The sequence below is a fragment of the Fundicoccus ignavus genome (genome assembly GCF_009659375.1).
Taxonomy (GTDB): domain Bacteria; phylum Bacillota; class Bacilli; order Lactobacillales; family Aerococcaceae; genus Fundicoccus; species Fundicoccus ignavus.
In genome coordinates this window covers 1-55,303 of sequence record NZ_WJQT01000017.1, presented here as the reverse complement: position 1 = coordinate 55,303, position 55,303 = coordinate 1, and the positions used below count along the sequence as shown (strand labels likewise).

The 55,303-nt window shown below is 35.8% G+C and carries 50 protein-coding genes; 44 read left to right on the top strand and 6 right to left on the bottom strand.

The window, feature by feature from the left end; translation table 11 throughout:
* Positions 1-124: 124 nt before the first annotated feature.
* Complete coding sequence (locus GF867_RS10525; RefSeq protein ID WP_172974012.1) at positions 125-502, bottom strand: MerR family transcriptional regulator; 378 nt, start codon at positions 500-502, stop codon at positions 125-127.
* 76 nt (positions 503-578) lie between these two features.
* Here GF867_RS10525 and GF867_RS10520 point away from each other — a divergent pair, with 76 nt between their 5' ends.
* The 8 genes from GF867_RS10520 (at position 579) to GF867_RS10485 (ending at position 8,235) form a co-directional block, all read left to right on the top strand.
* Complete coding sequence (locus tag GF867_RS10520; protein WP_153833066.1) at positions 579-878, top strand: hypothetical protein; 300 nt, start codon at positions 579-581, stop codon at positions 876-878.
* Positions 879-1,160: 282 nt separating this feature from the next.
* A complete protein-coding gene (locus GF867_RS10515; RefSeq protein ID WP_153833065.1) occupies positions 1,161-1,649 on the top strand; it encodes a GNAT family N-acetyltransferase in 489 nt (162 codons plus the stop codon).
* 80 nt (positions 1,650-1,729) lie between these two features.
* Positions 1,730-2,317 carry a 3'-5' exonuclease gene (locus tag GF867_RS10510; RefSeq protein ID WP_172974011.1) on the top strand — a complete coding sequence of 196 codons (588 nt, stop codon included), beginning with the start codon at positions 1,730-1,732 and terminating at the stop codon, positions 2,315-2,317.
* 440 nt (positions 2,318-2,757) lie between these two features.
* Positions 2,758-3,117, top strand: coding sequence for an ROK family protein (locus GF867_RS10505; protein ID WP_153833063.1), 360 nt, complete (start codon positions 2,758-2,760; stop codon positions 3,115-3,117).
* 508 nt (positions 3,118-3,625) lie between these two features.
* Positions 3,626-4,978: a carbohydrate ABC transporter substrate-binding protein gene (locus tag GF867_RS10500; protein ID WP_153833062.1), complete on the top strand. Its 1,353-nt coding sequence runs from the start codon at positions 3,626-3,628 to the stop codon at positions 4,976-4,978.
* 76 nt (positions 4,979-5,054) lie between these two features.
* Positions 5,055-5,321: an ABC transporter permease family protein gene (locus GF867_RS10495; protein ID WP_253940803.1), complete on the top strand. Its 267-nt coding sequence runs from the start codon at positions 5,055-5,057 to the stop codon at positions 5,319-5,321.
* A 29-nt stretch (positions 5,322-5,350) separates the two neighbouring features.
* Complete coding sequence (locus GF867_RS10490) at positions 5,351-7,762, top strand: carbohydrate binding domain-containing protein (protein ID WP_153833061.1); 2,412 nt, start codon at positions 5,351-5,353, stop codon at positions 7,760-7,762.
* A 152-nt stretch (positions 7,763-7,914) separates the two neighbouring features.
* Positions 7,915-8,235 (top strand): hypothetical protein, encoded by a 321-nt coding sequence (locus GF867_RS10485; RefSeq protein ID WP_153833060.1) that lies wholly within the window; start codon positions 7,915-7,917, stop codon positions 8,233-8,235.
* A 353-nt stretch (positions 8,236-8,588) separates the two neighbouring features.
* Here GF867_RS10485 and GF867_RS10480 read toward each other — a convergent pair whose 3' ends face one another.
* Complete coding sequence (locus tag GF867_RS10480; RefSeq protein WP_153833059.1) at positions 8,589-9,545, bottom strand: 2-hydroxyacid dehydrogenase; 957 nt, start codon at positions 9,543-9,545, stop codon at positions 8,589-8,591.
* Between the two features lie 171 nt (positions 9,546-9,716).
* Between GF867_RS10480 and GF867_RS10475 the strand changes: the two genes are divergently transcribed.
* The 3 genes from GF867_RS10475 to GF867_RS10465 all read left to right on the top strand — a co-directional run bounded on the left by GF867_RS10475 (position 9,717) and on the right by GF867_RS10465 (position 14,354).
* A complete protein-coding gene (locus GF867_RS10475) occupies positions 9,717-10,535 on the top strand; it encodes an MBL fold metallo-hydrolase (protein ID WP_172974010.1) in 819 nt (272 codons plus the stop codon).
* Positions 10,536-10,873: 338 nt separating this feature from the next.
* Positions 10,874-12,616 carry an ABC transporter ATP-binding protein gene (locus GF867_RS10470; RefSeq protein ID WP_153833057.1) on the top strand — a complete coding sequence of 581 codons (1,743 nt, stop codon included), beginning with the start codon at positions 10,874-10,876 and terminating at the stop codon, positions 12,614-12,616.
* The gene (locus GF867_RS10465) at positions 12,603-14,354 is read left to right on the top strand and encodes an ABC transporter ATP-binding protein (RefSeq protein WP_153833056.1); all 1,752 of its coding nucleotides are present in this window, start codon (positions 12,603-12,605) and stop codon (positions 14,352-14,354) included. Before GF867_RS10470 ends, GF867_RS10465 begins: the two co-directional genes overlap by 14 nt.
* 107 nt (positions 14,355-14,461) lie before the next feature.
* Here the strand turns inward: GF867_RS10465 and GF867_RS10460 are convergent, their stop codons facing one another.
* Entirely contained in the window at positions 14,462-15,154 is a 693-nt protein-coding gene (locus GF867_RS10460; RefSeq protein ID WP_153833055.1) for a histidine phosphatase family protein, read from the bottom strand.
* Positions 15,155-15,324: 170 nt separating this feature from the next.
* Between GF867_RS10460 and GF867_RS10455 the strand changes: the two genes are divergently transcribed.
* From GF867_RS10455 to GF867_RS10445, 3 genes are all read left to right on the top strand, one after another.
* On the top strand, positions 15,325-16,329 hold the full coding sequence (locus GF867_RS10455; protein WP_153833054.1) for a YihY/virulence factor BrkB family protein: 1,005 nt from the start codon (positions 15,325-15,327) through the stop codon (positions 16,327-16,329).
* The gene (locus GF867_RS10450; RefSeq protein ID WP_153833053.1) at positions 16,326-17,534 is read left to right on the top strand and encodes an FtsW/RodA/SpoVE family cell cycle protein; all 1,209 of its coding nucleotides are present in this window, start codon (positions 16,326-16,328) and stop codon (positions 17,532-17,534) included. Before GF867_RS10455 ends, GF867_RS10450 begins: the two co-directional genes overlap by 4 nt.
* Before the next feature lie 174 nt (positions 17,535-17,708).
* The gene (locus GF867_RS10445; protein WP_153833052.1) at positions 17,709-18,062 is read left to right on the top strand and encodes a glycine cleavage system H family protein; all 354 of its coding nucleotides are present in this window, start codon (positions 17,709-17,711) and stop codon (positions 18,060-18,062) included.
* Between the two features lie 62 nt (positions 18,063-18,124).
* Here GF867_RS10445 and GF867_RS10440 read toward each other — a convergent pair whose 3' ends face one another.
* A complete protein-coding gene (locus GF867_RS10440) occupies positions 18,125-18,874 on the bottom strand; it encodes a gamma-glutamyl-gamma-aminobutyrate hydrolase family protein (RefSeq protein ID WP_153833051.1) in 750 nt (249 codons plus the stop codon).
* 140 nt (positions 18,875-19,014) lie between these two features.
* Here GF867_RS10440 and holA point away from each other — a divergent pair, with 140 nt between their 5' ends.
* Complete coding sequence (gene holA / locus GF867_RS10435) at positions 19,015-20,031, top strand: DNA polymerase III subunit delta (protein WP_366927816.1); 1,017 nt, start codon at positions 19,015-19,017, stop codon at positions 20,029-20,031.
* 361 nt (positions 20,032-20,392) lie between these two features.
* Positions 20,393-21,379: a diaminopimelate dehydrogenase gene (locus GF867_RS10430; RefSeq protein ID WP_153833050.1), complete on the top strand. Its 987-nt coding sequence runs from the start codon at positions 20,393-20,395 to the stop codon at positions 21,377-21,379.
* A 114-nt stretch (positions 21,380-21,493) separates the two neighbouring features.
* Here the strand turns inward: GF867_RS10430 and rpsT are convergent, their stop codons facing one another.
* Positions 21,494-21,748 (bottom strand): 30S ribosomal protein S20, encoded by a 255-nt coding sequence (gene rpsT / locus GF867_RS10425; protein ID WP_153833049.1) that lies wholly within the window; start codon positions 21,746-21,748, stop codon positions 21,494-21,496.
* Between the two features lie 220 nt (positions 21,749-21,968).
* Between rpsT and uvrB the strand changes: the two genes are divergently transcribed.
* The 6 genes from uvrB (at position 21,969) to GF867_RS10395 (ending at position 31,403) form a co-directional block, all read left to right on the top strand.
* Positions 21,969-23,954: an excinuclease ABC subunit UvrB gene (gene uvrB / locus GF867_RS10420; protein WP_153833048.1), complete on the top strand. Its 1,986-nt coding sequence runs from the start codon at positions 21,969-21,971 to the stop codon at positions 23,952-23,954.
* A 183-nt stretch (positions 23,955-24,137) separates the two neighbouring features.
* The gene (locus tag GF867_RS10415) at positions 24,138-26,183 is read left to right on the top strand and encodes an acyltransferase family protein (protein ID WP_153833047.1); all 2,046 of its coding nucleotides are present in this window, start codon (positions 24,138-24,140) and stop codon (positions 26,181-26,183) included.
* A gap of 157 nt (positions 26,184-26,340) precedes the next feature.
* Entirely contained in the window at positions 26,341-26,610 is a 270-nt protein-coding gene (gene rpsO / locus GF867_RS10410) for a 30S ribosomal protein S15 (protein ID WP_153833046.1), read from the top strand.
* A 175-nt stretch (positions 26,611-26,785) separates the two neighbouring features.
* The gene (gene pnp, locus GF867_RS10405) at positions 26,786-28,885 is read left to right on the top strand and encodes a polyribonucleotide nucleotidyltransferase (RefSeq protein WP_153833045.1); all 2,100 of its coding nucleotides are present in this window, start codon (positions 26,786-26,788) and stop codon (positions 28,883-28,885) included.
* 218 nt (positions 28,886-29,103) lie between these two features.
* On the top strand, positions 29,104-30,792 hold the full coding sequence (locus tag GF867_RS10400) for a ribonuclease J (RefSeq protein ID WP_153833044.1): 1,689 nt from the start codon (positions 29,104-29,106) through the stop codon (positions 30,790-30,792).
* Positions 30,793-30,803: 11 nt separating this feature from the next.
* Positions 30,804-31,403 (top strand): energy-coupled thiamine transporter ThiT, encoded by a 600-nt coding sequence (locus tag GF867_RS10395; protein WP_153833043.1) that lies wholly within the window; start codon positions 30,804-30,806, stop codon positions 31,401-31,403.
* An 86-nt stretch (positions 31,404-31,489) separates the two neighbouring features.
* Here the strand turns inward: GF867_RS10395 and GF867_RS10390 are convergent, their stop codons facing one another.
* Positions 31,490-31,852: a hypothetical protein gene (locus GF867_RS10390; RefSeq protein ID WP_153833042.1), complete on the bottom strand. Its 363-nt coding sequence runs from the start codon at positions 31,850-31,852 to the stop codon at positions 31,490-31,492.
* Positions 31,853-32,209: 357 nt separating this feature from the next.
* Here GF867_RS10390 and GF867_RS10385 point away from each other — a divergent pair, with 357 nt between their 5' ends.
* The 22 genes from GF867_RS10385 to GF867_RS10280 all read left to right on the top strand — a co-directional run.
* Positions 32,210-32,533: a hypothetical protein gene (locus GF867_RS10385; protein WP_153833041.1), complete on the top strand. Its 324-nt coding sequence runs from the start codon at positions 32,210-32,212 to the stop codon at positions 32,531-32,533.
* Positions 32,523-34,523 carry a V-type ATP synthase subunit I gene (locus GF867_RS10380; RefSeq protein WP_153833040.1) on the top strand — a complete coding sequence of 667 codons (2,001 nt, stop codon included), beginning with the start codon at positions 32,523-32,525 and terminating at the stop codon, positions 34,521-34,523. The genes GF867_RS10385 and GF867_RS10380 overlap by 11 nt, the downstream gene beginning before the upstream one ends.
* A gap of 4 nt (positions 34,524-34,527) precedes the next feature.
* Positions 34,528-35,004 (top strand): V-type ATP synthase subunit K, encoded by a 477-nt coding sequence (locus tag GF867_RS10375; protein ID WP_153833039.1) that lies wholly within the window; start codon positions 34,528-34,530, stop codon positions 35,002-35,004.
* An 18-nt stretch (positions 35,005-35,022) separates the two neighbouring features.
* The gene (locus GF867_RS10370; RefSeq protein ID WP_153833038.1) at positions 35,023-35,607 is read left to right on the top strand and encodes a hypothetical protein; all 585 of its coding nucleotides are present in this window, start codon (positions 35,023-35,025) and stop codon (positions 35,605-35,607) included.
* A 10-nt stretch (positions 35,608-35,617) separates the two neighbouring features.
* Complete coding sequence (locus tag GF867_RS10365) at positions 35,618-36,634, top strand: V-type ATPase subunit (protein WP_153833037.1); 1,017 nt, start codon at positions 35,618-35,620, stop codon at positions 36,632-36,634.
* The gene (locus GF867_RS10360; protein WP_153833036.1) at positions 36,618-36,935 is read left to right on the top strand and encodes a V-type ATP synthase subunit F; all 318 of its coding nucleotides are present in this window, start codon (positions 36,618-36,620) and stop codon (positions 36,933-36,935) included. Before GF867_RS10365 ends, GF867_RS10360 begins: the two co-directional genes overlap by 17 nt.
* A 52-nt stretch (positions 36,936-36,987) precedes the next feature.
* Positions 36,988-38,766, top strand: a complete 1,779-nt coding sequence (locus GF867_RS10355) for a V-type ATP synthase subunit A (protein ID WP_172974009.1) — start codon at positions 36,988-36,990, stop codon at positions 38,764-38,766.
* Positions 38,766-40,154 carry a V-type ATP synthase subunit B gene (locus GF867_RS10350; protein WP_153833034.1) on the top strand — a complete coding sequence of 463 codons (1,389 nt, stop codon included), beginning with the start codon at positions 38,766-38,768 and terminating at the stop codon, positions 40,152-40,154. Before GF867_RS10355 ends, GF867_RS10350 begins: the two co-directional genes overlap by 1 nt.
* 3 nt (positions 40,155-40,157) lie before the next feature.
* On the top strand, positions 40,158-40,802 hold the full coding sequence (locus tag GF867_RS10345) for a V-type ATP synthase subunit D (protein WP_153833033.1): 645 nt from the start codon (positions 40,158-40,160) through the stop codon (positions 40,800-40,802).
* Positions 40,803-41,678: 876 nt separating this feature from the next.
* Positions 41,679-42,662, top strand: a complete 984-nt coding sequence (locus GF867_RS10340; protein ID WP_153833068.1) for an LCP family glycopolymer transferase — start codon at positions 41,679-41,681, stop codon at positions 42,660-42,662.
* A 117-nt stretch (positions 42,663-42,779) separates the two neighbouring features.
* The gene (gene gmk, locus GF867_RS10335) at positions 42,780-43,421 is read left to right on the top strand and encodes a guanylate kinase (RefSeq protein ID WP_153833032.1); all 642 of its coding nucleotides are present in this window, start codon (positions 42,780-42,782) and stop codon (positions 43,419-43,421) included.
* The gene (gene rpoZ, locus GF867_RS10330) at positions 43,418-43,612 is read left to right on the top strand and encodes a DNA-directed RNA polymerase subunit omega (RefSeq protein WP_153833031.1); all 195 of its coding nucleotides are present in this window, start codon (positions 43,418-43,420) and stop codon (positions 43,610-43,612) included. The genes gmk and rpoZ overlap by 4 nt, the downstream gene beginning before the upstream one ends.
* 104 nt (positions 43,613-43,716) lie before the next feature.
* Entirely contained in the window at positions 43,717-46,152 is a 2,436-nt protein-coding gene (priA, locus tag GF867_RS10325; RefSeq protein ID WP_153833030.1) for a primosomal protein N', read from the top strand.
* Positions 46,153-46,166: 14 nt separating this feature from the next.
* The gene (fmt, locus tag GF867_RS10320; RefSeq protein WP_153833029.1) at positions 46,167-47,132 is read left to right on the top strand and encodes a methionyl-tRNA formyltransferase; all 966 of its coding nucleotides are present in this window, start codon (positions 46,167-46,169) and stop codon (positions 47,130-47,132) included.
* 20 nt (positions 47,133-47,152) lie between these two features.
* On the top strand, positions 47,153-48,514 hold the full coding sequence (rsmB, locus tag GF867_RS10315) for a 16S rRNA (cytosine(967)-C(5))-methyltransferase RsmB (RefSeq protein ID WP_153833028.1): 1,362 nt from the start codon (positions 47,153-47,155) through the stop codon (positions 48,512-48,514).
* A gap of 21 nt (positions 48,515-48,535) precedes the next feature.
* Positions 48,536-49,294: a Stp1/IreP family PP2C-type Ser/Thr phosphatase gene (locus GF867_RS10310; protein ID WP_153833027.1), complete on the top strand. Its 759-nt coding sequence runs from the start codon at positions 48,536-48,538 to the stop codon at positions 49,292-49,294.
* Positions 49,294-51,276: a Stk1 family PASTA domain-containing Ser/Thr kinase gene (gene pknB / locus GF867_RS10305; protein WP_153833026.1), complete on the top strand. Its 1,983-nt coding sequence runs from the start codon at positions 49,294-49,296 to the stop codon at positions 51,274-51,276. The genes GF867_RS10310 and pknB overlap by 1 nt, the downstream gene beginning before the upstream one ends.
* A gap of 277 nt (positions 51,277-51,553) precedes the next feature.
* Positions 51,554-52,501, top strand: coding sequence for a ribosome small subunit-dependent GTPase A (gene rsgA / locus GF867_RS10300; RefSeq protein ID WP_153833025.1), 948 nt, complete (start codon positions 51,554-51,556; stop codon positions 52,499-52,501).
* 18 nt (positions 52,502-52,519) lie between these two features.
* A complete protein-coding gene (gene rpe, locus GF867_RS10295; protein WP_153833024.1) occupies positions 52,520-53,161 on the top strand; it encodes a ribulose-phosphate 3-epimerase in 642 nt (213 codons plus the stop codon).
* 24 nt (positions 53,162-53,185) lie between these two features.
* Positions 53,186-53,887, top strand: coding sequence for a thiamine diphosphokinase (locus tag GF867_RS10290; RefSeq protein ID WP_153833023.1), 702 nt, complete (start codon positions 53,186-53,188; stop codon positions 53,885-53,887).
* Between the two features lie 18 nt (positions 53,888-53,905).
* Positions 53,906-54,865, top strand: a complete 960-nt coding sequence (locus GF867_RS10285; protein WP_153833022.1) for a phosphoglycerate dehydrogenase — start codon at positions 53,906-53,908, stop codon at positions 54,863-54,865.
* A gap of 197 nt (positions 54,866-55,062) precedes the next feature.
* Positions 55,063-55,303, top strand: a 241-nt coding sequence (locus tag GF867_RS10280; RefSeq protein WP_172973989.1) for a transposase, incomplete at its 3' end; no start/stop codon positions are given.

The following is a 55,303-nucleotide window of genomic DNA, read 5'->3' as shown; positions in this document are numbered from 1 at the left end:
GAATATGCGCGAATTTAATGCTCAAACAGAATAACAAATGAACCTGATATGCGGACTAGTGGACTCGAAATGGCTATCCAAAGACTCGTCCTGCTGGAGAGGTGGATCTGAGAGCGCGGAATAATCAATTATTTATGCTTTTAATTTTTTCTTGCATAACTTTTAGCCTAGCCAAGCCAGCTTCAATCATCTTAGATTTTTCTTCTAAGTAGTTTACTTTATTATCTAATAGTTGGATGATTTCTTGATAATCATCATGTGTCATTGAGTGAATTTCATCAATTGATTGATATTTTTCATCAATATCAACAAGCAACTTAATTTCAGAAAGCGTAAAGTCTAAACTTTTTAAATGTTTAATTTGTTCTAATCTTTCTAAATCAGCATCTGCATATTCTCTGGAATAACTTTCCCTGTTAGGTTTCACAAGTCCTAATTTTTCATAAAACCTAATTGTATCTTTTGATAGACCAGATAACTTAGTAATATCTTTTGTTTTCATTGTGATTACCTTTCTCTTGACGTAGACCATACTCCATCTTTTAAGATAAGTATATCAAATAGTAAAGGAGAATTTCATGATTTTATTTAGAATATTTATTTTTTTGTATGGTTTACTTACTGTAATTGCTGTTGGGGAAGAAGTTAAGGTTGAACAATTCAATTGGTCGCATCCAATCTATATTTTGTTAAGTCTTTGCTTAATGATATTTGCGGTAAAAACTGATCCAGAATGGCTATTGTATTTTGGATTGATTGCTCTTATCATTTTTGCAGTATTCAGGGGAGTGACAACAAACTCTTTCCATTGGACACATCTGATTGTCCGATTAATTACTTCAATTACGCTTGTATTCGTATGGAATTGGTTGAAATAAGATAACTAATGATTGTTGAATAAATCAATTATTAGAAGTTATCATACCTTAATTATGAAAAGTTTCTAAAAATTCAGGTAAAACACTAATTTAACAGTGTTTTACCTGATTTCTTGTTATTTTCAGTTTCTTACTATTGCTTGCGTTATATGTAACTATTATAAAATAAATGCTTATTACAGGGAAAGTATTAACCACTTAAAGTATCTTTTTCAATAATTCAAAAGAACGTTTGAGTTCCATTTTTTTTCGTAATATAATCCAAATAAAAGGAGACATGGATTGAAACATTACACTATAAAGCAAGTGAATGCACTTGAATATCAAATTTTACAAAAGTTTCTTTATGAGGCATTATTTCAACCGAATCCCAAGAATCTCTTTCCATTTTCGATTGTCGAGACAGCAGAACTCAATAAATATATTGATAAATTTGGCCAATTGATAGGCGATTATGCCATTGCAAGTTATGATGGAGAAAATCCAATTGGCTTAGTTTGGGTACGACTTGTTGAAGGCTATGGGCATGTGGATAGTAAAACTCCAGAATTGAATATCTCTATCCTATCCCCATATCGTGGTAAGGGGATAGGGCGTACATTATTACAGAGTATGTTCCAATTACTAAAAGACAAAGACTACAAACAAGTATCGTTATCTGTGCAAAAGGCTAACCGAGCTTTGACGTTGTATCTAGCGCTAGGCTTCGAAATTTATACCGAGGATGAAGAAACGTTTACAATGATTTATTCATTGATTAATAATGATTAAGTAGACAATTTCGAGTCCAGTTTGCTTTTCGTTTATAAGAAGTTTAATATGGGTAGATGATTAAGAAAAGAGGTTGTTGTATGCATGATTTTGTCGCGTTGGACGTTGAAACGGCCAATCAGAATCGCTATACTATTTGTTCCATCGGAATGGTACGTTTCAAATATGGCGAAATATTGGACAGTTATTACCAACTGATTAATCCAGATGAAAGTTTCTCATTGGCGAATATTCATGTTCATGGCATTCGAGAGCATGAGGTTATTTCTTCTCCGAGATTTTATGATATAACTAAACAAATTGAAGATTTTATTGGAGGGCGACCGGTTGTTGCTCATAATGCAACGTTTGATATGGGCGCTTTGAAAGATAATTTTAATCGTTATGGTTTAGAAATACCTGCCATTAAATATGCTTGTTCTTATCAGCTTGCAAGGGCAGTACGTAAGAACTTTTATAATTATAAATTAAGTACGATTGCGAATTACTATGGAATACCTTTAACGCATCACGACGCTTTATCGGATGCTAAAGCTGCAGGTCTCATTGTATCTAAGTTTGTGCATGAAAATCGTTTTTCAAACTTAGATCAATTAGTTAGATTTGCAGGATATCCCAATTATGGCGTATTGGGCGGTAGTGGTTTTAGAAAAGGTCGCACCCGTTAATTTTTAAGAGTCAGTCAGCAATTAGCTGGTTGGCTTTTTTTATAATATAAGGGTTTATAAGTTTTATATTGATTTATCAAGCTTTGTACTAAGCTCAGCTTAATTTTTCCAGGACGGAGGTCGCTTTCAAATTCTCAAGGTTTTGAGGGATTTTCCAGCTCAATCGACTAGGCTCTGTCTACTTCGCTTTCTTTATTAATAGTCAGAGTAAGCTACGCCACTTGAGCTATATAGCACTTTTGAAAAACCAGCAGGGTGATCAAAGTACAAAGACTGAATACGGCACTAGGAATCGTCCATCAGTGCGGAACTTTCGTCCACCAAATGCGGAGTTGTCGTCCACTGAATGCGAAAGTAATCGTCCATTCCGTTAATTGAAAAGAACAAGAGCCCAATATGAGCTCTGTTCTTAATCTTAGATAAGATGAGAATCTATTTCCATGCCTTTAAAAGCGTATGCAAGGCACTTAGTAAACATATTAATTATAGTGTCAGCCAAAGACTTATTTGACTTAGCAGCTAAAGGGAATGAACAAGCGAAGGTAGGTGCTGAGGAAGTCCATGATACTTTGGCTAGAAGTATGTATAATGTGGCTTTAATGCTAGACCCTGAACTCATTTTAATTGGAGGGGGTATCTCACAAAGAAATGATTTTGTATCCCCCATCCAAGTAAAGCTTGACCACTATTTAAAAGCAAACGGTGCAGGTGATTTGAAGATTAAGATTGATCGTTGTGAATTTCTGCAAAATGCGAACTTAATTGGTGCGGCGGTTAATTATCAAAATACAACAGATTAGAGCAATAATTGAGATAAATGGAAGATAGCTTACGAATTTAAATTTTAAGTGACTAGATTCATTTATGGATTAACTAATATTAATCAATTTCAATTTATTTTTATTGGACGGCATTAGAAATGAAAAATTAATTTATCTTCTAATGTCTTTTTTTGTACCTGTTTGATGATAAAAATGTCGTTTTTATGCGGTTTTATTGCTATAATGATAAAATATCAACATTATTAAGAATAAAATATAAAACATTAATGTTTGCGGAAATACAGGTAAAATACTGTTTTAACGGTGTTTATATAATGTTTCTAATAAACATTATAATTTGAATATTTTGAGATTATTTTAAAATTATATATTTTTTGATAATGTAAGCGGATACTTTAATGTCATTAATATGCTATTTTGGTCAGAGACATAGTAACCACTGTCATAAAATATTGATATGATAAAGACATCAAATGACATTAAGTAATTAATGGCAATAATTAGGAGGGGTTTTACGAGAAAATTGTTGGCGAAAAGTTGTTTAGCATTGACACTTAGTTCAGTTTTATTATCGTCTGCAGCATCATTAGTTAAGGTAAATGCTGAAGAAGGTAAAGTAATTAATATTTATTCATGGAATAATGAATTTCGTGACCGTGTAACGGCAGTTTATTCTAAAGTAGAAAGTACATCTGAAGATGGAACCGTAACAAAATTAACAGATGGTACTGAGATTCACTGGATTGTAAATCTTAATCAAGATGGTGTATATCAACAAAAATTAGACGAGGCATTATTAAGACAAGCAGACGCTAGTGCCGATGAAAAAGTAGATGTTTTCTTATCTGAAACTGACTATGTTAATAAATACGTTGACGAAGCAGTTGATGTGGCAATGCCACTAATGGATTTAGGCATTGATCCAGAAAAAGACTTAGCGGATCAATTTGACTTCGCTAAAGCAACACCTTCTGATCAAAGTGGCGTTCAAAGAGGATCTACTTGGCAAGGAACACCAGGGCTATTAGTGTATCGTCGTGATATCGCTAAAGAAGTTTTCGGAACCGATGATCCAGCAGAAATTGCTAAAAAGACTGAAAATTGGGATGTATTAAAACAAACAGCAGAGGAATTAAAAGATAAAGGTTATCATGTTTTCTCTTCTTATGCTGATACTTTCCGTTTATATGGTAATGCGATTGAACATCCATGGGTTGAGAAAGATTCAACTGTTATAAATGTCGATCAAAAAATTCTTGATTGGATAAATGATTCTAAAGAATGGAAAGACGCAGGCTATTTTGATGAGACAGTAAAAGCGCAATGGAATGATGATTGGAATAAAGCGATGAGTTCAGAATCTAAATCATTTGCTTTCTTATTACCAGCTTGGGGTATTGACTTCGTATTAAAACCGAACTGGAATGGCGAAGCAAATTCTTGGGCAGTAACTACACCTCCTCAAGAATTTAATTGGGGTGGTTCTTACATTCATGCAGCTGCTGGAACAGATAATGTCGAACATGCAAAAGAAATCATCATGGAATTAACAGCAAATAAAGATAACTTAATGAAGATTTCTAAAGAGTACTTAGACTTTACCAATACTAAAAGCGGTATGAAAGAAGTAAGTGAAGATGATACCTTCTCACATGAATTCTTAGGTGGACAAAATCCATTTACTTACTTTACACCTGTTGCCGAAAATATTAAAGTAGCACCATTATCAGCTTATGACCAAGCGTGTGTGGAAGAAATTCAAAATACATTTGGCGATTACTTCCAAGAACAAGTTACATTTGATGAAGCAAAAGCAAACTTTGAAACTGCGATTAAAGAACGCCATCCAGAAATTACTGAAATTAAATGGCCAGAATAATCAAATAAAATAATATTTAATAAGGCGAAGTAAGCAGTCGATAACTTGCTTTACTTCGCTTTATTTCTTGGAGGGAATGAAGCCAGCGATTGCGGTTCAATCCATTTTCGTTTTCGTAGGAGCATGGAATAATTACTTTATTCCAGCATTGATTATTGACTCAAAAGACAAAATGACTGTGCCAGTTTTAATTGCGACTTTACGTGGAGCGGACTTTATGAACTTCGATATGGCGAAGGTTTATATGATGATTGTGGTTGCTATCATTCCTATTGTGATTGTTTATCTGTTGTTATCTAAGTACATCATTGCTGGTGTTACTTTAGGAAGTGTGAAGGAATAAAAATATATAGAGAAAGAGGTTCGTTATAGATGAAAAAAAGTTCAAAGAAATGGTTGTCTTTATTATCGATTATGGCATTAGGTAATTTAACACCGATTAATATCTTAGCAGAGGATTCAACAAGTGTGGAAGAAACATCGATTGAAACACAAGAAGTTAAATCAGACGATTCAACAACGACAGAAAGCTCAAATGAAGGAACATCTAAAGTGGAATACGCTAGTGAGTACCTTGAAAAATACCAAGAGCAAGGAGTTAACTTTGAAGAGTATGGCTTTGTATGGGGCGATGAATTTGAGGGAGATCAACTAAATCGTGATGATTGGAATGTTGAATTGCATGAGCCTGGTTGGGTAAATGAAGAGTGGCAAGAATATATTGATGATGAAAAAGTTTTACAAGTAAATGATGGAAAATTAGTAATTCAACCAGTAAAAGAGTCAGTTGATGGTCAAGACCTGTATTATTCTGGTCGTGTTAATACACAAAACAAACAAAATTTTAAATATGGTTTTTTTGAAGCGAAAGTAAGAGTCCCTAAAGGGCAAGGCTATTTACCTGCATTTTGGTTGATGTCTGCAGATGAAAATGTCTATGGACAATGGCCGCGTGCTGGTGAAATTGATATCATGGAAATACATGGTAGTGATACGACTAAAAGTTATGGAACAATCCATTACGGTAATCCACATCGTGAAAGTCAAGGCGAAATGCAATTGACTAAAGGCGATTTTAACGAAGAGTATCATATATTTGCACTCGAATGGTTACCTGGAAAAATCAATTGGTTTGTCGATGGCCAATTGATTCATTCTGAAAGCGAATGGTATTCAAAGACAGAAGGACAAGGTGAAATTACCTACCCTGCGCCATTTGATTCAGAATTTTACGTGATTTTAAACTTAGCGGTAGGTGGTAGTTGGATTGGCTATCCAGATGATTCAACTGAATTTGAAGGACAATCCTTTGATATTGATTATGTCAGAGTTTATCAAAAAGAAACTTATGATGAAAATGTTAAAAAACCTTTACAAGAATTTACTGCACGTGAAGCCGATGAATCAGGCAACTACATTGTTAATGGTGATTTTTCAGAAAGCGAAGAATTATTGGATGAAGACAATTGGGTTTTCTTGACCACGCAAGGTGGCGAGGCAGAAGCGAGTATTGCAGATAATCAGTTATCGATTAATACCACTTCTGCGGGCGAGGTGGATTATAGTGTGCAGTTAGTTCAAGCTAATTTGCCAATGGAACAAAATTATCAATATCAAGTTAGCTTCACGGCTTGGAGTGACCAAGAACGTTTGGTTAAAGTGAATCTGACCGGTCCAGATAATGGTTATATTCGTTATTTTGAGGAACAAGAACTTGAATTAACCTCAGAACCACAAATGTTTGAGTTTGAATTTACAATGAATGAAGCTTCAGATGAAAATGGACGATTAGAGTTTAATCTAGGAGCCTACGATGAAGCCTCTCCATTTTACTTAAAAGGCGTCAGTGTGAAGCGTTTAGAAAAAACTGAAGCTTCTGATACGGCCGAAAGTAAAACCGTATTATCAGATGGTAATTATGTTTATAATGGTAAATTCCAAGAGGGTGACTATCATATTGGTTTTTGGCAATGGGACGGTGGTTCAATTGAAGAAGCTATTTCTCCGTTGGAAGACGGTCGCCGTTTAATTATTGCTGGAGGTAAGGAGAGTACCTTAATGCAAGAGCAGCTACCATTAGATGCTGGGGTAGAGTATGAAATTTCCCTAGATATTGAAGCTGAAGAAGACTTTACACTTAAAGGTAAGATTGGTGAATCTACATTCGAGTTACCTGTAGAAAAAGGGTTAAATCCTTATCGTTATAGCTTTACTTTAGAGGAGAATCAGATCGATAATACCGATCTAATTCTAAACTTTGATAATGTGAATGAAGTCAGAGTCGATAATGTAAAAGTGCAAGAAAATCGTTTAATTAAAAATGGAAGCTTTGATGCGGGCTTAACGGGTTATAATACATTTATTGATGCTTCTGCTAATGCAACGGTTGTGGTGGATAGCTTGAATGAGGACAATGCAGCTGATTTTACGATATATAATACAGGAGACCAAGCTTGGAAAATTCAATTGATTCAAGAACAAGTTCCTTTAATAAAAGGGAAGACTTATCGCTTAACCTTTAAGGCCAAAAGTAGTGTGGATCGTAGTATTATGTATGCTTTGCAACGAGATGGGAAAGCTGATGATGTTTGGACGACTTATTTGCCAGAACAGATTGTTCCTTTAAAGGCTGACTATCAAGAGTATAGTTATGAATTTGCGATGGAAGAACCAGATGATTTGCAAGCGATGTTGAGTATTTCGTTAGGTGCTGTGGAAGATAAAGTTATCGAACAAGAACATCGCGTAGTGATTGACGATATCGAACTAGAAGAAGTAAACTAAAGAAAAGACAATAAATGGAATGAAGTTGAGGTGTTAAAATGAACCCGTTGAATGATAAATGGATTATGAATTCCGATTTAGAACAAATCGGGATAAAGCACCGCAAATTATCAGAAGAGTAATTATTTTATAAAGCGGTAGCAGACGGAAATTTGGGTGCGATAGATAAAAATTTACGAGCAAATAAATTTATTGAAGTTGAAGGCGTAGGTAAACTATCCAAAAATTCTTTAGTAAATATCAAATATCATTTTGTCATCACTACCGCTATGGTGACACGATACTGTAGTAATTATGGCATACCTTTAACGCATCACGACGCTTTATCGGATGCTAAAGCTGCAGGTCTCATTGTATCTAAGTTTTTGCATGAAAATCGTTTTTCAAACTTAGATCAATTAGTTAGATTTGCAGGATATGCCAATTATGGCGTATTGGGCGGTAGTGGTTTTAGAAAAGGTCGCACCCGTTAATTTTTAAGAGTCAGTCAGCAATTAGCTGGTTGGCTTTTTTTATAATATAAGGGTTTATAAGTTTTATATTGATTTATCAAGCTTTGTACTAAGTTCAGCTTAATTTTTCCAGGACGGAGGTCGCTTTCAAATTCTCAAGGTTGTGAGAGATTTTCCAGCTCAATCGGCTAGGCTCTGTCTACTTCGCTTTCTTTATTAATAGTCAGAGTAAGCTACGCCACTTGAGCTATATAACACTTTTGAAAAACCAGCAGGGTGATCAAAGTACAAAGACAGTCTAATATAATTTAAAACGTAAGTTCCTCATGCTAAAAAAAGACGAACCCAAAGGGTTCATCTTAGTATATTGTAACTCAATTAACAATACTCTGAGGTTTGCCGTCGAGATAAGCTAATGTATTCTCAAACGCAATATGAGCGCGTAAAACCATTGCTTCATCTGTTAAGTAAGCTACGTGTGGCGTCAGCACAGTATTTTTTGCTGATAATAACGGATAGTCTGAAGGAATAGGTGGTTCCATATCAAAGACATCAATACCAGCTCCAGCAATTTTACCAGCATTCAGCAAATGAGCTAAAGCCTCATTATCAATAATTGGGCCTCTAGCACAGTTAATGAGTATGGCTGATTCTTTCATCAGTTCAAGTTTTTCTTTTGAAATTGTACCACGTGTCGAATCATTTAGAGGTAAGTGAATTGAGATGATATCACTTTCGGCCATCACTTCATCTAGGCTCTTGTATTCAATGCCCATTTCTAATGCTTCGGCTTTCTCTGAACGGCTATAAGCAATAACATTTGCGCCAAAAGCTTTAAATAATAGAGCAGTCATCAAGCCAATTTTACCAGTTCCGATAATTCCGACAGTTTTACCTTTGATTTCTCTACCTTGGATTAAACCAGGGAAGTTGTCTGCTTGTCGAATATCTGAATCGCCTTGAGTCATTGAGCGATAAACATCTAAGGTTAAGCCGATGACTAATTCAGCGACAGCTTGATTAGAGTAGCCAGCGGCATTCGCAATCGCGATATTCTTTGCTTTAGTGGCACTAGCGTCGACGTGGTCAACACCAGTGAAAGCAACGTTAATTAATTTTAGTTGATCCAGTGCTTCAATAACCTCCGCCGGATAAGGATTATTCGCAATCATCACGATATCTGCTCCTTGACTGCGTTTGATTAATTCTGCTGGATCAGTCGTTTTATCGGAGTAATACTCAAATTCATGACCTCGCTCAGTAATGCCTTGACCTAAAGATTGAATTAAAGCTTCAGGTACACGAAGTGGTTCTAATAAAGTAACTTTCAATGAAAACTTCCTTTCTCTATGTTAATGTTCAAATCTTGGCGAAAACCTGATAAAAGAGTATACTAGTTTCAGGTATAGCAAAATATGTATGATTTCATTATATCAGATTATGAAACGAACCACCTGAAATATACAAGCAAGTCAGAAAATAGATTGAGATGGAGAGAGAGCATGGAGTTGTTTAAGTCAGTAAAAGTCACAGATAGAATTACACGAATTGAAATGCCCTATGTGTGTGCCTATTTAATCGAAGGCGACGACAAGGCGATTCTTTTAGATACAGGGTTTGGCTATGGTGATTTAAAAGCGTTTGTCGATACACTCACGACGTTGCCTTATGAAGTCATTTTGACTCACGGACACCCAGATCATGCTGGAGGCAGTGTACAATTTGAGACAGTATATATTCATCCCCGAGAGTTTGTTGCTGCGGAAAGAGATTGTTCAATTGAAAATCGTCGCAGAATACGTCAACACGTTGTCAAAAAATTAGGCATTCTGGACGAAGATATGTCGATGTGGCTACCACAACGTACAGAAGCATTTCTACCAATCACTGAAAAAGATGTCTTTGATTTAGGCGGTGTTACATTAAAGCCAGTTTTAGTGCCTGGTCATGCACAAGGAATTATTTGCATCGTCATACCAGAAGAAAAAATAGCTATTTTTGGTGATGCTTGTTCAGACCCAACCTTATTAAATTTAGATGCCAGTACAACTATTCGAGAACATCTGCAAGGCTTGTTGCACTTACGAGAATTTGAGAAGATGTTTGATCGAGTCTTGATCAATCATAGTGAATATGAATTGCCAAAAGATGTATTGGCTAATAATATTTTGTTAGCAAATAATATTCTGCATGGTGTTGACGATAAAATTCGAATCAGAATGTCAGGGAATATCTCGTATTCAGCTCGCCCAAATCGGACGAAGAACAAATATCAAATGATTCCCGTTGGGAATATTTTATACCGCGATGATAAATTATAAATAAAAAATTAAATTTTTATTTACTTTTTCTTCAAGGTATAGTAGATTAAACATTGTAATTAAGATTACAAAAAATTTGAAAGGAGCAATTATGATGATTAACTTAGTATTGAACACAAAACAAGTAAAATTGAATAAACAAACTCCTTTCGTGGTTAATAAAATCTAATTGCTTGCTATATGCAATCGAATAATATTTTATTGACAATATTTTTGTGAATAAGTCTATGAATAGGCCTATGCTGAAAGAAGAGTTCCTTCTAGAAGTGTAGGCCTTTTTGTGCGCAAAAATAGCAACACGAAAGGTTTCGCAAGCAGAAAGAGAGGCAAATGATTAGATGATATTAGCTTTATGGCAATATATTAAGAAAAATCCCGTCCAATATGTAATAGCGGGTGTATTAGCAATTATATCAAGTTTACTATATTTAATTCCGAATTATATTATTCAACTATTTGTTGATGGTATTGTGGAAAACAACCTGATTAAAGAAGATATGATGCGATATTTCATGATTTTTGGTATTACAATGATTTTTATTTACTTAACGGAGGCCACATGGGTTATTTTAACCTTTGGTCAATCGATGAAATATCAAACAGAATTAAGAACAAAGATGTTTCGTCATTTATTGACTTTAAGAGCTCCGTTTTTTGAAAGATTCCGATCAGGTGATCTGATGACGCGTATGACGACAGACATTGATATGATGGGGACTGCGATTGGCTATGGTTTTATGTTAGTCGTGGCAGACGGCTCATTATTAATTGGTGTCTTTCTAATAATGGTCACGACAATTTCTTGGCAAGCAACCTTATTGAGTATTATTCCTTTAGTAATTTTTGGTTTTATTATTTACCACTTAGGAATGGAATTAGATAAACGTTATGAAAACAGTCGTGATGAAGTTGCTAAGCTAAGTAACGAGGTATTAGAAGTAGTCGATGGTGTACGTGTGATGCGTGCATATGGTAAGAAACAATTAGAACAAAAAAGATTTCAAGAGAAAACACATAAAGTGATGGGGAAGGCGAACGAATTAGTTTGGATAAACGGTGCATTTCGCCAAGTTGCACATCTATTCTCAGGCTTGTCCATTGCAATCGGATTACTTTATGGGGGCTATCTTGTGGGGAAAACTCAAATGACAATCGGCGAATTAGTCACGTTTCAAATTTATTTAGGTTTCTTAAATGGAACGATTTGGGGAATGGCTGAACTAGTAGGAATTTATCAACAAGGAAAAGTTTCATATCGAAAAATAAACGAATTAGAAACTGCAGATGACCTAGTTGATAAACAAGGAATATTACCAATTGATCAAATTGAAGCGATTCAGTTTGACCAATATCAATTTACTTATCCTGAAGACAAACAAGCCGTACTTAAAGACATTAACTTCACCTTAAAAAGAGGTGAAACATTAGGAATTGTTGGTAAGACTGGGAGCGGAAAATCAACGTTAATTAAACAGTTATTAAGACAATATCCTAATGGACAGAAAGGGCAGCTATTAATGAACAACGTTGCCATCAGTCAATATGATATAAATGCGCTTGAAAAATTAATTGGCTATGTACCTCAGGAACATATTCTATTTTCTAAATCAGTAAAACATAATATTGAATTTGGTAACGCTGATGCGACGGAAGAAACATTCGCTCAGTCAATCCGAACAGCAGATTTTGAAAAAGATGTCTTGCGTATGAGCGAAGGATTAGATACTTTAATTGGCGAAAAAGGTGTCGCAATTTCTGGTGGTCAAAAACAAAGAGTTTCGATGGCACGAGCTATGATTCGTGAACCAGAGTTACTCATTCTGGATGATTCGCTGTCTGCAGTTGATGCGAAGACAGAACAGGCGATTATTGGCAATATTCAACAAATTCGCCACAATAAAACAACGATTATAGTGACGCACCGTTTATCGGCAGTTGCACATGCGGATAATATATTGGTGATTGAAGATGGTACAGTAGTCGAAGCCGGAACACCAGATCAGTTAATAAATAATAAAGGTTGGTATTACCAACAATATCAAAAACAACAGACGATGGAGGTGAACCATGAAAACATTTAATCGTTTATTAAGTTATGTAAAATATCGAAAATTTAGTTATTTAATCGGGATACTTTTATTATTAATATCGGCAGCCTTAACAATCTATGCACCAATTATTGGTAGCCGCCTAATTAACTATGTATCTCTTCAAACACAAGAAGCTGAAGTGATTGAGCTAAATATACTCGTTACATTTTTTGTTCAGTATTTAGGTTTGATTATACTAAGTGCGGTCATTGGATATGGAAGTTTTCTGATTTTAGCTTTTGCTTCGAACGATATCAGTCGTATTATTCGTAATGAGGTACATGAGCACATGCAAAATTTACCTATTTCATATTTCGACGATAAACCGGCAGCTAAAATATCAGCTAGAATTGTAAATGATACAGAGGTCTTACGAGAAAATTTTTATCAAAATTTTTCGACCCAAGTTTTATTACAAGTTGTACAAGTGGTTGGAACTTATGTAGCATTGATTTTAGTAAGTCGACCAGTTGGATTAACAATGTTAATCATGTTACCGATTTTTGTTCTTTGGCAATTAGGTTATATGAAAATGATTCAACCTTTAAACCACCGTTGGCGTGAGTCAGTGAGTGAAATGAATAGTCAAACAGCTGAAATCGTTCAAGGTGCTTCAATTGTTCAAATATTTCAGCGACAAGAATCAATGGCAGATGATTTTGAAAAAACAAATCAAGAATGGTTGGATTCAAGACGTAAAACGAACTATATTGATTCGACTTTAACCTGGAATTTATCAGGTTTTCTAAAAAATACTGTGACTTTATTGGTTATGGTGTATTTAGGAACATTGTTTACCGAAGGAATATTAGGTTATTCAATGGGAGTACTATTTATCTTAATTGATTATGTGAACCGAATCTTTGATCCAATCACAATGATAGTACGTCTGATGACTATGTTTCAACAAGCACTGGTTGCTGGACATCGCGTGTTTGAAATGATGGATACACCGATTGAAGAAGATAGTGAACGTGAATTAATTGTAAAAGCAGGACAAGTTAGTTTTAATAAGGTAAATTTTGGTTATAAAACGGGTCAGACTGTTTTAAAAGACATTAACTTTTCAGTCGCACAAGGAGAAACAGTTGGCTTAGTTGGACATACAGGATCTGGTAAAAGTTCGATTATCAACTTATTGTTTAGATTCTATGATCCGCAATCAGGCCAAATATTGTTAGATGGACAGAATATTAGGGAGTTTAATCGCGAGAGTGTTAGGGATGAAATGGGAATTGTTTTGCAGGAACCTTACTTATTTACTGGGACGATAGCGAGCAATATCAGTATGAATGATGCATCCATTACCGAAGAAATGATTCAAGATGCGATTAATAAGGTTGGAGCTCGCCCAATGATCGATAAATTAGAATTGGGTATTCATACACCGGTAGTTGAGAAAGGGCAATCTTTATCATCTGGTGAACGACAACTAATTTCCTTTGCGAGAACTTTAGCAAGCAATCCCAAGATATTAATTTTAGATGAAGCGACTTCTCATATTGATACTGAGACAGAAGAAGTGATTCAACATGCGATGAATGTTGTAAAGGAAGGGCGTACGACATTTATTATCGCTCACCGTCTTTCAACGATTCAAAACGCAGACCAGATTATTCTTCTGGATCAAGGTATGATTAAAGAACATGGTAATCATCAAGAGTTATTGAACTTAGAAGGTCAATACGCTGAGATGTTTCATATGCAAGCCAAGGCAGCGACTGTGTAAAAAAAATTAGAGTAGTATTACTTTAAATATAACTATATATAATAGAAGAAAAGCTCCATTGAATCGGTTTTTGATAACTGATTCAATGGAGCTTTTCTAAATTTACTTTACTCTGCTGCTTCTTCAGCAATTTCTGAAAAATGATGAGTTTGATTATAAGCAGACATTTGGAAATGCCCATCTTGATATTGAACAATTGAAACGGACGCATTATCCAATGCATCTTTTTTATCAAAGTCAGCGATTAAACCGTGTAACAAGTTTCGAATGGTCATGCCGTGGCATACAACTAGAATATTCTGATTGGTGCCGGCGTGTTTGTTTAACAATTGTAGTAAACCTGATTCGACACGATTCCAGAATTCAGCATAGTTTTCTGCATGTTTATAAGGGTCTAATTCTTTAACAGAATTCAAAGCTGCTTCAATTTGAAAATCATTACCTACTGGTAAACCGTGCTTCAGACGAACGTTTTCTTCAACATCTCGCCATACTTTATGAGCCTCTAAGCCTTCGAATGAACCGAAGTGGACTTCTCTAAATTCTTTCATAGGTGAAATCTTCAAGTGCTCCGCAAAATTATTCTCTTTTAGAATAATTTGTGCAGTTTCAATGGTGCGCATTAAGTCACTTGAATAAACCGCATCAAACTTAATATTTGCTAAACCCTTACCACTACGGTGAACATCAACAATACCGTTATCCGTTAAGGGTGCATTTGACCAACCTTGCATACGACCGTAAAGATTAAAGAATGTTTCACCATGACGCATGAAATAAAAAGTAACTCCTTTTGACATTTGAAAACCTCCCACAGTAATTTACACTTCTATTATAGCCTTTGTATGATAGCTTGTCTAAGTAAAGAGGAGTTTCTCAAATTTATTTTAAATCTGATGACCGAGAGTGCAATTTAGTGCAGATTATGTTAATCTGAAAGGGTTAGAAAAGTCCAGAAGGGGATGAAACAATGGAAGTTGAACAGCCAACGCTGCTAAATCGCTTATTGAAGACTTTTCAAGTGAATAAACAGCAATTGAAATTTACGACCTATGCCGCAGAATTATCATTCTATATTATTTGGGCAATTGTTCCTATTATGCTGGCACTTGCTAATGTGATTGCTATACTACCTTTGTCAGAACAGGATATCATTATAGCAATCGAGAAAGCTTTACCCAATGAGGTAGAAACCGCATTGATGCCATTGTTGAAGAGTTATCTTGGCAATACAAGTTCAGGAATATTCTCTTTGGGGTTGGTAATTTCATTATGGCCAGCTTCAAATGTATTTAATACATTACAAAGAGTACTCAATACAATATATAAAGCGGAACCTCGGAAAAATTTTTTTCTAGCACGCGGCTTTGCTTATGCCTTCACATTAGCTATTGTTTTACTAGTTGGTACATTATCTGTACTGCTAATTTTTGGCGAAACAATTCTTGAATTAATCCAGAACTTTTTTCAAGTTGAGCTCTTCTTTTGGAATAGTTTTGTCCAACAAGGTAGTATTATCGCTCTCCTGAGTCTCTTCTTATTGATGACGGTAATCTATCACTTTATCCCTAATATTAATTGGCAATTTAAGTATTCTTTACCAGGTGCCTTTTTCGCTATAGTTGGCTTTGGTTTAGTTTCTCAATTGTTTAATATATACTTGGGTTTTGCAAGCAATGTAGCGACCAGTAATAGTACAATTGGTGTTTTCATCGTTGTGATTATTTGGCTCTACTTTAATGCGATGGTATTGTGTATTGGTGCCTATCTAAATGTCTTTATTCATGATTTTAAAGAAATGAGTTATTGGCATTTGGTTGAGGAAACGACGAAATATCATTCATTTGCTTCATACAGTCCAAAATTTCGCCATAATAGCGGAATGATGCCTGGACTGAAGCACGAAATTATCAATAAATTACCAACATCAGGTGCTGTTACATCTGATAATGAAAGGAGTACGAGATCTCGATGACAAGTAGACATCAATCTCGAAGATTATCAAAATCGCAAGATTCGCGAGTTGATTATGGGATAATCTTAAATGTATTAATATTAGCAATCATAGGAATTGTAAGTGTTTATGCTACGACAACTGTGATTGAAGGGAGTAATATCACCCCAACCTTATTACATGCTTTATGGTATGCAGTGGGAGCACTGACGATTATTGTGGTCATTCAGTTCGATAGCGAACAGTATTGGAAATTGTCCACTTTCTTATACGGTGCTGGGATGCTGTTGCTAGTGTTGATTTTATTCTTCTATGACAGAGAAACAGCTGCATCAACTGGTGCGAAGAGTTGGTTTAGTATTGGACCATTTTCTTTCCAGCCTTCAGAGTTATTTAAGCCAGCCTTTATTGTGTTCTTAGCACGTGTTGTAACAGAACATAATAGTAAAGTCGTTCATCGTTCGGTGAAAACTGACTTGATATTACTCGGTAAAATTGCTTTAGTTTCTTTACCACCAGTTATTTTAATTCAGTTACAAAACGACTTAGGAACTAACTTGGTGGTCTTAAGTATTGTAGCTGGAACGGTACTAATGTCAGGCGTTTCATGGAAAATATTAGTGCCAGCTATTTCAGTCGTTGTTTTATTTGGAGGCGGGTTAATTGTTTTAGCAGCTTTTTATCCAGATATTCTATTAGATTCAGGTTTTTTCCATTCATACCAATTAGAACGTATCAATAGTTGGTTAAATCCATTTGGCGATACACAAGGAAATAGTTACCAACTAGCGCAAAGTATTATGGCAGTAGGTTCAGGTCAATTATCTGGTAAAGGATTCGGTGTTTCAGAGGTTTCTGTCCCTGTTCGCGAGTCGGATTTTATTTTCACGACAATCGCTGAAAACTTTGGTTTCTTAGGCGGATCGGTTTTACTGTTTATCTATTTCGTTTTAATTTATCAAATGGTTCAAACTTGTTTTGAAACTAAAAATGAGTTTTATACTTATATCGCAACGGGTGTTATTTCAATGATTCTTTTCCATATTGTGGAAAATATTGGGATGACAATTGGTTTATTACCAATCACTGGTATTCCATTGCCTTTCGTTTCTCAAGGGGGATCGGCTCTCTTAAGTAATATGATTGGGGTAGGACTTATCCTATCAATGCGCTATCACCACCGTAGCTATATGTTCTCAAATAACGATCAATTTAATTTTGACTAATCATTTTCCAAGCTGTTTACTGCTGAATTTTATTTTGTAGTAATTTACAGCTTGGTTTTTGTTTTTCTTACAAAGGTTGACGCTTATAATTGCTGAAGGTATAATGAAAAATAGCAAGAAGTTGTTAGTACAGTTTCTCGAAAACTGTTATATAAATAGAGAAGAGGGCTTGGTATGATTAAAATTGCGAATCAACTATGGATTGAAGCTGGAGAAGTTATCGATAACGAAGTAATTTATACAATAGGTTTAACACCAGATTTACAAGATGAAGCAGGCGAAATTAGCTATGCAAGTATTGCTGATTTAGGAGAAATAATTGAAGATGAGACGATTTTAAATTTGGAAGCATCAAAAGCAGCTATAGAGATACCAGCTCCATTCAATGCAGTAATTATTGAGCGTAATGAAGCAGCTGAAACCTCAACGAATTTATTAGATTCTGAATCTAAAACTGATAATTGGATTGTTAAAGTCAAATCAGTTGATTCGACGGTATTTGATCAGTTAGAGAATTTCAAAGCTTAACAAAATAAGACTCTATTTATTATCTTTTGATAATGAATAGAGTCTTTACTATATATTGTTGGCTATTTCGATTGATTAGCCGAACAATTCTGTGCGCGTTTAATTAAATCAGCAAATATCTCAAGGCTGGCATTATCATTTAAGAATGTTAGTTCAGGATGCCATTGAATGGCGATGATGCTTTGATCATCATCAACCAATTCGATTGCTTCGATTACATTATCAGGACTCCAGGCTGAAACGGTTAGTCCAGCGCCTAATTCTTTAATTGCTTGATGATGGACCGAGTTAACAAAACTATTATTAGGCATAATGTCAGCGATATGTGTACCAGCTTTAACTTTAATAGAATGTGTCGCAAATTCTGGTTGTGATTTTTGGACATGTTGTAGAGTTATTGAGTTATCTTCGGATAAATCCTGTAATAGACTACCGCCTAATACAACATTAATTAGTTGTAGACCACGACAAATCCCTAAGATAGGTTTCTTTTGGCGGATTGCTTCTTTAATTAGTGCTACTTCTCCGCGATCACGATCTGGTGAGGTTGGTCCGATTACTTGACGTGGCTCTTCGCCGTAAAGCATTGGTGACACATCTTGGCCACCAGTTAATAATAAACCATCGACCATTTGAATATATTCCTTAGCAAAAGCAGGGTCATTAATTGGAATAATAATAGGTACGCCACCAACTTTGCTGATAGCTGAAGAGAAACCGGTTGAAGAATAATTTATTTTAAAGGCTTCGAAATCATCGTTTGTTAAAGCTGAAGTGTTTCCAGTAATGCCTATGATACTTTTATTTTGCATAAAATGCTCCTTTCAAAAGAGTATGCTATATTATACCTTACAAAACTTTAAGGGCCAAACTTCTAAAAATATTGAAGGTTGCGTTTAGTAATTAATACCAAAATGAGTTATAATATTTCAATAGCGTAAGGAGTGATAAAGTGGATTATCAAAAAGCTTTGCAAAGTATTAGACAAGGAAAACTTAGTGCAGTTTATGGCATTATGGGGACTGAATTATTTTTACAACAAGAGTTGCTACAAACTTTAATGAGTCAGTTCGGTGAAGCGGATAATTTAGACATGACGAAGTTAGACATGGATGAACAGAGTCTAGATGCTGTATTAGATGAAGCTGAAATGTTTTCTTTCTTTTCAGATTACCGTTTAATCGTGGTGGAGAATGTTCAATTTTTGAATGCTAAGTCAAATCAAAAGCTTTCACCTAAAGAAGAAAAACGTTTATTGGATTATCTTAACAATCCTAACGAGGCGTCCGTATTAGTTTTTCTGATTCCATCTGAACAAATTGATAAACGTAAAAAATTGTCAAAAACTTTCCAGAAAACTACATGCTTTGTAGAAGTCAATCCGTTGAAAGAACAAGAAGTTTCACGCTATGTTCAAAGATTTATTGAGGGTGAACAACTCAATATGACGAAAGAAGCGATTAATGAATTGCTTATAAGAGTGAATTATCAATTAACAGAAGCGATGGGGGAAGTTGCGAAATTAAAAAGCTTCGCTTTAACTGGCCAGCCCATCACAATTGAGATTGTTCGTAGTTTAGTTCCTCGAACGCTAGAGTCTAATGTTTTTGAATTAACAGATGCTGTCATGAAAAAGCAAGTTGAGCGAGCAGTGCAAATTTATCAAGATCTTATTTTGATGAAGCATGAACCTATTGCTCTACATGCATTGATTGTGTCACAATTTCGTTTGATTATTCAAAGTAAAATATTGAATCAGCAAGGATTCTTAGAAGCTGATATTGCAAAAGAAGTAGGGGTTCATCCGTATCGTGTAAAATTAGCTTTACAATCTGGTAGACGATTGTCTTTGGCTAGTTTAAGTAAATTTTATGAAGAATTAATTGAAGTTGATTTTCAAATGAAGACCGGTATAGGGATAAAAGAAACACATTTTTATTTATTGCTAACGAAAATGGTGGCGATGTAGAATTTTTTTATAATATAAGGTTTTATAAATTTTATGTTGATTTATCAGACTTTGTACTGCGTTCAGCTTATTGTTATCCAAGGCAGAGGTCGCTTTCGAAGCCTCACTGACGTTCGTGCTTTTCCAGCTCAATCGGCTAGGCTCTGTCTACTTCGCTGTGCTCAGAGTCAGAGCAAGCGATTCTGTTAGTAACGTTGGATTGCCCTTTGTACCGCTATGGAAAACAATTCGCTGATCTACGTTAAGTTTGCCAACAAAAGTAAAGTGATATAATCAAGTTATACTGCTAAACAGAATTTAAAGTCCTCGGTTTCGTCCGAGGTTTTCCGATAATATTTTGTGAAAATAGGGGAGTGTTAAAATGAAAGAAAAAATTAGAATTGGTATTTGTGGCTATGGAAATTTAGGTCGTGGAGTGGAATATGCAGTGAAGCAACAGACTGATATGGAATTAGTCGCTGTTTTTTCAAGAAGAGACCCGGCGAGCGTTCAAACAGTAGCGCCAGACACACCCAAATTTTCAATTGATGAAATTGCTCGTTTCCAAGATAACATTGATGTGATGATTTTGTGTGGTGGATCGGCTACAGACTTGCCGAAACAAACGCCAATGTTAGCAGCCTACTTCAATACCATTGATAGTTTTGATACTCATGCTAGAATTCCCGAGCATTTTGATGCTGTTGATAAAGTTGCGCAAGCTTCAGAGCATGTGAGTATTATTTCAGTTGGTTGGGATCCAGGTTTGTTTTCAATCAACCGTGTTTTAGCTGAAGCGGTATTACCACAAGGTAGTACTTATACTTTCTGGGGTAAGGGTTTGAGTCAAGGACATTCAGATGCGATTCGTCGTCTAGAGGGCGTGAAGAACGGTGTTCAGTATACATTGCCAATCGAAGAAGCGGTTGAAAAAGTACGTCGTGGTGAGCAACCAGAATTAAGCACAAGTGAAAAACATCAAAGAGAATGTTTCGTTGTTTTGGAGGAAGGTGCCGATGCCTTAATAATTGAACAACAAATCAAAACGATGCCAGATTATTTCTCGGATTATGATACAACCGTTCATTTCATTAGTGAAGAAGAATTAAAAGAGAATCATTCTTCTATGCCGCATGGTGGTATGGTGATGCGAAGTGGTGTAACGGGTGAAGCAACTCAACAAAACTTTGAGTTTAATTTGAATTTAGGCTCAAATCCTGAATTTACTGGAAGCGTGCTCGTGGCATATGCAAGAGCAGCATATAAAATGAAGCTTAAAGGTGATAAAGGGGCAAAAACTGTTTTTGATGTGACGTTAAACGATTTATCACATCAAAGCTCTGAAGAATTACGTAAAAATTACTTGTAAAAAAATCTCAGACTAGCCCAGGCCATTAAATTCTGTTTAGCAGTTTTAACTTAATAATAAAAAACGTCGAAGTTACTCAATTACGAGTTGCTTCGACGTTTTTCTTATTGAAAATTATTTAGCTAATAATGCGCTTAAACGTGATTTGTCACGAGCAGCTTTGTTCTTATGAATAAGACCTTTGTTTGCTGTGCTATCAATTTCTTTAACCGCTAATTTAAATAATTCTTGTGCGTTTCCTTCGCCAGTTTCTACTGCTTTACGGAAGTTTTTAATTGCTGTACGCATTCCAGCAACGTGAGCACGGTTTACTTCAGATTTGAATTCGTTTTGACGAATACGTTTTAAAGCTGATGCGTTGTTTGCCATGCTAGTCACCTCTTTCTTGTTTATTTGCTATTAAGTCCTCGACTTAGTCAACAAGGAACATTATACATGAAAACACCTATCAAGTGCAATATGAATTATCGATAATGGTAAAATATTTTCACAAAGCTTTCGATTGCCTTATTCTATGTAAGAATTGACGAAAATGTTATAATAAAAATAACGAATGCTACATCATTAGCATCGAGAAAGGATGGTTCGAATGGTGGATTTTAAAGTAGTATCCCCTTATCAACCAGGCGGAGATCAGCCAGAGGCGATTAAACAATTAGTAGCAGGTCTAAAAGCAAACAAGCGAGAACAAGTATTACTGGGAGCAACCGGTACAGGAAAAACCTTTACGGTTGCGAATGTTATAGAAGCTGTGAACAAGCCAACCTTAGTACTGGCTCATAATAAAACCCTGGCAGGGCAACTTTATAGTGAATTATTAGAGTTTTTTCCTGAAAACTCAGTTGAATATTTCGTCTCTTATTATGATTATTATCAACCCGAAGCTTATGTACCGGCTTCTGATGCCTATATAGAAAAAGAGGCGAGTGTTAATGATGAAATTGATAAGTTAAGACATTCTGCTTCTTCAGCTTTGCTTGAGAGACGTGATGTCATTGTTGTGGCTTCTGTTTCGTGTATATATGGATTGGTAAATCCCGAGAATTACCGCGAACATGTTTTATCCTTAAGACAGGGTCAAGAAATAAAGCGCGATGCCGTTTTAGCCCGCTTGATTGAAATGCAATTTGTTCGCAATGATATAGATTTTCAAAGAGGGACTTTTCGAGTAAGGGGTGATGTACTAGAAATTTTTATGGCATCCCGTGATAAAGAAGTGATTCGTGTAGAATTTTTTGGTGATGAGATTGACCGTATTAGAGTGGTTGATGTTCTAACAGGTGAAATTAAAAATGATGTTGAGCACTATCCTATTTATCCTGCGACTCACTTTGTGGCGAATGATGAACAAACATTATCCGCTGTGGAATCAATTCGTGCAGAGTTGGAAGAGCGTTTGGAAGTTTTAAGAAGCGAAAATAAATTATTGGAGGCACAACGCTTAGAACAAAGAACAAATTATGATATCGAAATGTTATTAGAAATGGGCTACTGTAATGGTATTGAGAACTATTCACGTCATATGGATGGACGTCAGCCAGGTGAAGCGCCGTATACTTTGTTAGATTTCTTTCCAGATGACTACTTAATCGTGGTCGATGAGTCGCATATGACGATGCCGCAGATACGTGGTATGTACAACGGTGACCGTGCTCGTAAAGAGATATTAGTAGATTACGGCTTTAGATTGCCAAGTGCAGTAGATAACCGCCCGTTGAAGTTAGAAGAGTTTGAAGAACGTGTGAATCAAATTATGTATATTTCGGCTACACCAGGACCTTATGAGTTGGAACATACAAATGGTGAGTTTGTTGAACAGATTATTCGACCAACAGGCTTGCTAGATCCAATTGTGGAAGTTCGACCAATTGAAGGACAAATTGATGACTTGGTACAAGAAATTAATAAGCGTACTGAACTTAATGAAAGAGTCTTTATCACTACGTTAACTAAGAAAATGTCAGAAGATTTAACCGATTACTTGAAGGAACTTGATATAAAAGTGAAATATCTTCATAGTGATATTAAAACGCTGGAGAGAACTGAAATCATTCGTGATTTACGTTTAGGTATTTTTGATGTTTTAGTTGGTATTAACCTATTAAGAGAAGGCTTGGACGTTCCGGAGGTATCTTTAGTTGCAATATTAGATGCTGATAAAGAAGGTTTCTTAAGAAGTGAGCGATCATTAGTGCAAACGATTGGACGGGCAGCCCGTAATGAAAATGGTCGTGTTATTATGTATGCTAATAAAATCACTAAATCCATGGATTATGCCTTAGAAGAAACTGAGCGTCGTCGTTCAATTCAAATGGCTTACAATGAAGAACATGGAATTATCCCTAAGACGATTAAGAAAGATGTTCGAGATTTGATTCGTATTAGTCATGATGTAGAAAGTGAAGAGAGAGAAGAGAATATCTTAAAACAATTTAAAGCTTTATCTCGTTTACAACGTGAAGAAGAATTAGAACGCTTGACGTTAGAGATGAAACAACATGCGAAGGATTTAAACTTTGAAGCAGCCGCAGATTTACGTGATATCATTATGGAACTTAAAGCGACATTTAAATAAACTAGCGCTATTAATGCATCAGTATTGAGATATTCTATGGATAAAAGTGTAGTGATGAATATTGATGCATTTTTATGAAATGGACTTCCTGTTTAAAGAATTATTAACCTTCACTAATCAAGTTGTTTACATTATAATTAGAAATCATGTACACATTTAGAGTGGAAAAGAAAGGTGAGGGACATGCGCAAAACGCAACGTATTCCTAGTTTTGACGGTTTAAAGGGAATCGCCATCATTTCAATAGTTGCCTATCATTTATTTCCTGCAGTCATACCAGGTGGTTTCTTACTGGTTAATACATTTTTAGTGGTTTCAGGTTATTTTTTTGCTAGGAAAATGGAACAAATTCCAGAAATAAATTATCGGATTAATTGGCCAGCAATTGGTCATTATTTGAAAAAAACTGTAGAAAGATTATTCATTCCGGTTTTCTGGTTGATTCTCCTAATTGTTGTGGGCTTAGTAATTGCTTATCCACAAGAACTTAAACATATCAGGGGAGATATATTCTCGGGTTTGTTTTTTTATAATAACTTTTTTCAAATATCAGCTGAACGCTCTTATTTTGTCCAGATGACGAATGCTTCGCCTTTTACTCATCTTTGGTATAATGCACTTTATTTGCAATCGTTTATTGTGTGTATTCCTTTGGTGCTTTTAACGCGCCGTTTAAATTTTTCCGTGACTTCAAAAGCAATTTTTTGGTTAATGATTGTATTATTTAGTCATGTAATGGTTTGGTATTTATATGCTCCGGGTGAAGATCCATCAAGAGTATACTATGGACTTGAAACAAGAATATCTTCTTTTGCGATTGGTATTGCGACGGCTTATTTGCTACCAAATATACTGAGATTGATATCAGTAATAAAAGAAAAACGTGTCTTTTATAATATTATCGGCATGATTACTGTGATTGATATGATATTTTTGGTATTAATTACGCAAGATCAAGTAGATATTACGTATCATTTATGGTTACCTGTGTTTAATATCTTGAGTATGATTTTAGTATTCTTAATTAGTGTCAGAGCTCAAAGTGTTACACTGTGGCTTTCGTTGCCTCCTTTAACCTATGTGGGTAAACGATCATATTCCTATTATTTATGGTATTACCCAGTCATCGTATTTATGATGAGTCAATTTCGTTTCTTTAACGGAAATATGTTATTAATTAACATACTATCTGTTGTTTTATTAGGAATTATTGGAGAGATTTTCTATCAATTAATTGAACGTCAAAGGCTATATCTATGGTTTGGCTCTAGCTTTAATTTTAAAGCGGACTATGAAGCCTTGATAAATGCACTTCAACAGGTGTTCGAGTATAAAAAACAATTTATATCGTGGATTTTATACTTAACTTTATTAGTGTTGTTTGTCTTTGGGTTAATTCAAGCAGATGATAATATTCGCTTAACGCAGTTTCAATTAGAATATCAGGCATTTCAGACGAGTGCGAATATTCAAGCAGAACCTCATCCGCTTGAAAGGGGAATAACCAAGAACAAAGAGTACTTATTGAAAATCGACCAAGTATTGGATACACACTTCCTTACAGAAAGACAGATTCGTGATTTTCATGATGAGCTCATGAAAAGTACTATGGATGCACAACAAGTAAGTGCCGAAGCTCAGCGCATCTATGCTGAAAACCAAGCGGTTTTTGACCAAGTTGAAATGACCAATCCGTTAACATATGAATTATTAGATCCTGAGGTGCTTTTGTTTGCAACTGAAGTACCCGTTACACTTTTCGGTGACTCTTTAGTCTATATAAGTGGTCCACAAGCTATGTCGGTCTTTTTAAATGGTAATCACTATGGCCAAGGCAGTCTACAAATTTGGGATGCGGTTTCGATTTTGGATAGTTTAGTATACGATGGGTTTGTTAAAGAAAACTTAGTTGTAGTACTTGGAACGAATGCCGGTTTAGATGAAGAAGGAATGGATCAATTGATTTCAGTAGCAGGTGATCGTAAGATTTTCTTTGTTAATACTAATTCACGTGTGATGCATATCGACCAAGTGAATAAAATGATTAAGCAATATGCGGAAGAATACGACAATGTTTACGAGATTGACTGGTACACGGCTCAACAAGGGCATCCAGAATGGTACGATGGTGATGATATTCATCATAGTCCGGAAGTGGGACGTGCGAATTTTAATGCATTAGTTGCTGAGAGATTATATGAGGTACTCGTAACAGAAAGTCCAGATTAATATTATTTATATTAATTTAAGAATTTTTAGTTGCTTTTTATCTGTATATACTGTAAATTAGTTGAGTGTGATAATCACACTGACCCGTGCTCAGTTTTACGAATCACCAACGTAATACTTAGCGTGAGGCATACTAAATAGAAAGAGGTGGAATGAGATGGCAATATCAAAAGAACGCAAGAATGAAATTATCAAAGAGTACGCAACTCACGAAGGAGATACTGGTTCTCCAGAAGTGCAAATCGCCGTATTAACAGCAGATATTAACTCTTTAAACGGACATATTCGTACGCATAAAAAAGATTTTCATTCATACCGTGGCTTAATGAAAAAAATTGGTCACCGTCGTAACTTATTAGCTTACTTACGTAAGAAGGATGTTCAACGTTACCGTGAACTAATCCAACGTTTAGGTTTACGTCGTTAATTCAATCAATTAAGGATGGCCTAACAGCCATCCTTTTTATATAGGTTAAAATGATATCGGATGCATTCTACTATTCAAGTATGAGTTAATTGTCGTGCTAGAATTAATTGATATTTGTATAGTAGTGCAAGAAACTCCGAGGTCAAAGAAGAATATATTTTAGAGGAGAGAAATCATGTCAGAAAAAAAAGTATTTAGTACTACGCTTGGCGGCCGTCCGCTGTCTGTAGAAGTCGGTCAATTAGCTAAGCAAGCTAATGGTTCGGTATTAGTTCGTTATGGTGATTCAGTTGTTTTATCAGCTGCAGTTGCTTCAAAACGTCCATCAATGGGAGACTTTTTCCCATTAACTGTTCACTACATTGAAAAAATGTATGCAGTTGGTAAAGTACCAGGAGGCTTCCTTAAACGTGAAGGACGTCCATCAGACAACGCTACTTTAACTAGCCGTCTAATTGACCGTCCAATTCGCCCGATGTTCCCAGAAGGTGTGCGTACTGAAATTCAAATTACAAATACTGTATTGTCAGTAGATCAAGATTGTACGCCAGAAATGGCAGCAATGTTAGGCGCTTCATTAGCGCTAGCTATTTCAGATATTCCATTTGATGGACCAATTGCAGGTGTTAACGTAGGACGCGTAAATGGTGAGTTAGTGATTAACCCAACTGTTGCACAAGCAGAAGTAACTGATATTGAATTAACAGTTGCAGGTACTGATACTGCAATCAACATGGTGGAAAGTAGTGCTAAAGAAGTTGGCGAAGCCGACATGTTAGAAGCGTTACTATTTGGTCATGAAGCGATAAAAGAATTAGTTGCTTTCCAAAAAGAAATTGCAGCTGAAGTTGGTAAAGAGAAATTCGAATTTGATATTGCTGAAGTTCGTTCAGAAGTAACAGAACCATTAAATACTTTATTTAAAGATCAAATGGTTCAAGCGATTCAAACTGAAGAGAAAAAAGCAAGAGAAGAAGCAGTCGCTAATGTAATGGAAGCCGCTAAAGTTTATTTTGCAGAGAAATTTGCAGATGAAGTAGACTTCGATGCGTTAATGAAAGATGTTAATACAGCTTTACATGACTTAGAAAAAGATGAAGTACGTCGTTTAATTACACACGAACGTGTAAGACCAGATGGTCGTAAAATTGACGAAATTCGTCCTTTAGCTTCAGAGATTGCTTTATTACCGCGTGTTCACGGTTCTGGTTTATTCACACGTGGACAAACTCAAGCTTTAACTGCAGCAACATTAGCACCTTTAGGTGAACATCAAATTATTGATGGTTTAGGAACGGAAGAAGCTAAACGTTTTATTCATCACTATAACTTCCCTAACTTCTCTGTCGGTGAAACAGGACGTGTAGGTAGTCCTGGTCGTCGTGAAATCGGACATGGTGCTTTAGGGGAACGTGCGTTATTACAAGTAATTCCATCAGCTGAAGAATTTCCTTATACAATTCGTCTAGTTTCTGAAGTATTAGAATCTAACGGATCTTCATCACAAGCAAGTATTTGTGCTGGAACATTAGCTTTAATGGATGCGGGTGTGCCAATTAAAGCTCCAGTTGCTGGTATTGCAATGGGCTTAGTAATGGATGGTGAAAATTATACTGTTCTTACTGATATTCAAGGTTTAGAAGATCACTTAGGAGACATGGACTTTAAAGTAGCCGGTACATCTGAAGGTATCACCGCTTTACAAATGGATATTAAAATCCAAGGTATTACGAAGGAAATTCTTGAAGAAGCTTTAACGCAAGCACGTGCAGCTCGCTTAGAAATTTTAGATGAATTAACAAGCACAATTGCGTCACCACGTCCTGAATTAAGTCCATATGCACCTAAAATTGACTTAATTACGATTAACCCAGACAAAATTAAAGTGGTTATCGGTAAAGGTGGCGAAACAATCAATTCGATTATTGATGCGACAGGCGTTAAGATTGATATCGATCAAAGTGGTACAGTAAGTATTGCGTCTGCTGACCAAGATATGATTAACAAAGCAAAAGAAATGATTGAATTATTAGTTAAAGAAGTAAAAGTAGGCGAAGTTTATGAAGGTACTGTAAAACGTATCGAAAAATTTGGAGCATTCGTTGAAGTATTACCTGGTAAAGATGGTTTAGTGCATATTTCTGAATTAGAGCACCACCGTGTAAATCAAGTTGAGGATGTTTTATCATTAGGTCAAAAAATTCAAGTTAAAGTTATTGAAATTGACGATCGTGGACGCGTGAACTTATCACGTAAGGTTTTATTAGAAAAATAAAATAAGTACAAACATTAAAGTAAATGGTCAGCTTAGCTAACCATTTACTTTTTTCATTTATATGGAAGTATGCTATAATATTCGAGAACATGAAGAGTGACATGTAACGTAATATTTATTAAATTGAATGCAATTTTCTCAATAATGAACTAGTAAAATTGTATGACTTTTATCAAACACATGTAATGAAAAATGTAATAAGAATAATGAGGTGTAAAATGAGTAAAATAAAAATAATTCCTTTGGGTGGCGTCCGTGAGGAAGGTAAGAATATTTATGTAGTAGAAATCAACAATTCAATCTTTGTATTAGATTGTGGTTTGGTTTATCCGGAAGATGAATTATTAGGAATTGATGCAGTTATTCCAGATTTCAGTTATTTAGAGGAAAACGCTGATCGAATTGTTGGTATTTTCTTGACGCATGGTCACGCTGATGCAATGGGAGCTTTGCCTTATCTATTAGGTACAATTGATGCGCCAGTATTCGGTACAGAATTAACGATTGAATTAGCGAGTATTTCAGCTAAAGCACAAGGCTTGGAGGATCGTTTAGAAAACTTCTTCAAGATTGATGATGACACTGAAATTGAATTTGACGATGCAACTATTAGCTTCTTTAGAACGACACATACAATTCCAGATTCAGTCGGAATCGTTGTGAGTACTGAAGACGGCTCCATCGTTTATACAGGTGATTTTAAATTTGATGCGAGTGCATCACCACTTTATAAAACGACTTTCGGTCGTTTAACTGACATTGGTGAATCAGGCGTATTAGCTCTGTTAAGTGATTCAGCTGAAGCGGAGAGTGCTGTTGAAAACGTAAGTGATCGTGTTGTTGCAGAAGATATCACTGAAACATTCCGTAACGCAGAAGGTCGTGTTATTGTAGCAAGTATTGGTAGCAATATTGCACGTATTCAGCAAGTGCTAGATGCAGCTTACCAATCAAAAAGAACTATTTTCATGCCAGGATCAAATATGTATGAAATAGTAGACGTTGCGATTAAATTAGATAAAATTGAAATTCCAAGTGTTAAAGTATTTGGTCAAATTTCAGATTTGGATAAAACTCCAGATAATAAAGTTGTCATCTTAGAAACTGGTGGTACTGGCGAACCGATTAAAACATTACAATTAATGGCTCAGGATCGTCATCCAGAAGTAAATATTAAAGAAGGCGACCTAGTCTATTTAGCGACAACTCCATCGATTACAATGGAAACTGTTTTAGCTAAAACACAAGATATGATCTATCGTGCAGGTGCAAGTGTTAAAGCTGTGACTGACAACTTCAAAACATCAGGACATGGTGGACCTAATGACCTGAAAATGATGATTAACTACATGAATCCTCAATATTTAGTTCCAATCAATGGAGAATTTAGAATGTTATCCGCTCATGCTAAATTAGCGAATCAACTGGGTATTGACGATAATCGCATATTTATTCCAGCACTAGGTGATGTGATTGAGTTTAGTAAAGGTAAAGCTTCAATGACAGGGCAAGTACCCGCTGGTAATGTATTGGTTGATGGTATCGGTGTGGGTGATATTGGAAATGTTGTTTTAAGAGACCGACGCATCTTAAGTGAAGATGGAATATTTGTTGTTGTAGCAACAATTTCTCGTCGTCTAAAACGTATTTTAGTTGGACCACAAATTACGTCACGTGGATTTGTTTATATGAAAACAAGTACTGATTTAATTGAGGCTTGTTCTGATATGACGCTTGATGTTTTAGAAGAACATATTGTGCGTGAAGACTTTGATTGGAGCGAATTGAAGGGGGATTTACGTGAAAGATTAGGTAAATTCTTATTCAAAGAGACAAAACGTCGTCCAGTAATTTTACCAATCATTATGGAAGCGTCAAATTATCAACCACAAAACGACAAAGAATAGGGAGAGTTGAGATGAATAAACGTTCAATTCGTTTAGTATTTGACATGATATTAGCAATTGCTATAAGTGTTTCTGTGCATCAATTATTTGAGTTTATCTTTAATGGCTTTACTAATTTGCATTTTAGTTTAGTGTTAGTACCATTAATTTGGTTGGCTTTACGCTATGGTGCGTCTACTGCAGTCTTAGCGGCAGCTATGACAGGTTTAATCAACGGCTTAATTGATTTCCACTTTAGTGAATGGGTTAATATTATACTTTATGAAATTTTACCTTTATTATCGAGTGGACTAGCAGGATTATTCGCGAAGTACACACAGAAAACGCTCAATAATCGTCGCCTAAAATCAACTTATTTAAATATTTCAACTGCAAGTATTCTGGTTACTTTAACTTATTTCGCTTTGAAATTCTTTATCGTTCCAATGGGGACTGGTAATTTGACAGAATTAAGTATTAGTAAACTAGAATTTTGGGCAAGTTTTGCATTAATGGCGGTAGCCGCTGCTGTCTTACTTTGTACTGCAGCTAAAGCGATGCCTCGTTGGATTATTCCGGCTCGTACTAAATATTTAACGCGTAAAGAAACGTCATCTTTATTAAATGATTAAGCAAAAAAACATCTTATTCAAAAAGGAATAAGATGTTTTTTTATACACTCAAACGGGGATTAAAGTTTAAGTATGAATGTCGAAGCTTACTCAGCGATGTTGGCAGACACCGTGAGAATTTGCTCTAAATCTAGTATTAAGCTTCGATTTTGATTTAGCTCTTTTAAAACAATTCTACGATCCGGTAGTACAGTTGACTGAACGGTCACAAGAATTGTTGCTTGATGAATTTTATTCATTTTATCATAAAACTCATAAGTAACCCAAATAGGCTGCGTCGTAACGTAATGGTCATGCAAAGCGGTCTCAACTAAATACAAGGGCATGATAAAACTATTTTCTTGAATATGAGGTGTTTCTCTTAGAAAGGGCGAAAAAATTGACTCAGTATATTGTTGTAATTGCTTTAAAAGTTTAATGTTTTGATTAAACGAAATTGGTAATTCCATCAGAAATCCTCCTGTTTTGTGATTTATTGTCTGTTAAATTTAAATTTAATAAAAATTATTTAGATTGTGATTAATTAACATTGTTAACAATTAGTTAATAAATATGTCATATAATTATTTTTGTTCGCAATTGTTGATAGCATCATTTTATAATCGGATACAACGAACGTTTGTTTGTATATTCATTATACGAACGGTTGTTCTTTTTGTCAATGGATAATTTCAATCAATGTGAAAAATGTTATGAAACCGAAAACGTTTACTGTATAAAAAAAGACAGAAAACCTGAAAAAGCACTTGGATTTTGCTATAATTGGAATGTACAAAAAAATTAGTCGATGCATGGGAGGTGTTTTAATGGCTAAAACAACTTTGCAAGTCATTCAATCAATTGAGGATGAAGCGAGAAAAATCAAAAAGATCTATGACGAAAAAATAGAAGCTTCAAGAAAAGAGATTGAAGCTAAATTAGCGGAAGATGAAGTGATCTTCGATCACGAAACCGAGGTTCGTATATCAGAATTAAAAGAGAAGCAAACTGAAGAATTAAATAATGCTGAAGAGATATTAACTCATTCGATTGAAACGAATAACATTAAACGCGAACAAGCTTTAAAAGAGCGAAAAGATGAACTTGTTCGACAAATTGTTCAAGAGGTGGTGAATAGATATGGCGATTAGTTTAATGAATAAAGTAAATTTGCTAGCTCCAGAGAACGAATTAGATAATGTTTTGAAAGTAGTTCAAGAGTTACAGCAAATTCAAATCATTAATTTAAATGAAATAAAAGAATGGCAGAGTGTTAATAAAGAGACAAAAGAATTAATTGAAGATTATGATCAGACGGATGCAAAACCATTAACTGATAACGAACTTCTACAAGAATTAACCAAAAGACGTCAAAGAATTGAAAGAGCTATTTTTCAAATTGAAGAATATGTATCACAACCGTCTTTTTTTGAAAAATTAAAGCAAGTAAAACCTTCGGTTTCATTTGATGAAGTTGAACAAAGCGGGGCAACCTTCGATGAATACCATATAGTGGATCGGGTAAATCATTTAACCGAGACATACAACGATTTAGCAGATAAGATTGAATCGACAAAAGAGCAACTAGAGGATTTAAGAAAATGGAAACCTCTGACAGTTACACCAAATGAACTAAATAAATTTCAATATGTTCGAGCTCTAGTGGGAACTGTTCCAAGCACCAATGAAGATCAATTTATTAAATATGTTCGAGAAAATGTTGATTTAGAACATGAAACTGTGTTTATTGATGAACATGATTATGGCGTTATTATCTTTTTAAAAGATTTTGAAAGTAAAGAAATTATTCAGGATTTAAAAGATTATCAATTTACATCGTTCGAATATACCTCAAATAAATTACCAGCAGATAAAATTATAGAGATGGAAGCAACCATCAAACAATACAGTCAAGAACGTGCTGATATTCTAAATGAATTAAAAAATTCCCATAGCTTATTAGCTGAATTGAAACTTCAGTATGAGTATGTTGCTAACTTGAGTTTGCGAGAACAAGCGAAATTGCATATTGCTAGAACGCAACATTTGATTTCAATTCAAGGTTGGATCGAAGTTGATAATACGCAAGCTTTTTTAGCCCTTGTTAAGAAGAATTTCGAAGAGTCCGTTATTGTTAAAGTTTCAGAAGTATCGGAACAAGATTTAGACCATGTTCCAACTAAACTTAAAAATAATGGTATTGTTGAACCATTTGAAATGTTAACCACAATGTATGGATTACCTAATTATCGTGAAGTAGACCCAACACCACTTGTTATGCCTTTCTTCTTCGTCTTTTTCGGTATGATGATTGCTGACTTGGGATATGGATTGTTACTTATGTTATTATCTGCAATTCCTTTGAAACTCTTAAAGTTAGATAAATCTAAGAAAAATACAGTCAAGTTAGTCCATATTCTCTCATGGTCAATTATTGGATGGGGCTTAGTGTATGGCTCATTCTTTGGATTTACTTTACCATTCCAATTAATCGATATTAATAATGATATTACGGTTGTAATGATTATTTCTATTGGAATTGGTTTGGTTCACTTATTAATCGCTTTTGGTTTGAATGTCTATTTGAAAGCGAAAGATAAGAAATACGCACTTGCTTATACTGAGGGCTTGGCTTGGATGATAATTATTCTCGGCCTGTTGATGTTAGTCATTGGCATGTTTTTCCCAGCATTTTCTGTTTTATCAACAGTAGGTGGTTGGGTAGCCGCTTTAAGTTTGATTGGAATCTTTGTCGGAAATGTCATCGAAGCTGGAAGTATTTCTGGTTTAGGTGGTGGACTTTTAGGTTTGATTAATGGAGTGAGTTACTTTGGTGACGTGATTAGTTATTCTCGTTTAATGGCTTTAGGTTTATCTGGAGTGAGTATTGCAGCAGCCTTTAATATGATTGTGGCATATCTTCCGCCAGTAGGTCGTTTTACAATCGGGATACTGATTTTTGCTGCGTTACATTTCTTTAACTTATTCTTATCGATGTTAACTGCAGCGGTACATAGTTTGCGTTTAATTTTTGTAGAGTTTTTCGGTAAATTCTATACCGGGAACGGTCAACCATTTAAACCTTTAAAAACAGAAGAAAAATATATAAATTTATCAGAAAATAATGGTACGGAGGAGTAATATTATGGAATATATTTCAACTTATTTTAGTCAATACGGTGGAGCTTTTTTTGCTGGCTTAGGCGTATTTTTAGCGGTAGCTTTATGTGGAATTTCATCAGCTCGAGGATTAGGGCTAGTAGGACAATCAGCTGCGGCCTTACTTAAGGAAGAGCCAGAGAAATTCGCACAAGCATTAATTTTACAATTAATGCCGGCCTCACAAGGTCTATATGGTTTCGTTATTGGATTCTTAATTCTAACAAATATCACATCTGATATGGCATTAAGTACTGGTGTAGGCTATTTAATTGCATCATTACCGATTGCGCTTGTAGGTTATTTCACAGCTGGTAACCAAGCAGATGTGGCAGTAGCATCGATGGGAATTCTTGCGAAACGCCCTGAAGAAAACAGTAGAGGGATCATCTTATGTTCGATGGTTGAGATGTATGCAATCTTAGCGTTTGTAATTTCATTTATTTTACAATCGAACGTTTAATTAGAAAGGACGTATTATATGAGCGAATTAACTCAATTAAAAGACTCTGTCCTTGCTCAAGCGAATGAGAAGGGACAATTGAAACTTGAGAGAGCTCAGCATGAACACGCAAAAGAATATCAAACAAAACGTGATCAATTAATACACGATAAGGAAGCTTTAAGACGCCATAAAATAAGTGAACTTAAAGATAGTTACATGCGTAGAATGCAACAGATCTCGAATCAGCAAAGATTAACATCTTTAAATAGTAAACAACAAGTTTTAACGGTACTTTTCGATGGAGCAGTAGAAGTGATGAATAATTGGTCGAGTGAAGAACAATTAGATTTCGTTCGAAAAATTTTAAAGAAATTTGAAGAACGTGAACTGGTACTAACCTTTGGCGAATTAACTAAAAAATTGATAACTGAGACAGCTATTCATCAATTAAAAAGTGAGTTTCCAAAAATTTCAATAAATGATGAAACAATTGCTAAAGAAGGCGGTTTTATCTTAACCGAGGACAGAATAGATTTTAATTATCTATATACTAAACTTGTAGAAGCAACACGTAATGAAATTAATTTAGAGATTGCCAAAGAAGCTTTTGGCACAGATTAGGGGGGATTAAATGAACGCTGAGCATTTTACAGAATTGAATACACTGATTAGCGTTAAAGAACCGACCCTTTTATCTAAAACAGACTTAGATAAAATAATGTCTGCTGAAGATGAAGAAAGTTTACATTTATTATTACAGAATACAGAATATCATTTCAGTTTAAATGATTTATCCGATACTTTAACAATTGAAAAACGGTTGATGAACGAGTTGATTCATGATTTTCATTTTGCTTATGAAGAATCACCTGTAAAAGAAATTGTCGATATATTTGCATTGAAGTTTATGTACCATAATTTAAAAATGTTATTGATTATGCGTGCAACCGGACAAGATTTAAGCCATTTGTTAACCCCTATTGGCCGCTACTCAATGAATGAGTTACGTCACGTGGTTCAAACGTTGGAGTCGGCAATTATTGAACAAGCGATCGTCGATGAAATAGCTAGCACATGGAACAGTTATGTTACTTACAATGTAGTTGAAGCATTAGATATTGGGATGGATAATGCTTATTTCAAACACTTACGACTGACAGAACAGAAAATCGATCATCCTGATATCACTAATTTAGTAAATGTTCTTATCGACTTTTACAATGTTATCTCCGCTAAAAGAGGGTTAGATGACCGACTGGCGATGAGTGATTTAATCGAAATTATGTCAGATGAAGGTACTTACACTGCTAGAGAATTTATCGAATTAGTTGAAAACCATCAAATTAATCAATGGTTTGATCAGATTAATCAATTACCCTTTGATCGTAAATTTGATAAGTTTCGCGACAAGATGTTGGACGGTAGTATTCAAAGTTATGAATTAGAAAAACTACAAAGCATCTATACCCACAGTTTTTTACACGAGAAGAGACGCGAAATATTGGGACCAATGCCAGTTTTAAGATACTTATATGGTAAACAGATGGAAATAAAAAACTTACGACTAATTTTAACAGGTAGAGTTAATCAACTATCAAATGAGCAAATTACAGAAAGGATGAGACCAATTTATGGCGAAACAATATAAAATTGCAGTCATGGGTAATAGAGATGCAATCTTACCTTTCAAAATCATTGGTTTTGATACCTATCCTGTAAATGAAGGCTCAGAAGCGAAGAAATTACTCAACCAGTTAGCTAAGCAAAACTATGGCATTATTTATTTAACAGAAAATATCGCAGCTGAAATACCGGACGTCATTAATTTTTATGACGCGCAAGTCACACCTGCTATCATTTTAATACCGACTCATAAGGGACGACTTGGTATTGGTGCAGCACGTATTCAAGAAAACGTTAAGAAGGCTGTCGGTCAAGATATATTGTAAGATATTTATTAAAAGAATGATTTTAAAACTAGAAACACAAGGAGGGAATGTATTGAGTCAAGGAAAAGTAATTAAAGTTTCAGGACCACTTGTCGTTGCATCGGGAATGCAAGACGCGAATATTCAAGACATTTGCCGAGTTGGTCACATGGGGCTTATTGGCGAAATCATTGAAATGAGAAGAGATAAAGCCTCCATTCAAGTTTATGAAGAGACATCAGGTATAGGCCCAGGCGAACCGGTCATTACAACAGGTAGTCCTTTATCTGTCGAATTAGGTCCAGGCTTAATATCTAATATGTATGATGGGATTCAACGACCATTAAAAGCTTTTATGGAAGTAACTCAAAGTGACTATTTAATCCGTGGTGAAGAAATTGATGTGTTAGATCAAGAGCATAAATGGCAATTTATCTCAAAAAAATCGATAGGTGACTATGTCGAGGCTGGGGACATCTTAGGTGTTATTCAAGAAACAAAAGTAATTGAACACCGCATCATGGTACCAGTTGGTATTTCAGGTAAATTGACACATATAAATTCCGGAGATTATACCATAAAAGATAATGTTTATACAATTGAACAAGCAAATGGTGAAGAGTATCAAGGAACTCTCGTTCAAAAATGGCCAGTAAGAAAAGGTAGACCATTTAAGAAGAAATTAATACCGACAGAACCACTTGTAACGGGACAAAGGGTCATTGATACTTTCTTCCCGGTAGCAAAAGGTGGGGCAGCAGCTGTTCCGGGACCATTTGGAGCTGGTAAAACAGTGGTGCAACACCAAATTGCGAAGTTTTCAAACGTAGACATTGTTGTTTATGTTGGTTGTGGGGAACGTGGAAACGAGATGACGGATGTATTAAATGAATTTCCTGAATTGATTGATCCGAATACAGGTGAATCAATCATGGAACGTACGATTTTAATCGCGAATACGTCCAATATGCCGGTTGCAGCCCGTGAAGCATCGATTTACACAGGGATTACGATTGCAGAATATTTCCGTGATATGGGCTATTCAGTCGCCATTATGGCAGATTCAACATCACGTTGGGCAGAGGCATTGCGTGAAATGTCAGGTCGATTGGAAGAAATGCCTGGTGATGAAGGGTATCCAGCATATCTCGGTAGTCGAATTGCAGAATACTATGAGCGAGCAGGAAGAATTGAAACAATTGGATCTGAGAGTCGTGAAGGAACAATTACTGCAATTGGGGCGGTATCACCTCCAGGTGGAGATACCTCAGAACCGGTTACGCAGAACACATTAAGAATCGTTAAAGTATTCTGGGGCTTAGATGCTTCGTTAGCTCAAAGACGTCACTTCCCATCAGTGCATTGGTTAAACTCTTATTCATTGTACTCTGATGATATCGGCAGCTATTTAGATGAGCAGTACGGAAGTAATTGGAGCGAAAAAGTAACGCGTGCGATGAATATTCTTCAAAGGGAAGAAGAGTTGGACGAAATTGTTCGCTTGGTTGGAGTGGAAGCATTATCCGATCGTGACCGTTTGACATTGAATACGGCAAAAATGATTCGTGAAGATTATTTACAACAGAATGCATTTGATGATGTCGATACTTATACGTCATTTAAGAAGCAGATTGCAATGTTAACGAACATTCTAGAATTTGATCATGAAGCGAATGAAGCAATTGATTTAGGCTCTTACTACTTAGATATCATGAATGGTACAGAAGAATTAAGAGATCGAATTGCACGTAGTAAATTTATTGAGGAAGAACGAGTAAGTGAAATCGAAGCCTTAAAACGCGAAATTGATTTAACGATTCGTCAAGTAATTCAAAGTGGAGGTGAGGACTAATGGCATATATTAAAGAATATAAAACGGCAAGAGAAGTCGTTGGTCCCCTTATGATTGTTGAAGGCGTTGAAGGCGTTAAATTCAACGAGCAAGTAGAAGTACAGATGCATAATGGTGAGATTCGTCAAGGACAAGTGCTTGAAGTCGATGGCGATAATGCAATGGTGCAACTATTTGAAGGGTCATCAGGAATAAATTTAGAAAATACCAAAATACGATTCTCAGGACGTTCTTTACATTTACCAGTATCGGAGGATATGATTGGACGAGTATTTGATGGTATGGGGAAAATTATGGATGAAGGTCCAGATATCATTGCTGAAAAACATTTAGATATAGATGGACAAGCAATCAATCCAGTTGCACGAGATTATCCGGATGAATTTATTCAAACGGGTATCTCAGCAATAGACCACTTGAACACTTTAGTAAGAGGTCAAAAATTACCTGTTTTCTCTGGCGCAGGTTTGCCACACCAAGAACTAGCAGCCCAAATCGCACGTCAAGCGGCTGTATTAAACTCAGATGAAAACTTTGCGGTAGTGTTTGCTGCGATGGGAACAACCTTTGAAGAAGCAGAATTTTTCGTGAATGACTTACGTAAAACGGGTGCAATTGATCGTTCAGTTTTATTTATAAATTTAGCCAATGATCCTGCAATTGAAAGAATTGCAACACCTAAAATTGCTTTAACAACAGCTGAGTATTTAGCTTACGAGAAAGGTATGCATGTACTAGTCATTATGACAGATATGACAAACTACTGTGAGGCTTTACGTGAAGTGTCCGCTGCGCGTCGTGAAGTACCAGGTCGACGAGGCTACCCAGGTTATCTATATACCAACTTATCTACTCTATATGAACGTGCAGGTCGTTTGGTAGGTAAGCCTGGTTCGGTAACGCAAATCCCTATACTATCAATGCCTGAAGATGATATCACACATCCAATTCCTGATTTAACAGGATATATTACCGAAGGTCAAATTATTCTTGACCGAGATTTATATAACAGCGGCTATCGTCCACCAATTAACGTGTTACCATCATTATCACGATTGAAAGATAAAGGTTCAGGTGAAGGTAAAACACGCAAGGATCATGCAGCAACGATGAACCAATTGTTTGCAGCTTATGCAACAGGTAAAGAAGCCAAAGAGTTAGAGGCAATTCTAGGTGAAGCAGCTCTATCTGCAACGGATCGTAAATATGTTGAATTTACGGAAAGATTCGAAGAAGAGTATATTAACCAAGGCTTCTATACTAACCGAACCATTGAAGAAACATTAGACTTGGGCTGGGAATTATTATCTATCTTGCCACGTACGGAATTGAAGCGTATTAAGGATGATATGCTTGATGAGTATTTACCTGAAAAAGAGGGTGAATAAACCTTGGCTAAACTTAATGTGAAACCAACTCGTATGGAGCTACGTCGCCTAAAAAGCCAATTAGCAACAGCAACGAGTGGTCATAAATTATTGAAGGATAAGCAAGATGAATTGATGCGTCAATTTATCAAGCTTATTCGTGAGAATAATACATTACGAGAAAAAGTTGAAAATGGTTTAGTAGACAGCATGCAAGATTTTGTTTTAGCGAAATCATTAGAAAATGATCAAATTGTACAAGGTTTGTTTGCTGTTCCATCAAAAGAAATAAGCTTACGTATGCAAACTGAATCGATAATGAGTGTAAGGGTCCCACGTATGTTTACGGATATCTATGAACATGGTCAATCAGATAGTGCTTATTACAGTTATTCAAACTCAAACAGTGGTATGGACGAAGCGATTGATTCCATTTCTGCTTCATTAGATGATTTACTGAAACTAGCTGAAATTGAAAAAACATGTCAATTGATGGCGGATGAAATTGAAAAAACACGACGTCGTGTAAATAGTTTAGAATTTCGAACGATTCCTCAATTAGAAGAAACAATTTATTTTATCGAAATGAAGCTAGAAGAATCTGAGCGTGCTAATGTGACGCGCATGATGAAGGTTAAAGATATGGATAAAAATAAAGAAGAGGTATAAATTTCTTCTAGTTATTTTTAGCATAAATGAATGAGAACTGTTACGAGGTATTAACTTTGTAACAGTTCTTTTAATACCATAAGGGATTAGGAGTTTTATGATGATTTGCCGTGCTTTAGGCTTCACTCAGCTTATTGTATTTCCAAGGCGGTGGTCGCTTCCAAAGCCTCACTGACGTTCAGGCTTTTCCAGCTCAATCGGCTAGGTTGTGACTAATTCGCTACGCTCAAAGTCACACCAAGCTGCGCCGATTGCCCGTTATACCGCTTTGGAAAACAAGTCACTGAGCTACGCTTAGTATTTTAATAAAAATAACGTTGTATCATCATATTAAAACTGCTAAACGAAATTTAAAGACCTCGGACTTGTCCGATTTTTCTTCGTAATATAAGGATTATAGGTTTTGTATTGATTTGATGGGGTTGTGCTTCACTCAGCTTATAGTTTTTCCAAGGCGGTGGCCGCTTTCAAAGCCTCTTTGGAAGTCATGGTGTTCGTGCTTTCCAGCTTAAACGGCTAGGCACTGGCTATTTCGCTGTGCTCAAAGTCAGAACAAGCGATTCTATTAATAGCGATGAATTAAACTTTGTACCACTTTGGTCAAACATCACAGCAAGCTATGTATGGTACTTCATTCAACTGAATCAATGTTGTGGTCAAAAAATAACATGCTTTGTGTCGAATTGAATCGTTCTATACAATTTTAAATAAATTAAACTAAATACGATATTATCGACGTCAAATTCTAAGAAAACTTTAAAGTAATTTTCACATTACTATATTGGTGTTACTTGGAAAATCTGATATTATTAATAAGATAGTTTTTAATTGTTTTAAATAGATAAGTTTACTTAAGGAGGCATTTTTTTGTCAGGAATGGATAGAAGAGAACAAACGAGATCATCAAGACATCGTCGACGTAAACCAAGACGTAAACGTAAATTTGGTTGCTTTGGTTTTATTGTCGTATTATTGTTAATTGCAATTGGAGTGGCTGGTTTTTACGCGTGGAATGTTTACCGTAATGTTGAACAAACAACAGCGGTTTTATATACTGAAAAGCCCGAAGGGCAAGTATTAGTGCGTGAAGAATCAATTGATATTCAACAAGAAGAAAAACCATTCTCAGTTTTGTTATTGGGAATCGATACTGGTGATATGGGGCGTGTTGATCAAGGGCGTTCCGATGTAATGATGGTAGCTACTGTAAATCCTAATACAAATCGTACAACGATTACAAGTATCCCGCGTGATAGTTTAACCGATATTGTTGGCTACGGGACACAAGATAAAATTAATCATGCGTATGCTTTTGGCGGTGTTGCAATGTCAGCTAACACAGTGCAAAATTTATTAGAAATTCCAATTGATTTTACTGTTTCTGTTAATATGCAAGGTTTCGAAGATATCGTAGATGCTGTAGGTGGTATTACAATTACACCAACTGATACGTTCAGCCAAGACGGTTACCAATTCTATGAGGGGCAATCCACTTTTATGGACGGTACGATGGCTTTAGCATATTCACGAAACCGCTATGACACAGGAGGAGACTACGGTCGTCAAGCCCGCCAACGTCAATTAATAGACGGCATTTTACATTCTGCATTAAATGTGTCTACTTTATGGAATTATAATGAGATTTTAGCTTCCTTACAAGGTAATGTGCAAACAGATATTACGTTTGATGACATGTTGACAATCTTTAATAATTATCGTGGTGCTATTGATACTATTGAAAATTATCAGTTATCTGGTAGCGGAAGTATGATTGACGGCGTTTATTACGAGATATTAGATCCTTCATCATTAGCAGAAGTGATTGATCAGTTGCAATATGAGTTGGAATTGAATAATTAGAATTTTATGAGTTTTCATAAACGTTTCATTAGATTATACACTTAGCTTTCAAGATTGTTACTTTTATGTTAAGATAATCTTCATAACTAATAGCAGAAAACATATTGGAGGGGTAGCATGGCATCAACGAGAGGATTGTTAATTGTATTATCAGGTCCATCCGGTGTAGGGAAAGGAACTGTTAGGGCAGCAATCTTTAAAAAGAATATATTCAATTATGTTTATTCTGTATCGGCAACGACTCGTGAAAGTAGACCGGGAGAACAAGATGGCGTCGATTACTATTTTGTTTCAAGAGATGAATTTGAAAAATTAATCGAACAGGACGCATTATTGGAATACGCTGAATATGTGGGGAATTATTATGGCACACCTATTCAAAAGATTGAAGAAAACTTGGCGGCAGGTAATGATGTATTTTTAGAGATTGAAGTTCAAGGTGCTTTAAAAGTTCGTCAAAAAATGCCAGAAGGAATATTCATATTCTTAGCTCCTCCTAATTTACAGGAACTAGAATCGCGTATTACAGGACGTGGGACAGATGGTGAAGCGATAATCTATGAACGTATGCAAAAGGCACGTGAAGAAATTGAATTAATGCAACATTATGACTATGTTGTTGTTAATGATGAAGTGGAATTTGCTGTTGAAAAAATTAATTCAATTATTCAAAGCGAGCATTTAAAAGTAGAACGTGTCGTGGATAAAATCAAAGCTGATATTCATAAATATTTTCAAAAAGGGGATGAGTCAAGATGATGTTATATCCGTCAATTGATGAGTTATTGGAAAAAGTTCCTTCTAAATACAGTTTAATCATTTTAGCAAGTAAACGTGCGCACGAAATGCGCTTATACGATAACATGCAATTAAATGATTATAAATCTGTTAAGCCAGTAGGTAAAGCATTAGAAGAAGTTGTTGATGGTGTGTTAGATATTCAAGATTAATATTGAATCAATAATTAGACTGCTAAGAAAAGTTTGAATGAATAACTTTTCTAGTAGTCTTTTTTAGTGTAGGATAAAGGATGCAGAGTTTAGGAGGTGCGTTCATGATTGTACAAGTTATAGTAGATATACCTGCGGCGCAAGTGAATCGTACGTTCGATTATCAAGTTCCTGCTAAATGGCAAAGTATCATTCAACTAGGAATTCGTGTGCAAGTTCCTTTTGGACGTCGTCAATTACTTGGATTTGTAGTGGGGATGGATGATACCACTTTGTTCAGTGGGGAGTTAAAAGAAATAACAGGTGTTCTAGATTATGTTTCGTTTTTAAATCCAGAACTTATTGAATTAAGTGAATATTTAGCAGGAAATCTACATGCGTTTAGAATTTCGGTTTTACAAGCCATGTTACCGAATATGTTGAAAGTAAAATATGAGAACATTTTCATTATAAATGATTTACAGAAATTTCAGACGATGACGCTCGAATTTGCTGAGCAATTGATGTATGGTCCTGAGATTGAATTTCAGAAATTAACATTAGAAGCAATTTTACCAGGACAGTTAATTAAAGAAATGATTCAGGCGGAGGTAATCGAGTTGGAATATCGTGTGTTAAATCAAACAACACACAAGAAAATTCCCTATCTTAAGCCGCTATTAAATTTTGAAGACATGCAAGCTATAGTGGAAAAACAAGGTAAGCGTAGCCCTAAGCAAGTTCAGCTATTAACTTATTACTTGGCTAATTATCCTTTGATGTGGGAGGAAGCACCACTTAATGAAGTGGCAAAACGTTCTGGAGTGAGTACTGCAACCATTAAATCTGTAATTGATAAAGGTTGGTTCGAAAGACAGGAACGACAAGTTTATCGAGATCCATTGGCCAACCAAGAGCGACACTCAACAACTGCAAGAGCTTTATTGCCGGAACAAGCAATAGCGTTTAATGCAGTGAAAGAAGCTATTACAGCTGAAAGAAATGAAACCTTCCTACTAGAAGGTGTTACAGGCAGCGGTAAGACTGAGGTCTATCTTCAATTAATGGCGCATGCTCGACAGAGAGGAGAGGCGGCCATTCTATTGGTACCCGAAATTTCATTAACTCCTCAAATGGTTGCGCGAGTCACCGAGCGATTTTCAACGGGTGTAGCGGTGCTTCATTCTGGTTTATCCACAAGTGAAAAGTATGACGAATGGCGCCGAATAATCAAAGGCGAAGCAACGATTGTGGTAGGTGCTCGTTCATCAGTTTTTGCGCCACTCGATAAACTAGGTTTAATTATTATCGATGAAGAACACGAAACAACCTATAAACAAGCTGATAATCCACGTTATCATGCTCGCGATGTAGCGTTATGGCGATGTCAGTATCATCAATGCCCTTTGGTATTAGGAAGTGCAACACCTTCTTTAGAGACGCGCTCACGGGCTGAGGTTGGTCGCTATACGCTGTTAAAGATGGAAGCTAGAGTGAATCAAGCTCCTTTACCACCAGTAGAAATTATAGATATGACCCAAATGGCAGTTAGAGAGACAAGTAATGAGTTTTCACCCTTATTAAAAGAAAAAATTCGTGACCGCTTAGAAAAAAAAGAACAAATAGTTCTACTGTTAAATCGTCGAGGTTATGCGTCCTATTTACTCTGTAGAGAGTGTGGTTATGTCTTAGAATGTCCACGTTGTGATATTTCTTTAACTTATCACAAACACGATCATAAGATGAAATGTCATTATTGTGATTTCCAACAGAATATCCCACGCAATTGTCCTCAATGTCAAAGTACACATCTTAGAACCTTTGGTTTAGGGACACAAAAAGTAGCTGAGACACTAGAAGAGCTCTATCCAGATGCAAGAGTGATACGCATGGATAACGATACAACAAGACGCAAGGGCCAGCATGAGAAACTTTTGAAGCAGTTTGCCGAAGAAAAGGCAGATATTCTATTAGGTACTCAAATGATTGCAAAAGGGTTGGATTTTGAAAAGGTAACATTGGTAGGTGTTATCAATGCAGATACTTCACTAAATTTACCTGACTTTAGAGCTGGTGAGAAAACCTTTCAATTACTAACGCAAGTTGCTGGTCGAACAGGGCGTGGTCGTTTTGCGGGTGAGGTATTAATCCAGACATATAATCCAGAGCATTATGTGATGCAATTTGCTAAGCAACACGATTATGAAAAGTTTTTCTATTATGAGATGAAGCGACGTCACATTGGAAATTATCCACCTTATTTTTATACGACGTTGATTTCTGTTTCAAGTAAAAATTTGGCTAATGCGCAAGAGAAAATATATGAAATAAAAGCAAATATTTATAATCAGCAATCATCGAATAGTGATCTGTTAATCTTAGGACCAAGTAAAGGTCCTGTTGCAAGAATTAATGAATATTATCATTTTCAACTTATGTTGAAATATAAAAATAAAGAACTTGTTCAATCACAATTAAATGAGATTTTGACAGCTTCTCAACAAGATTTGAAACAAGGGCTACGTGTTAGTATTGATCATGAGCCATTGTACTTTATCTAAGGAGATGAAAAATTATGCAAAAGAAAAAAGCTATTTTTATGGGAACTCCAGATTTTTCGGTTTCTGTATTAGAAGGATTAATTAATCATAATGAAGTAGAAGTAATTGCAGCTGTCACTCAGCCAGATCGTCCAGTTGGACGTAAGCGAGTATTAACAGCACCACCAGTTAAGCAATTAGCTGAGGCGCATAATATTCCTGTATACCAACCAGAGAAGTTGGGTGGTTCAGAAGAAATGACAACCTTATTAGGTTTGGAGGCGGATATCTTAATCACAGCTGCTTATGGTCAATTTGTACCTACGCGCTTATTGAATGCGCCGCGATATGGAGCAATCAATGTGCATGCTTCATTATTACCTAAATACCGCGGAGGTGCACCAATCCATTATGCAATCTGGAAAGGTGAGCAAGAAACTGGTGTTTCAATCATGTACATGGTAAAAGAAATGGATGCGGGTGATGTTCTCGCACAAAGAGCCATTCCAATTGAAAAAACAGATGACGTTGGCAGTATGTTTGATAAACTTGCTGTTTTAGGGCGTGAGCTATTATTGGATACTTTACCCGCTATTTTTGCAGAGGAAATAGTGGCGGTTCCACAAGAAAAATCGCTAGTAACCTTCTCTCCAACGATTTCGAAAGAAGAAGAACAACTAAACTGGCAACAGACATCGATTGAAATTGATCAACACGTACGCGGTTTCCGTCCATTTCCATCAACATATACTTGGCTAGATGAACAAAGAGTCAAGATTTGGCAAGGGAAAGATATTGATTTTGCGACGGAGAAATCATTTGAGCCTGGCACAGTAGTGGCTGTACAGGATAAACAATTAATCGTTGCATGCGGTGAAAAAACTTACTATGCTATTTCTGAATGGCAAGAAAGCGGCAAAAAACGTATGACCATCGAAACTTACCTGATTGGGAATGCAGAAGATGATATTATAGGTAAACAATTTGCCTACAAAATTTAGTTTTAAAGGGTTGAACTATTATGAAAACCAAACAAAAAAGTGAAAAGAAATTTAAGGATAATTTGCGTTGGCAAGCTTTAAAGATACTTGATCAAATCGAGCATCAACATCAGTATTCTAACGTGGTGTTAGATCGCTTTTTAACTGAAACTGACTTATCCGATAAAGACCAACGATTATTAGTTAAAATAGTTTACGGTGTGATTCAAAGACGTTACACATTAGATTATTATCTAGCTCCGTTACTAAAAGGAAAAAAAGTAGAAGACTGGGTGGGCAGCTTATTAAGACTATCCGTCTATCAGATTGTTTATTTGGATAGAATTCCATCTCACGCTGTTGTAAACGAAGCTGTATCAATCGCGAAAGTAAATGGTCATCAAGGTTTAGGTAACTTTGTTAATGGTGTTTTACGACATTTCTTAAGAAATGAACGCCCAAGTTTTGAAAAAATTCAAAATCCGGTAAAAAGATTATCGATTCAATACAGTGTTGAAGAATGGATAGTAGAGAAATTATTAGCAGTTAAAACTTTAGATGAAGTAGAAAATATTCTTGTGAGTCTAATCGAAGAACCATTTGTATCTGCAAGAATTAATCGTCCGACAGAAGAGCGTCATAATATTCTAGAAGAGTTGACTGCTGAAGGCTTTAGTGTAGAAGCAAGTCCTTTATCACCTTACGGAATCCGTTGCATGAAAGGTAATCTTATTCATTCAACAGCTTTTTCAAAAGGGATTTTGACAATTCAAGATGAATCGTCAATGTTAGTAGCACCTCTAGGTGGTATACAAGGTAACGAACAAATACTTGATGCTTGTTCAGCGCCAGGTGGAAAAGCAACACACATCGCTAGTTTTGTAAAGGATGGACATTTAACGGCTTTAGACATTTCTGAAGGTAAACTTAAAAAAGTCGCTGAACATATGGAGAGAATGGACTTAGCAGATAAAGTTTCACTTTTTGTCTCAGATGCGACTAAATTTTATCCTAAAAATGATGTATTATATGATATTATATACCTAGATGCTCCATGTTCAGGTTTAGGCTTAATGAGACGAAAACCAGAAATCAAGTATCTCAAAACTCAGGATGATGTAATCGGCTTAGCACAAATTCAACTGCAACTACTAGAGCATATGTCACAATTGTTGAAGGATGGCGGTACGCTAGTTTATAGTACTTGTACAATTACTGAAGAAGAGAATGAAAGTGTATTAGAAAGATTTACAGAAATCCATCCTGAATTTTCAATTGAACCAATTCAAGAAGTGGATAATATTCCATCTAATTTAATAAATGAAAAGGGTCAAGTACGAGTATGGCCTAATCAATATCATACTGATGGATTCTTTATCGCACGTCTGAAGAAAAATAACTAATGTGACATACGAGGTGAAAGAATGAAAATTTCAGTCCATTCCAATATTGGGAAGCGACGTACATCAAATCAAGATTATGCTGATTATTATACATCTCAAGCACAACAAACACTCTTCGTACTTTGCGACGGAGTAGGGGGTCACCAAGCAGGAGATGTAGCCAGTCAATTGACAACCAAATTTCTAGGAGAAAAATTTCAAGAGATTGAGGAAGTACTTTCCTTAGAAAGTATGCAAAATTGGATGTTAGAAGCTATTCAAGCAGTGAATAGTTATATTTACCGTGAATCGGTTGAACATTCTGAATTAGTTGGAATGGGAACAACCTTAGTCATGGCAGCTTTTACAGAAGACCAGTGTGTAATTGCTCACGTTGGAGATAGTCGTGCTTATACATACTATCAAGAGAAATTAACGCAAATTACTGAAGATCACTCTTTAGTAAATGAATTAATCCGTTCAGGTGAGATTACTGAAGAGGAAGGAAATCATCATCCTAGAAGAAATGTTGTCACACAATCCATTGGTGGAACTGAATCAGTTTCAGCAGAATTAAATATAGTTGAAGCGTCACAAATGGAAATGTTGTTACTATGTTCAGATGGCCTATCTAACATGGTAAATCAAGATGAAATGCTTGGATTATTTAATCAGTATCGTGAGCAGGATGATTTTGCGGAAATTTTAGTTGAAGCCGCAAATGATGCGGGTGGTATGGATAATATTACAATTATCTTAGTTTCAAAAGTTGCTGCGTCGATGGACGGAGGCGATAATTAATGGAAATAGGAGATAAATTATCAGGACGTTATTTACTCACTAATACCATCGGTCAAGGTGGTATGGCTAATGTATTCTTAGCGCATGACTTAATACTCGATCGCGATGTCGCCGTCAAAGTACTTCGTTATGACTTCCAAGACAACAAAGATGCCATTCGTCGTTTTCAACGAGAAGCAATGTCGGCAAGTCAATTACTACACCATAATATTGTTGAGGTTTACGATGTAGATGAAGAAGATAAGCAACAATACATTGTGATGGAGTTTGTAAAAGGTACCGATTTAAAAACATATATCCTACAAAATGCACCAATTTCATTAGAATTAGTGGTGTCGATTATGAGCCAAATTCTATCAGGGATCGATGTGGCCCATAAACATCGAATTATTCATCGTGATATCAAACCACAGAATATTCTGATAACAGGACAAAATGAAGTAAAAATTACCGATTTTGGTATTGCAATTGCACTTTCTGATACATCTATTACACAAACTAATACTTTATTAGGATCAGTACATTATTTATCACCTGAACAAGCGCGTGGTAGTAATGCAACGACTAAATCTGATATTTATGCATTGGGTGTTGTGTTATATGAATTAATTACGGGATCAGTACCATTTGATGGTGAATCTGCTGTATCAGTAGCACTGAAACACTTCCAAGAACCTTTCCCAAGAATACGTGAAGAATTAAATTATATTCCTCAAAGTTTGGAGAATGTAGTCTTAAAAGCAACGGCTAAAGAACCGAAGGATCGTTATAACTCAGTTCAAGAAATGTTACAAGACTTAAGTACTAGCTTAAGTGCTAATCGCATGAATGAAGTGATGTTCCAACCTTCAGATAATTTAGACGAAACAATGATTGTAAAACCGATTAAGCCGATTTCGAGTGCTAGTAAAGTTTTATCAGAACAAGTTTCAGCGCCTGAACCACTTGATGAGACAGTTTTTCAGAGTTTTGATGAAGTTGCACCAATTTCAGTCCCTAAACGTAAAAAAGGATTTTTAGGTGTTATTTTTGCCTTAATTATTATGATGTTACTAGCGAGTGGCGGCTACTATGTTTATTCGCAAATGATGCGCTATGTGACTGTTCCGGATGTAGCTGATATGACACAAGCTGAGGCTGTTGAATTACTGTCTGAGTTTGACTTGACAGTTAGTACTGTCACTCAAGCTTGGCATAATACAGTAGAAGCAGGCAAAGTTATCTCATCAAATCCGGGTAGTAACGAACGTGTAGAACGAAATAGTCAAGTCGAATTAGTGATGAGTAATGGAAAAGAACAGGTTGAAATTGGTAATTACGTTGGCGAGATGTATGAACCAATTCGTAGTCAATTAAGAGCTGCTAACTTCATAGTTGAAAGACGTGACCTAGCATCTGGGCCTGAAGATGAAGGCAAGATTTTAGGCCAGACGATTGAACCAGGATCTAAAGTAATTCCAGAAAATACAACGATTACGTTAATTGTAGGAAGTTACTCTGAGTCATTCACGATGCAAGATTTTTATAACTTATCTTATGATATGGTAGAAAATTTTGCCGCTGCTTATGGCGTTACAGTAGAAACTGAGTATGAATACAATGACTATATTCCAGAAGGACAAGTTATCAGTCAATCACCAAGTAATGGTACACCTTTAGTTCCAGGTGACATTATATCAGTGGTTGTATCGGCAGGTCCTGAGGAAGAAGAAATTGTAACTGCTTCAGAAAACATCACAATTGAATACACACCTATATACGCCGAAGATGATACTGAACAAACTGAACCACTGCCTAATACGATAGAAATTTTTATCGGTGATTCTGAAAACAACATTAATAATGTTCATACAGAATTAACGATTGAAGAAACAAAAACTATCAAAATATTAATGTACGTACCGGTTAATGGCACAGGGCAATATCGCGTTTTGCGAAACGGAGAAGTATACGCTGAGAACTTCTCAGTTTATCCAGACTAATCAAAAGAAACTAGCCACAATTTTGTGACTAGTTTTTTTGTTAAGCTAAGAGATTTATAGAATCAAAATTGATGGTATCTGGTATTTATTGAAAAATAGATTGTTATACGATTAACCATTGTAAGACGACTGCAAAGTTATCAGTCAAAAATAAAATCTTCTGAATCTAACTTGTCAACATCCGTTAAACGGTTAGATTAACTTGTAAAATACCTACAAAAAAGCTATTGTATTATTAGTTAAGTATTCAATGGAATAAAAATTAAAGGAGGAGTTCATGCCGAATAAAGCAGAAAACTCAAGTGTAGTAGTTAAATCAGGAATTATTTACCAAGCCATTAGTGGTTTTTATTATGTGTGGAGCGATGGGGAATCTTATGCGACTAAACCTCGAGGAAACTTCAGACATCAACAAATGAAACCTTTAGTAGGTGATCGAGTAAAATTTGAATATGATGAGTCGGATTCGCAGTCGAATAGTCGCTTAATTGAAATAGCACCGCGAAGAAATCAATTAGTAAGACCTACTGTATCGAATGTTGATTATGCGCTGGTTGTGACTTCACTAATTGAACCGAATTTTTCATATAATTTATTAGATTATTTCTTGGTGTCAGTTGAGGCTCATGATATTCAACCGTTAATCCTATTGACTAAATATGACCTATTGCTAGAACAAAAAGGGCAAGTTGAAGCTGAAGCACTGGTTGGTGAAATAACAGAGCTTTATGCAAAAGTAGGTTATAAAGTGGTTGTATTAGATGGGACAAAAGCGAGTTATGACCGTTTAGGAACCCATATTGAAGATGCGCTCTATGTAATTATGGGTCAATCTGGTGTTGGAAAATCAACTTTATTAAATCATATGTTACCGGATGCTCAAATAGAAACATCAGCAATTAGTGATGCCTTAAACCGAGGTCGTCATACGACGCGTGAAGTGACACTTTATCGTTACAATGAGGGATTATTAGCTGATACACCTGGCTTTAGTGCGATAGAATTTACAACGCTTGAAAAAGAAGAATTACAAACATGCTTCCCGGAAATATTAGAAGCGAGTAACGACTGTAAATTCCGTTCATGTTTGCATATTAATGAACCGGGATGTGCGGTAAAAGCTCAATGGGAAGCTGGCGAAATTGCTGAATCAAGGTATCAAAATTATTTACAAATTTTTGAAAGAATAGAACAAAGAAAACCTGTTTATCGTAAAAAAAATTAATTGTTGGAGGATTTACTTATGAAAATTGCACCATCTATGTTAAGTGCTAACTTTGCGACGTTGGCGGATGAAATTAAGGAAATTGAAGCAGCTGGAGCGGATTATTTACATATTGATGTGATGGATGGGACATTTGTTCCAAACATTTCATTTGGACCTATGGTTTTTGGGGCCTTAAGACCGATGACTAATCTAGTCTTTGATTGCCACTTAATGGTTCAAGATCCAGAAAGATATGTAGAAGCGACTGCACAAGCTGGAGCGGATATTATTACCGTTCACTACGAAGCGACGAAGCATATTCATCGAGTGATTCAACAAATTAAATCTTTAGGTAAAAAAGCAGGCGTGGTCATTAATCCTGGAACTCCGGTTGCCGCATTAGACTCTGTGTTACCTGAAGTAGATTTGGTTTTAATTATGACAGTTAATCCAGGTTTTGGTGGTCAATCATTTATTGAAAGCACCTTAACCAAAATCGCTAAATTAAAAGCATTGAGAGAAGAACATCAATATCATTATGAAATTGAAGTAGATGGCGGAGTAAATGCTGAGACAGGTCGTAAATGTCTGGATGCTGGAGCCGATGTTTTAGTAGCGGGTTCGTATATTTTTAATCAAACAGACCGTAAAGCAGCAATTGATTCTTTACGACCTTAATATTCTGGAGAAGGTGTGAGCGGCATGTCAACGAATTTAAGTAAACTAAAAGAGTGTGTCATATTGTGTGCCGGCGCTAATCAACCTTATCTGGAAGCTGTCAATCAGTTAGTAGCAGATTACGAACGGGTATTCTTTGTTGGAGTAGACCGAGGAGCTTTGAAATTGATTCAAGCAGGTTATGACTTAGATTTTTCTGTGGGTGATTTTGATTCCGTTACACAAGATGAATTTGATCAAATTGAAGCACACAGCAATTCTACCCAACAGTTTAGTTCTGAAAAAGATGATACAGATTTGGAATTGGCACTTGAACTGGCTGTTAAAAAGTACCCGAAAGCAGATTATTACTTGTTTGGTGCAATCGGCGAAGGGTTTGGAAGATTAGATCATTTATTAGCCAATATTTGGTTGGTATTTCAGCCACGTTACCAAGCAGTCGTTGATCGGTTATATTTTGTCGAGAGTCATCACAGACTTTGTTTTTACTTACCGGGTACGCATGAACTCTTTGCTTTGCCTGATAAAGAGTATCTGTCTATTGTTTCTTTAACGGCAATTAAGCAATTAGTCATCAAAGGAGCCAAGTATGAGCTTCAAGCTACAGATTTTGCTTATCCAAGAGCTTTAATAAGTAATGAATTTATTGGTAAAAAGTCTGCTGAAATTAGTTTTGAAGAAGGACTTTTAATGGTCCTATGGGTTAAGGAACATCAGCAGATTTAGGTTGAAAGGGGATTTTTTATGTCAAATGCAATTATTCTTATGAACAATCAGCTTAAACCGCAGCAAGTTGAAATGCTGACACAATTAGCAGAAGGCTATCGATTCGTGACAAAAGCTGACTTAGCAGAGGGCGATTTTGAATATGTCGAAATTATGTACGGATGGGATAAAAGTTATACAGAAGCTCAGCGGCAATCATTTAAACGCTTGAAATGGATTCAAGCAACTTCGGCTGGTGTCGATTATTTACCAATGGATATCATTCAAAATCCTCAAATCATGATTAGTAATATGAGCGGTATCCATGCGACGCCTATTGCTGAATCGGTATTTGGCTATTTGCTAGCGACGGGGCGTCAATTGTTTACGAGTCAACTGCAACAGCGTGAAAGTAACTGGAATCGACCAGAACATGGTGGCTATTTCTCTCTGAAAGATAAAGTATTATTAGTTTATGGTACTGGTAATATAGGGCAAGAAATCGCAAGGATTGGTCACAACTTTTCGATGGAAGTCATCGGTATTAATACAAATGGTCGTGCGATTGAAGGTTTTGATGCTTGTTATGCAACTGCTGAGGCTGATTCGATTGTGGGAAAAGCCGACTTTATTGTGAGCACATTACCTGCTACTGCTAATACTCGTCATTACTTTGCTGAAAATTGGTTCAAAACGCTTAAAGCAACCGCTTTATTTATTAATGTGGGGCGAGGACAGACTGTTGATGAAACTGCTTTATATGAAGCCCTAAAAGCTAAACAAATAGGGGGAGCTTATTTAGATGTTTTCCATGAAGAGCCATTATCTGAATCATCCACTTTGTGGGAACTGGAGAATCTCTTAATTAGTCCGCATATTAGTGGGCAAATCGAGCATTTCCAAGAAGAAACATTCCCGATATTTAAAGAAAACTTGGTTAGCTACCTTAATGAAGGAAAACTAGCACGTAATATAGTTGCAAAAGATAAAGGCTATTAAAGATAAATAGAGCATTCCATGTGGAATGCTCTATTTTAATAGTATAACCTGGATTATTCACTTAACCAACACTAACTGTCATAAAGCTTATTAAATAAACAGTTCAATTTAATTAGTTTTGCACCAAATAGGTGCAAAAAAAAGAGACCCCCTGTATACTAATGTTAACCACAACATACTAGAAAGGGAGTTCTCATATGTCTACTATACAGAAAATTAAAGCACAATTCAATCCTCAAGTTATCGTCACCAATCAAGGAGGCGACATTAGTGTTGATGGCGGTCTCCTCTTAATCAAAGAATTCTTTCATAACATTCGATTAACGGATCGGGTCAAACATTTTATTCCGTTTACTCAGAAGCGCTCGAATGCGTACCATTCCAATGAGAGCCTATTTGAAAGCGCACTTTTCCAGTACTTCGGCGGTTACTTTCAAG

Bases quoted from the DNA above. Each gene is read 5' to 3' on its own strand.
- priA (WP_153833030.1), top strand. From the start codon at position 43,717: ATGATTGTACAAGTTATAGTAGATATACCTGCGGCGCAAGTGAATCGT.
- GF867_RS10370 (WP_153833038.1), top strand. From the start codon at position 35,023: ATGAGCGAATTAACTCAATTAAAAGACTCTGTCCTTGCTCAAGCGAAT.
- GF867_RS10465 (WP_153833056.1), top strand. From the start codon at position 12,603: ATGAAAACATTTAATCGTTTATTAAGTTATGTAAAATATCGAAAATTT.
- GF867_RS10455 (WP_153833054.1), top strand. From the start codon at position 15,325: ATGGAAGTTGAACAGCCAACGCTGCTAAATCGCTTATTGAAGACTTTT.
- pknB (WP_153833026.1), top strand. From the start codon at position 49,294: ATGGAAATAGGAGATAAATTATCAGGACGTTATTTACTCACTAATACC.
- rpoZ (WP_153833031.1), top strand. From the start codon at position 43,418: ATGATGTTATATCCGTCAATTGATGAGTTATTGGAAAAAGTTCCTTCT.
- GF867_RS10350 (WP_153833034.1), top strand. From the start codon at position 38,766: ATGGCATATATTAAAGAATATAAAACGGCAAGAGAAGTCGTTGGTCCC.
- GF867_RS10440 (WP_153833051.1), bottom strand. From the start codon at position 18,874: ATGCAAAATAAAAGTATCATAGGCATTACTGGAAACACTTCAGCTTTA.
- GF867_RS10450 (WP_153833053.1), top strand. From the start codon at position 16,326: ATGACAAGTAGACATCAATCTCGAAGATTATCAAAATCGCAAGATTCG.
- GF867_RS10360 (WP_153833036.1), top strand. From the start codon at position 36,618: ATGGCGAAACAATATAAAATTGCAGTCATGGGTAATAGAGATGCAATC.
- GF867_RS10400 (WP_153833044.1), top strand. From the start codon at position 29,104: ATGAGTAAAATAAAAATAATTCCTTTGGGTGGCGTCCGTGAGGAAGGT.
- rsgA (WP_153833025.1), top strand. From the start codon at position 51,554: ATGCCGAATAAAGCAGAAAACTCAAGTGTAGTAGTTAAATCAGGAATT.
- GF867_RS10490 (WP_153833061.1), top strand. From the start codon at position 5,351: ATGAAAAAAAGTTCAAAGAAATGGTTGTCTTTATTATCGATTATGGCA.
- GF867_RS10380 (WP_153833040.1), top strand. From the start codon at position 32,523: ATGGCGATTAGTTTAATGAATAAAGTAAATTTGCTAGCTCCAGAGAAC.
- GF867_RS10525 (WP_172974012.1), bottom strand. From the start codon at position 502: ATGAAAACAAAAGATATTACTAAGTTATCTGGTCTATCAAAAGATACA.
- rsmB (WP_153833028.1), top strand. From the start codon at position 47,153: ATGAAAACCAAACAAAAAAGTGAAAAGAAATTTAAGGATAATTTGCGT.
- GF867_RS10460 (WP_153833055.1), bottom strand. From the start codon at position 15,154: ATGTCAAAAGGAGTTACTTTTTATTTCATGCGTCATGGTGAAACATTC.
- fmt (WP_153833029.1), top strand. From the start codon at position 46,167: ATGCAAAAGAAAAAAGCTATTTTTATGGGAACTCCAGATTTTTCGGTT.
- rpe (WP_153833024.1), top strand. From the start codon at position 52,520: ATGAAAATTGCACCATCTATGTTAAGTGCTAACTTTGCGACGTTGGCG.
- GF867_RS10385 (WP_153833041.1), top strand. From the start codon at position 32,210: ATGGCTAAAACAACTTTGCAAGTCATTCAATCAATTGAGGATGAAGCG.
- gmk (WP_153833032.1), top strand. From the start codon at position 42,780: ATGGCATCAACGAGAGGATTGTTAATTGTATTATCAGGTCCATCCGGT.
- GF867_RS10445 (WP_153833052.1), top strand. From the start codon at position 17,709: ATGATTAAAATTGCGAATCAACTATGGATTGAAGCTGGAGAAGTTATC.
- GF867_RS10365 (WP_153833037.1), top strand. From the start codon at position 35,618: ATGAACGCTGAGCATTTTACAGAATTGAATACACTGATTAGCGTTAAA.
- rpsT (WP_153833049.1), bottom strand. From the start codon at position 21,748: ATGGCAAACAACGCATCAGCTTTAAAACGTATTCGTCAAAACGAATTC.
- pnp (WP_153833045.1), top strand. From the start codon at position 26,786: ATGTCAGAAAAAAAAGTATTTAGTACTACGCTTGGCGGCCGTCCGCTG.
- GF867_RS10430 (WP_153833050.1), top strand. From the start codon at position 20,393: ATGAAAGAAAAAATTAGAATTGGTATTTGTGGCTATGGAAATTTAGGT.
- GF867_RS10495 (WP_253940803.1), top strand. From the start codon at position 5,055: ATGAAGCCAGCGATTGCGGTTCAATCCATTTTCGTTTTCGTAGGAGCA.
- GF867_RS10510 (WP_172974011.1), top strand. From the start codon at position 1,730: ATGCATGATTTTGTCGCGTTGGACGTTGAAACGGCCAATCAGAATCGC.
- GF867_RS10290 (WP_153833023.1), top strand. From the start codon at position 53,186: ATGTCAACGAATTTAAGTAAACTAAAAGAGTGTGTCATATTGTGTGCC.
- GF867_RS10415 (WP_153833047.1), top strand. From the start codon at position 24,138: ATGCGCAAAACGCAACGTATTCCTAGTTTTGACGGTTTAAAGGGAATC.
- GF867_RS10470 (WP_153833057.1), top strand. From the start codon at position 10,874: ATGATATTAGCTTTATGGCAATATATTAAGAAAAATCCCGTCCAATAT.
- uvrB (WP_153833048.1), top strand. From the start codon at position 21,969: ATGGTGGATTTTAAAGTAGTATCCCCTTATCAACCAGGCGGAGATCAG.
- GF867_RS10285 (WP_153833022.1), top strand. From the start codon at position 53,906: ATGTCAAATGCAATTATTCTTATGAACAATCAGCTTAAACCGCAGCAA.
- GF867_RS10395 (WP_153833043.1), top strand. From the start codon at position 30,804: ATGAATAAACGTTCAATTCGTTTAGTATTTGACATGATATTAGCAATT.
- rpsO (WP_153833046.1), top strand. From the start codon at position 26,341: ATGGCAATATCAAAAGAACGCAAGAATGAAATTATCAAAGAGTACGCA.
- GF867_RS10310 (WP_153833027.1), top strand. From the start codon at position 48,536: ATGAAAATTTCAGTCCATTCCAATATTGGGAAGCGACGTACATCAAAT.
- GF867_RS10375 (WP_153833039.1), top strand. From the start codon at position 34,528: ATGGAATATATTTCAACTTATTTTAGTCAATACGGTGGAGCTTTTTTT.
- GF867_RS10520 (WP_153833066.1), top strand. From the start codon at position 579: ATGATTTTATTTAGAATATTTATTTTTTTGTATGGTTTACTTACTGTA.
- GF867_RS10390 (WP_153833042.1), bottom strand. From the start codon at position 31,852: ATGGAATTACCAATTTCGTTTAATCAAAACATTAAACTTTTAAAGCAA.
- GF867_RS10505 (WP_153833063.1), top strand. From the start codon at position 2,758: ATGCCTTTAAAAGCGTATGCAAGGCACTTAGTAAACATATTAATTATA.
- GF867_RS10475 (WP_172974010.1), top strand. From the start codon at position 9,717: ATGGAGTTGTTTAAGTCAGTAAAAGTCACAGATAGAATTACACGAATT.
- GF867_RS10340 (WP_153833068.1), top strand. From the start codon at position 41,679: ATGGATAGAAGAGAACAAACGAGATCATCAAGACATCGTCGACGTAAA.